The organism is Massilia sp. LC238 (assembly GCF_000735635.1).
GTDB classification, from domain to species: Bacteria; Pseudomonadota; Gammaproteobacteria; order Burkholderiales; family Burkholderiaceae_D; genus Telluria; species Telluria varians.
Genome location: NZ_JNNN01000012.1, coordinates 1 through 56811 on the forward strand (window position 1 = coordinate 1; position 56811 = coordinate 56811).

Consider the following 56811-nt stretch of genomic DNA (forward strand, 5'->3'; position numbering starts at 1 on the left):
GTCCGGAGCGGGGAGGGCGGCGGGAGGCGGAGCGCGCATCCCCGGATTATCGCCGGGCCTGCGCCCGCCTGTCCACGCGGGGCAGGCACTCAGCCGCCGCCGATACCCCGCATGACCTTGCCGCTGCCGCCGCAGTTGGAACAGGGCCGGCCGTCGGACAGCTTGCCGGTACCGGCGCAGGCTTCGCAGACGTCTTCTCCGGCGCCGGGCGTACCGGGTTCCGCTTCGTCGCCGGGATTCAGGTCGGGATCGGGTTGCATGCTCATGGCGTCCTCACAGTGGTTGGTCACGCGGCCATTGTAGGCGTCGCATGCGGGAGGCGGCGCAGCGCTGGACGCTGAGGCGAGCCGGGCTTATACACAAAAATTGCCGTAAAATAATTTTGTGCGGACTCGTTCCCATTGCGCGACAGCTGTGCGTAAACCCTTGATTTGTGGGGCTATCGTGATTGCCTTCCCAATAGGCAAATTGTTGAAAGCCGCACGGATGGCCGCATTCGGCGTGTCAAGCCCCCGCTTTTCCACATAGTTATTCACAGACTTTGTGGATATCAGGAAAACTTTTTAATTATTAACTACTTAGCATGTCTTCTGCATGTAATCCATGACCTGACGCCGGGCAAAATGTGGATTCAATCGTGCGCGGGCTTGACTCTGCATTTCTTTAAGCTTGCACAAGAGAACTGGATAAATGTACAGTATGGCATTTGCCGCCGCCATTTCCTTGTGTACCCCCATGTCCGCCGTCCACCAGCAGTCCACCCTAGATGATGCCTTCGCCGGCCTGAATGCCGAACAGCGCGCCGCGGTCGAGCACGACATCGGCGCCGCCAGCGTGCGGCCGCTGCTGGTGGTGGCCGGGGCGGGCTCGGGCAAGACCAATACGCTGGCGCACCGCGTCGCGCGCCTGATCCAGCTGGGTGCCGATCCCCAGCGCATCCTGCTGCTGACGTTTTCGCGGCGTGCGGCGGGCGAGATGAGCCAGCGCGCCAGCGGCGTGCTGCAGCGCCTGCTCGGCAAGGGCGGCAGCGCCAATGCGGCCCAGCTGAGCCTGCCCTGGGCCGGCACCTTCCACGCGATCGGCGCTCGCCTGCTGCGCGAGTATGCCGGCCGCATCGGCCTGGACGAATCCTTCACCATCCACGACCGCGGCGACTCGGAAGACCTGATGGGACTGGTGCGCCACGAGATCGGCCTGTCGCATACGGAAAAGCGCTTTCCGCTGAAGGGCACCTGCCTGTCGATCTATTCGCGGGTGGTCAACAGCCGCGAGCCATTGGAGGCGGTGCTGCAGTCCACCTTTCCCTGGTGCAGCGAGTGGGAAGGGCAGCTGAAATCCCTGTTCGGCGCCTACGTCGACGCCAAGCAGGAGCAGAACGTGCTGGATTACGACGACCTGCTGCTGTTCTGGTCCGAGATGGCGAGCGACCCGGAGCTGGGCCCGGAGCTGGGCGCCCGCTTCGACCACGTGCTGGTCGACGAGTACCAGGACACCAACCGCCTGCAGGCGGCGATCATCACCGGCATGAAGCCCGGCGGCGAGGGCGTGATGGTGGTCGGCGACGATGCCCAGTCGATCTATGCCTTCCGCGGCGCCACCGTGCGCAACATCCTCGACTTCCCGAAGCAGTTCTCGCAGCCCGCCGAAGTCATCACGCTGGAGCGCAACTACCGCTCGACCCAGCCGATCCTGGACGCTTCCAACGCCGTCATCGCCGCGGCCCGCGAACGCCACGCCAAGACGCTGTGGACCGACAAGGCCTCCAGTCTCAAGCCGCAACTGGTCCTGATCCCGGACGAAGCCGAACAGGCGCGCTGGGCCTGCCGCCGCATCCTCGAACACCGCGAAGCCGGCATCGCCCTGAAATCGCAGGCGGTGCTGTTCCGCGCGGCCAGCCACAGCGCCGCGCTGGAGCTGGAGCTGATGCGTCGCAACATCCCCTTCGTGAAGTTCGGCGGCCTGAAGTTCCTGGAAGCGGCCCACATCAAGGACGTGCTGGCGGTGCTGCGCTTCGCCCAGAACCCGAACGGGCGCATGGCGGGTTTTCGTGTGGCCCAACTGATCCCGGGGATCGGCCCGGCGACCGCCACCCGCCTGCTGGATGCGGTGGGCGAGGCCGCCGACCCGCTGGCGGCGGTGGAAGCCTTCGCCGCGCCGGGCAAGAGTCTCGAGGACTGGGCCGCCTTCAGCGCACTGTACCGGCGCCTGCGCACGCCGGGACTGCGCTGGCCGGCCGACATCGAGCTGGTCAAGCAATGGTACTTGCCGCACCTGGAACGCATGTACGACGACGCGCAGGTGCGCGCCGCCGACGTCGAGCAGCTCAGCGCGCTGGCCGGCGGGCACGCGACGCGCGAGAGCTTCCTGGCCGAGATCACGCTCGACCCGCCGGAAGCCACCAGCGACCGCGCAGGCAGCCCGCTGCTCGACGAAGACTACCTGATCCTGTCGACCATCCATTCCGCCAAGGGACAGGAGTGGAAATCGGTGACGGTATTGAACGTGGTGGACGGCTGCATTCCGTCGGACATGAGTACCGGGAACAACGACGACATCGAAGAAGAGCGGCGCCTGCTCTATGTGGCCATGACGCGCGCCCGCGAACACCTGCACCTGGTGCTGCCGAACCGCTTCTTCATCAAGCAGCAGGCCCAGATGGGCGACCGCCACGTCTACGCAGCCCGCTCGCGCTTCATCACCCCGGCGATGCTGAAGCATTTCGAAGAGACGACCTGGCTCAGCGCGGACACGCAGCAGCTGCGCAAGCCGGTGCCGGAGAGCGTGCGCATGCTGGTACGGGAGCGCGCTCGGAACGCGTGGAAATGAGCGATGATCGGCACACGTTGAGGACTTATCCCCCGTGCAGTGATTTTGTAGGAATATGCCCCAGACCCCCGCACTGCACGAAAGTGGGGCGCGTGCAAGTCATTGATTTTTAGAGTTTTTCAATTTGCCTGCGGAACGGGCAATTTGTTGAAACCCGCATCATTACTGGACTTTCAGCTTGTCAAGTAGTGCTTTTCCACATCTTTATCCACAGTTCTTGTGGATATTGAAGAACTTCCCATAAAATCAAGCGCTTACGTGCGAAGCTTGAGTTTCCTCAAGCTTCGCCGCCGAGTTGCAGCCCCAGCTTTGCATGCTGGTGTAGAAAGCCCGTGTTGCGGGATCAGGCAGGCGCGTTGGCGCTGGCCCGCTTCAGGCGATCCAGCTCGGCCAGGAAGCGTTCTGCAGCAATGCCGGGGGGCCATGGTTCCCAAGGCGTGCCGCCGAAACAGGACACCAGCGGGTCCTGGTCCAGCACGTCGGCGCGGATCTTCAGCGTGCGCTTGACTTCGTCCGGCGTCCAGCCGGTAACGTGCACCGCTTCGCTTGCCGCCGCGAGTCGGTCGGCCTGCTTGTGCAGCCTGTGCTCCTTCTCGGTCCAGGCCGGCAGGCCGTAGCGCAGGAAGACCATCTGCTCCAGGCGCCTGGTCAGGGCACGAAAGCCTTCGCCCAGGAAGGGCTTGATCACCGAGATCGCATCGAAGCCGAGCAGGCCTTCCTCAGCGTCGTGCAGCAGCTCGCGCAGCTCCTGCAGGGGCGTGGGCGGGGGAGCGATGGCGCGGCGCAGCAGCATCACGGTCAGCGAGTGCTGGGCCACCGACAGGGGCAGCGGCCAGGCCGAATGGCCGCCCCAGCGGTAGGTGCGCGCCAGGCCCAGCGCCAGGTCGGCGTCGTCCCAGTCGAAGGGAGTCGGGTTGAGCAGGTCCAGGCGCTTACCGGAAGGCATGCGGACCCAGGCACGCACGTCGGCGCCGGTTGAGTTGTGCATGCGCCGATTTTACACACCGGCGGGCCCATTCTCCGCATAATTGATACAAGCAAAGATGCTCCACTGCCGAGTGCCTACACTGGACCGGCTAGGCGGGCCCGGCCCGCAGACGGGAGGCGACATGAACGAGGACACCCAGCTGGAATGCGACGTGCTGGTCGTGGGCGGCGGCATCAATGGCGCGGGAATCGCGCGAGACCTTGCCGGGCGCGGCCTGAAGCTGCTCCTGTGCGACAAGGACGACCTCGGGTCCCACACGTCTTCCGCTTCGAGCAAGCTGATCCACGGCGGCCTGCGCTACCTCGAGCACCGCGAGTTCGGCCTGGTGCGCAAGGCGCTGCGTGAACGCGAAACCCTGCTGTGCAGCGCACCGCACATCATGCATCCGCTGCGCTTCGTGATGCCGCACGACGCCTCGCAGCGGCCGGCCTGGCTGATCCGCGCCGGCCTGTTCCTGTATGACCGCCTGGCGCCGCGCAGCTTCCTGCCCGCTTCAAATGCGGTCGAGCTGGGCGGGCACCGCGCCGGCGACCCGCTCAAGCCCAGCTTTACGCGCGGCTTCGAGTACTCGGACGGCTGGGTCGACGATGCCCGGCTGGTGGTGCTGAATGCGCTCGATGCGCACGAGCGCGGCGCCACCGTGCTGACGCACACACGCTGCACGGCCTTCGAGCGCGACCTGCAGTACTGGACGGCGACGCTGGTGCGGGGTGAACGCAGGCTGAGGGTCAAGGCGCGCTGCCTGGTCAACGCGGCCGGCCCGTGGGCCGCGCGGGTCGCCCAGATCGCCACCGGCAGCGCTCCCGCGCGCCGCCTGCGCCTGGTCAAGGGCAGCCACATCGTGGTGCCGCGCCTGTTCGAGCACCAGTACGCCTACATCTTCCAGCATCCCGACGGGCGCATCGTGTTCGCGATGCCCTATGAAGGCGCCTTCACCCTCATCGGCACCACCGACCTCGAGTTCCAGGGCGACCCGGACGGGGTGGCGATCGCCGGCACCGAGACCGCCTACCTGTGCGAGCTCGCCAACCGCTATTTCCGGCGCCAGGTCGCGTCCGCGGACGTCGTCTGGTCCTACTCGGGCGTGCGCCCGCTGCTCGAAGACGACGCCGCCAGCGCCAGCGCGGCCACGCGCGACTACCTGCTCGGGCGCGATACGGCGGGCGCGCCCCTGCTGTCCGTCTTCGGCGGCAAGATCACCACCTTTCGCAAGCTGGCCGAGGAAGCGACGGACTGGATCTCCGGCGCACTCGGGCACACCCGGCCGGGGTGGACGGCGCAGGCCGTGCTGCCCGGTGGAGACCTGTTCGGCGGCCTGCCAAACAGCCGCGCCGTGCTCGAATTCGACGCGTGGGTGGCCGCGCTCGAACGCCGCCATCCCTGGCTGCCTGCCGACCTGGCGCGGCGCTGGGCGCGTGCCTACGGTACCCGTGCCGAGATCCTGCTGGCCGGCGCCGCCGGCATCGATGACCTGGGCGAGGAGGTGGCCCCCGGCCTCCATGCCGCCGAGTTGCGCTACATGATGCGGCACGAGTGGGCCGGCTGCGCCGAGGACGTACTGTGGCGCCGCAGCAAGCTCGGGCTGCACCTGCCTCCTGGTTGTGCGGACGACGTCGACGCCTGGATGGATGCAGCGCGGGCCAGCGAAGGGACGGCCCCGCTGGTCGAGCCGGCCTGAACTCCTGCCGGTTCGCGCTATCATGGCCATCCCTGTTCAAGGATGGAAAAGCCCATGCGTCTCTACGTCAGTCCCCGCGCGCCCAACCCGCGGCGTGTCACCATGTTCATGGCGGCCAAACGAATCGAAGGCATCGAACTGGTCGACGTCGACCTGAATGCCGGCGGCCACCGCAGGCCTGAATTCACCGCCCTGAATCCGTTGGCGCGCGTTCCCGTGCTGGTGCTCGACGATGGCCGCGCGCTGAGCGAGACGCGCGCCATCTGCACTTACCTCGAAGGCCTGTATCCGGAACCGAACCTGATGGGAGTGGACAGCACCGAGCGCGCCTTCATCGAGATGGCCGACCGTCGCATGGAGCTCCACCTGATGCTGGAAGCGGCGCTGTGCGTGCGCCATACGCATCCGGGGCTGGCAAGCCTGGAGCAGCCGCAGTTTCCGGACTTCGGCGCGGCGCAGGGACAAAAGATGCGCGCAACGGCGCGCTGGCTGGACGGGGAGCTGGGCAGGCAGCCCTACGTGGCCGGGGAACGGTTCACGATTGCCGATATCACGGCATTTTGCGCGCTCGAATTCGCACGTGGTTTGCTGCGGTTCAGGCCGGGGCAGGAGGGGATGGCGCACCTGCAGGCGTGGCGCGACCGGATTGCCGCGGAATACAAGGGATAGCCGGGACAAGCGCGTGGCCGGCGGCGCCGGCCACGGCCCACAATCGATTACCGCACCCGCTTGTACCAGCCCCCGTCCCCGAACAACAGCTGGTAGTCCGCCGCACCGGCGTCGGTCGGCGCCAGTTCGCGGTCCAGCCCCAGCACCCCGAACAGCGACAGGCTGTCGCGGAACAGGCGCAGCACGCGCTGGCGCAGCAGCGGCCCGAAATCGGGCAGGGCGCGGCGGCAGATGATGCCGTGGAACTCGTTGAACGAGGCGTCCGTCACCAGGCTGTACTGCGCCCAGGTGATGCGTTCGCGCAGGCGCGGCAGCAGGCGCGCTTCGCCGTTCGTGATCTCGAAGTAGTCGCTCAGGCGCCCGACGCCCCCGCTGGCCTGGTATTGGGCCTGCGACTGGGTCAGCTGGGCCACCGGCAGCGAGGCGTTGCGCACGTCGAATAGCAGCTCGTCGCTGGCGACGGTGGCGAACACCTCGGTGCGGCCGTACAGCTTTTCCTCGGCCAGCAGGATCGCCAGCGTCCAGGCCTCGGCCACGCCGGCCGGCTCGGCCAGCCAGACCTTGGGCAGGGCGGTCGGTCGCAGGCTGTCGCCCAGCGCGGTACGCAGGCGCCGCGTGTCCTCGGGCAGGTCGAACAGCTCGGCCTGCGGCACCGCCAGCGTGCGCACGAGTTCGTGCGCGACACCGGCTTCGTGCAGCACCCGCTCCTGCAGGCTGGAGATGGTCGCCAGCTTGCGCGCGCGCAGCAGCGCGAACAGCTTGTCGCGCAGCCTGGGCCGCGCATAGCCACGGAAATCGACGCCGAAGCGCTGGTAGACGGCTTCCAGAAGCAGTTCGATCTCGAGTTCCTCCGTTGCCTGGGCGGCGGCGAACCCGGACCAGGCACTCAATTCACCCATCGCCGCGGCCTTAGTGGAGCCAGACACGCATCATCGACAGCAGCTGGGCCACATCGACCGGCTTGGTGATGTAGTCCGAGGCGCCGGCGGCGATGCACTTGTCGCGGTCACCCTTCATCGCTTTCGCGGTCAGGGTAATGATCGGCAGCGAACGGAACTTCGGGATGCGGCGGATCGCCCGCATCGTGTCGTAGCCGTCCATCTCCGGCATCATGATGTCCATCAGGACGATCTCGATGGTCGGGTCCTTCTCCAGCACCTCGATGCCGTCGCGGCCGTTCTCGGCGAACAGCACCTGCATCTGCTGGCGCTCCAGCAGGGTGGACAGCGCGAAGATGTTACGCAGGTCGTCGTCGACGATCAGCACCTTGCGTCCGGCCAGGCCGCCGTCCGCCGCGTGGATCTCTTCCAGGATGCGGCGCTGCTGCTCCGGCAGGCTGGCCTGCGAACGGTGCAGGAACAGGGCGGTTTCGTCCAGCAGGCGCTCCGGCGAGCGGGCGTCCTTCATGACGATGGTCTTGGCGTAGCGCTTGAGCTTGGTGACCTCCTTGCGCGACAGTTCCTTGGCGGTGTAGATCACCACCGGCAGGTCGCGCAGGCGCTCGTTGGCGCCGATGCGGTCCAGCAGGTCGAAGCCCGAGACGTCCGGCAGGGTCAGGTCCAGCACCATGCAGTCGAAGCGCGCGCTTTCCAGCGCCTCCATCGCGGCGGCGCCGGTATCGACAGTCACCATGTGGATGTCGGCGTTGCCGATCAGGGCCACGATCGACTCGCGCTGGGCCATGTCGTCTTCCACCACCAGCAGCGAGCGCTTGCCGCCCATCAGGAACTTCTGGATGCGCTTGAACTCTTCCTGCAGCGCCTCGCGGCCCACCGGCTTGTTGATGTACGAGATCGCGCCCTGGCGCAGCGCACGCTCGCGCTCGCGCAGCGAGGACATCACGTGCACCGGGATGTGGCGGGTGTTCGGGTCGCGCTTGAGGCGGTCGAGCACCGTGAAGCCGTCGATGTCCGGCAGGTCGATGTCGAGCAGGATCGCCGACGGCAGGTAGTCGCGCGCCAGCGACAGCGCCGAATCGCCGCGCTGGGTGACGATCCCCTTGAAGTTCTTTTCGCGGGCGAAGTCGAGCAGCACCTTGGCGAAGCGCTCGTCGTCTTCCACGATCAGCACCGACGGGTCGCCCGGGGTCACCAGGCCGCGGTCGTCCAGCACCGAGGAGTATTCGACCAGCGAGCCGGCTTCCACCGTCTCGGCGGTCGCGACCTCGCTGCTTGCTTCCACGGTCGGCTGGTAGGACACGGTGGTGGCCGGGGCCGGCGGCGGAGCCAGGCGGGCCGGCTGCGGCTGGCGCGTCTGTTCATAGTTGATGAAGCCGGCGCGGTTGTACGGCAGGTACAGGGTAAAGGTCGAACCGACGTTGACGGTCGACTCGACGCGGATCTCGCCGCCCAGCAGGCGCGCCAGTTCGCGCGAGATCGACAGGCCCAGGCCGGTGCCGCCATATTTACGCGCGGTCGAGCCGTCGGCCTGCTGGAATGCCTCGAAGATCAGCTGCAGCTTGTCGGACGGGATGCCGACGCCGGTGTCGCGCACCGAGAAGGCCAGCACCGCGTCGGCGTGCACCAGGTTCGGGTGGTCGTGGGTCCAGCCGCTGTTCACCAGCGAGATGGTCAGTTCGACCTGGCCGTGGCTGGTGAACTTGAACGCGTTCGACAGCAGGTTCTTCAGGACCTGCTGCAGGCGCGTGGTGTCGGTCATCACCGCAGTCGGCAGGTTGTCCGCCAGATCGACCTGGAAGCCGAGGTGCTTGGCTTCGGCCATGTGGCGGAAGGTGCGGTCCACGTAGTTGCGCAGGTTCGAGAAGCGGTATTCCGACACGTCCAGCGTGACGGTACCGGATTCGATCTTCGACAGGTCGAGAATGTCGTTAATCAGGGTCAGGAGGTCGGAACCGGAGCCGTGGATGGTCTTCGCGAACTCCACCTGGCGCGAGGACAGGTTGCCTTCCGGGTTATCCGAGAGCTGCTGCGCCAGGATCAGGAGCGAGTTCAAGGGAGTACGCAGTTCGTGCGACATGTTGGCCAGGAACTCGGACTTGTACTTGGAGGACAGGGCCAGCTGGGTCGCTTTTTCTTCCAGCGCCAGTTTCGCCTGTTCCACCTCGCGGTTCTTGCGTTCCACCTCGATGTTCTGCTCGGACAGCAGGCGCGCCTTTTCCGCCAGTTCCTGGTTGGTCTGCTGCAGTTCCTGGGCCAGTGACTGCGACTGGGTCAGCAGCGACTCGGTACGGCTGTTCGCCTCGATCGTGTTCAGGACCACGCCGATCGATTCCATCAGCTGGTCGAGGAAGGAAAGGTGGGTTTCGGTGAAGCGGTCGAGCGAGGCGATCTCGATGACGGCCTTGACCTGCTGTTCGAACAGGATCGGCAGCACCACGATGTTGTTCGGCGGCGCCGAGCCCAGGCCCGAGGACACCACGATGTAGTCACGCGGCACGTCAGTCAGCCAGATGCGGGTCTTCTCCAGCGCGCACTGGCCCACCAGGCCTTCGCCCGGCAGGAAGGAGGTCGGCAGTTTGCGGCTGGAACGGTAGCCGTAGGAGGCGATCATGCGCAGGCGTGCGTCGGTCTCCTGCGAGTCCATCATGTAGAACACGCCGTGGTGGGCCGAGACCAGCGGCGCCAGTTCCGACAGGATCAGCTTGGTCACGGCCTGCAGGTCGCGCTGGCCCTGCAGCAGGCGGGTGAAGCGCGCCAGGTTGGTCTTCAGCCAGTCCTGCTGCGCGTTCTTCTGGGTGGTCTCCTTCAGGTTACGGATCATCTCGTTGATGTTGTCCTTCAGGTAGGACACCTCGCCGCGTGCTTCCACCTGAATGGAACGTGAAAGGTCGCCACGGGTCACCGCGGTCGCCACCTCGCCGATCGCGCGCATCTGGTTGGTCAGGTTCGCCGCCAGCTGGTTGACGTTCTCGGTCAAGTCCTTCCAGGTACCTGCAACACCGGACACGTTCGCCTGGCCGCCCAGCTTGCCTTCGGTACCCACCTCGCGCGCGACGCGCGTCACCTCGGATGCGAACGAGGACAGCTGGTCCACCATGACGTTGATGGTGTCTTTCAGTTCGAGAATCTCGCCCTTCACGTCCACGGTAATCTTCTTGGACAGGTCGCCGCGCGCCACCGCGGTCGTCACCGCCGCGATGTTACGCACCTGGCCGGTCAGGTTCGAGGCCATGAAGTTCACGTTGTCGGTCAGGTCTTTCCAGGTGCCGCCGACGCCCGGCACGTAGGCCTGGCCGCCGAGTTTACCCTCGGTACCCACCTCACGCGCCACGCGGGTCACTTCCGATGCGAAGGAGGACAGCTGGTCCACCATGACGTTGATGGTGTTCTTCAGCTCGAGAATCTCGCCCTTCACGTCCACGGTAATCTTCTTGGACAGGTCGCCGTTCGCCACGGCGGTGGTCACCTCCGCGATGTTACGCACCTGGCCGGTCAGGTTGCCCGCCATCGAGTTCACGCCGTCGGTCAAGTCCTTCCAGGTGCCCGCAACGCCCGGCACGTTCGCCTGGCCGCCCAGGCGGCCTTCGGTACCCACTTCGCGCGCCACGCGGGTCACCTCGGATGCGAAGGAGTTCAACTGGTCGACCATCACGTTGATGGTGTTCTTCAGCTCGAGAATCTCGCCCTTCACGTCCACCGTGATCTTCTTGGACAAGTCGCCGTTCGCCACCGCGGTGGTCACGTCCGCGATGTTACGCACCTGGCCAGTCAGGTTACCCGCCATCGAGTTCACCGAGTCGGTCAAGTCCTTCCAGGTGCCGGCGACGCCCTTCACGACCGCCTGGCCGCCCAGCTTGCCCTCGGTACCCACCTCGCGCGCCACGCGGGTCACCTCGGATGCGAACGAAGACAGCTGGTCCACCATGACGTTGATGGTGTTCTTCAGCTCGAGAATCTCGCCCTTCACGTCCACGGTAATCTTCTTGGACAGGTCGCCGTTCGCCACCGCGGTGGTCACCGCCGCGATGTTACGCACCTGGCCCGTCAGGTTCGAGGCCATGAAGTTCACGTTGTCGGTCAAGTCCTTCCAGGTACCCGCCACACCCGGCACGTAGGCCTGGCCGCCGAGCTTGCCTTCGGTACCCACCTCACGCGCCACGCGGGTCACCTCGGATGCGAAGGAGCGCAGCTGGTCCACCATGACGTTGATGGTGTCCTTCAGCTGCAGGATCTCGCCGCGCACGTCCACGGTAATCTTCTTCGACAAGTCGCCGTTCGCCACTGCGGTGGTCACCTCGGCGATGTTACGCACCTGCGAAGTCAGGTTACCCGCCATCGAGTTCACCGAGTCGGTCAAGTCCTTCCAGGTGCCCGCCACGCCCTTCACCTGCGCTTGGCCGCCCAGCTTGCCTTCGGTACCCACCTCACGCGCCACGCGCGTCACCTCGGACGAGAACGAGGACAGCTGCTCCACCATGGTGTTCGCGGTCATCGCCGCGCGCAGGTACTGGCCCTTGAGCGGGTGTCCGTCCACTTCCAGCGCCATGGTCTGCGACAGGTCGCCTTTCGCCACCGCGCCGATGACGCGCGCCATCTCGGTGGTCGGGCGCACCAGGTCGTCGATCAGGGTGTTGACCGAGCTGATGATGGTGGCCCAGCCGCCCACCACGCCCGGCAGGTCCGCACGCTGGGTCAGGTGGCCTTCGCGGCCCACCACGCGCGACACGTCGGTGACCGTCTCCACCATCTTCTGCTTGGTTTCGATGATGTCGTTGAGCGTGTCGGCGATCTTGCCGGATACGCCCGTCCAGTCCGAGGGCATGCGGACCGAGAAGTCGCCTTTTTTCAGCGCCATCAGGGTGGTCAGCAATAGCTTGACGTCCAACTGTTCGCCCATGTCGGTCATGTTGTTCATCGACTAAATCCTTGTTTCGCGTGGGTGGTGAAAGAGTGCCGCGCCGGCGGGACCGGCGACTGTGAACTGTTAACTGCTGAGAAGATACTCTTGTATAAATTCGAGTCAAGCATCGCAATAGGAGTGAGGTGCTAGCGCCAGGAAATATTGCTATTTAGAAAACCTGGAGTGGGCATTCGGCGGAGGGTAACGTAATCCCCATCAATACAGCGCACGATTGCGGAAATGTTGTTGTATTTGAACGACAACTATGCGTATCTCCAAGCTAACATTGGTTGAAGCTGTGGCAATTGGTGAATATTTGGACGCTAAAGTCATTTAGGATGAATGACGTATTGACCCGCACTTGTCCTATGATCGACACCGCACTATTGCTGGGGCTGCTGGAAGCCGGAGACGACCGCACCTGGGCGCAGCGTCTGTTCGAACTCGCGCGCATCCAGGGTTTCGACCAGATGCTGGTTGGCGTTGTGCCGTCGCGACATGTACGTTTCGAACATGCCTTTACGCGCAGTAACTATTCGGCGGAGTGGCGCGAGCGTTACGAAGCCAATGGCTTCCATTATGTCGACCCGACCGTGGTCCATTGCGTCTCGAATACCCTGCCGCTGGTCTGGGCGCCGTCCACCTTCGGCAGCGGCGTGCCCGGCGCCCTGTACGAGGAAGCCAGCGCGCACGGCATCCGCAGCGGCGTGACCTTGCCGATCCACGGCCCGCAGGGCGAGCTGGGCATGATCAGCTTCGCATCCGACCTGCGGCCCGACGCGCCTTTCGAGCGTTCGCTGTTCGAGGCGCTGCCGGCCCTTTCCCTGATCCGCGACTATGCCTTCGCCTCATCGGCGCGTTTCCGCGAGGCCAAGGCGGAGCCGGAGTTGCCGCGCCTGACCCGGCGCGAGCTCGAGGTGCTGCAATGGGTCATGGTCGGCAAGTCCTCCTGGGAGGTCGCCCGGATCACCAACTGTTCCGAGGCGACCGTCAATTTTCACCTGGCCAACGTGCGCCAGAAATTCGGCGTGAACACCCGCCAGCAGGCGGTGGTCAAGGCGATTTCCCTGGGCCTGATCACGCCTGAAGGTCACCATCGCTGACCCGTCCATTGACGTAGAGGCGCAGCAGGATGGCGACGGGAGGAGGGACCGCAAGGCCGGTCTCGAAGCGGCTTCCGCTCGATTGGGTGACGCCGAAACGGCTCCAGAATTTTTCCTGGCTTTCGCGTTTGGCAATGCGCAGGCGCCGCAGTTCATGTGGCGCGGACCGCTGCGCGCCGCCCGCCTGTGCCGCTTGTTGCGCTTCCAGTTCCGCTGCCAGTGCGTCGCACATCATCTCGTTTCCCATCTTTGCTCCTTTCCATCGGTGGCTATGCAAACTGCAAGTATTCCACCGGCGGCGCGCATAGCCACCTAGCAGAGCTGATAGTTCCGGTTCTGCCCGTCATGCATGAATCTTGTATGCGAAGTGCATAACTTGATCAACCACAACTAGGGGCCAGAAATGACGATGCAAATCAAAATCGCAGCACGCCGTGAGTTCAAATCCAAAGACCTGTGGGAGATGCACACCCTGCGCGCCAAGGTGTTCAGCGGGCGTCTGGGCTGGGAAGTGCCCGTCATGTCCGGCATGGAGATCGATGGCTACGACGCCCTGGATCCGGCCTATATGGTGATGCGCGAACCCGCCGGCACGCTGCTCGGCTGCTGGCGCCTGCTGCCGACCGAAGGTCCCTACATGCTCAAGGATTCCTTCCCGCAGCTGCTCGAAGGCCGCGCGGCGCCGAGCGACGCACGGATCTGGGAGCTGTCGCGCTTCGCCCTCGAGACCGACAAGGAGAACCGCTACGGCTTCTCGGACATGACGATGCAATGCTTCGAGGCTGTGATCCGCTACGGCATCGAGAACGGCCTGACCAATTACGTGACGGTGACCACCACCGCGATGGAGCGCCTCACCCGGCGCGCCGGCGTGGTCACCAGCCGCCTCGGCGAGCCGCAGCGCATCGGGATCGAGAACGCGGTGGCCTTCTATGTGGACGTGCGCGCCACCTGGGAAGCGCTGTATGCCGGCCGCATGGCCCCTCAGGCAGCTTGATCCTTGCCGAGCTGGCGCCGCAGGAAAGTCCAGGTGAGGGCCCACATGCGCGCGGTCTGCGCATTGTCGGCCGCGCCGGCGTGGCCGCCCTCGAGGTTTTCCCAGTACAGCAGCTCGTGGCCCTGTTCCAGCATGCGCGCCGCCATCTTGCGCGCATGGCCGGGATGCACGCGGTCGTCGCGGGTCGAGGTGGTGAACAGCACGCGCGGGTAGCGCTGGCCGGCCCGCACCCGGTGGTAGGGCGAGTAGCGGGCGATCCAGTCCCACTCGGCCGGGTCGTCCGGGTCGCCGTATTCGCCCATCCAGGAAGCGCCGGCCAGCAGCAGGTGGTAGCGCCGCATGTCGAGCAGCGGCACCTGGCAGACCACGGCATTGAACAGCTCGGGACGCTGGGTGAGCACCGCGCCGACCAGCAGGCCGCCATTGCTGCCGCCCATGATGCCGAGCCGGCGCGGGCTGGTAATCTTGCGCGCGATGAGGTCTTCGGCCACGCCGATGAAGTCGTCGAAGGCGCGCTGGCGGTCCTGCTTCAGCGCCGCCTGGTGCCAGCCGGGTCCGAACTCGCCGCCGCCGCGGATGTTGGCGACCACGTAGACGCCGCCGTCTTCCAGCCAGGCCGAGCCGCTGATCGCGCCGTAGGACGGTTTGAGGGACACCTCGAAGCCGCCGTAGCCGTACAGGACCGTCGGGTTGTCACCGTCGAGCAGGGTGTCGCGGTGCATCACGGCGAAGTAGGGCACCCGGGTGCCGTCGCGCGATGGCGCCTCGAACTGGTGCACCTGCAGGCCCTGGGCCTGGAAGAAGGCGGGCATGCTTTTCAGCGGCTCGCGCGCGTCCGTGCCCGCTTCCATCAGGTACAGGGTGGACGGTTCGGTGAAGCCGGTCATGGTCAGGAAGTAGCGGTTCGAGGCGACCCGGTCGAAGGCCCAGGTGTCGAGCGCGCCCATGTTCGGCAGATCGACGTCGCGCGCCTGCCAGCGGCCGTCCTCGCGGCGCAGCTCGACGATGCGGTTCTTGACCTTGTCGAGCACCGTGAGCAGCAAGGCGTCGCGGGTGACCGTGAGGCCGTCGAGCGAGGTGAGGGGCGAGGGCAGGAACAGGAGTTCGAAGGCCGCCTGGCCGCCCAGCGCCGCATCGAAGTCCGCGGCCAGCAGTGCGCCCTGCGGATAGGTCGTGCCGCCCGCTTCCCAGTTCGATCGCAGTTCGATCACGAGCTGGTCGCGCACCGCGAAGGCATTCGCATCCTCCGGCTTGGGTAGCTTGATGAGGCGGCCGTCGCGCCGCAGGAACAGTTCGCTGCTGTAGAAGCCGATCTGGCGCTGCACGAACGCGCGCTCGAAGCCGGGCGTCGCATCGGTCCATGCCGAGGCGGACAGGTCGTCCGGCCTGGCCTCGAACACCGTCGCGGCCGCCTCGAGCGGCGTGCCGCGCCGCCATTCCTTGACGATGCGCGGATAGCCCGATTCGGTGAGCGAACCGGGGCCGAAGTCGGTGCCGACGAACAGGGTGTCGCGGTCGATCCAGGCGACGTCGCTCTTGGCCTCCGGCAGATTGAAACCATCGGGCACAAAGCGGCGCTCTCTTACGTCGAACTCGCGCACCACGTGGGCGTCGCCGCCGCCGCGCGAGAGCGAAACCAGGCACAGCGCGCCGTCGGGCTCGAGCCAGGTGACGCCGCCCCAGACCCAGTTCTCGCCCTCCTCGCGTGCAAGCAGGTCGAGGTCGATGATCGTCTCCCAGGCCGGCGCCCCCTTGCGGTATTCGTCCAGCGTGGTGCGGCGCCAGATGCCGCGCGCGTGAACGGCGTCGCGCCAGAAGTTGTACAGCAGGCCGGCGTGGCAGCCGGCGTACGGGATCTTCTCGGTGGAGTCGAGGATGGCCCGCAGGCGCGCGCGCAGGGCGGTGTAGGAAGGTTGTGCTTCCAGTTCCGCCTCGGTGATCCGGTTGCGCCCTTCGACCCAGGCGCGTGCCTGGGCGCCGTCGACCTCTTCGAGCCAGAGGTAGGGATCGTCGTGGGCGGATGGCGTCGTGGCTGAATTCATTGGGGGTGAAGTAAATATTGTTGAGCAAGCCGGGCCGGCATTTGCCTATACTAGCAACATCGAGCAGGCAGATCCCGCACTCCAGAGCCATGGATTCTTCAATGACCGCTAGTTCCGCAGCGAATACGCCCGGTGTGGCCCAGCAGGGCGCGAGTGCCGCCCCCTGGGTGGCCGGGCTCGCGCTGTCGCTCGCGGTCGGCGCCCTGTGCTACCGGGTCGCGGCCGGGGCGGGCGAGGACGACGCGCGGCGCCGTTTCGAGACCGTGGCGCGCCTGGCCCAGGAACGGGTGTCGAACGCAATCGTCTCGTATACCCAGGTGGTGCGCGGCCTGGCCGCGCTGCATACGGCCGGCGAAGGCCCGCTGACGCGTCTGCGCCTGCACCGCTACGTGAAGGCGCTCGACCTGCCGGCACAGTTCCCGGCGATCGAGGCGGTGTCCTTCATCGCCTACGTGCCCGATGCCCGGCGCGAAGCGTTCATCGCGAGCGTGCGGCAGGACCGCAGCGTGGATCCGAACGGCTACCCGGATTTCGACATCAAGCCGGCCGGACGCCGTCCCTGGTACGCCGTGATCACCTGGGTCGAGCCGGGCAAGCAGCCGAACGACCGGGTCGGCGTCGACATCGCGGCCCAGCCCCACATCGCCACGGTCGTGGCGCGGACGCGCGACGAGGGGAGCCTGGGTGCGTCCGGCAACCCGGTGCGCCTGCAGCACCCGGTTCCACACACGGCGCTCGGCATGCGCGAGCAGCTCTATCTTGGCGGCGGGCTGCCGGCCACGGTGGAGGAGCGGCGCGCGCGCTACATGGGCAGCATCGGCATCGCGTTCTCGGTCGACGAGCTGGTGCGCCGCGCGCTCGGCCCGCAAGGAAGCCAGCCGGTGGCGCTCAGCCTGTACAGCGAAACCGGGCCCGCCCGGCCCACCGCCCGCAACACGATGTCCGGGGCGGCGCCGGCGCTGGATGCGCGCGACCGTCTGCTGCTGGGGCCGGACGTGCGCGGCCAGTCGAAGGCGGCTGGGCGCTTCACGATCCTGCTGCCGATCGATTACGCCGGCACCCGCTGGAAAGCCCATTTCTCGGCCGACCGCGCCGCCATGGCGGCCGGCGCCGACCGCAGCCTGCCGCTGCTGGCCTTCGGCTCCGGCTTCGGGGTGAGCCTGCTGGGCTTCGCGCTGTTCTTCAACCTGTACCGTTCGCGCCGCGCCGCGCTCGACCAGCGGCTGCTGCTCGATTCGGTGCTCGACAACCTGGACGCTTACGTGTACCTGAAGGACAGCGCGCGCCGCCTCCTGTACGTGAATGCGAAGAGCGCGGCGCTGATCGGGCGCAAGGCGGCGGACATCGTCGGCCGGCGCGATTTCGAGCTGGTGCCGGCGCACAGCGCCGACGAGGGATGGGAGCGCGACCGCGCTGTGCTCGACAGCGGCGAACGCCACGCCTGCCAGGTCGAACTTCCGCTGCCGGATGGCAGCGTGCGCCAGATGTGGAGCGTGCGCGTGCCCCTGTACCCGGAAGGCGAGATGCCGGCGGTGCTGTGCATCTCGACCGACGTCACTACGCTGCACGAACTCAAGGCGCGCGCCGATGCGGCCAACCAGGCCAAGAGCGACTTCCTGTCGAACATGAGCCACGAGATCCGCACCCCGATGAACAGCATCATCGGCATGACCCACCTGGCGCTGCAGGCGCACCCCGACCCGCAGCTGCGCGGCTACCTGGACAAGATCTACCACTCGGGCCAGCACCTGCTGGGCATCATCAACGACATCCTCGATTTCTCCAAGATCGAGGCCGGCAAGCTGGAACTCGCCACCCGCGGCTTCATGCTCGACAGGGTGATGCGCAACGTCGAGCAGCAGCTGGGACAGGCGGCTGCCAGCAAGGGACTCGGCTTCGACGTCGAGATCGCCCCCGAGCTGATGCGTCCCCTGCGCGGCGACCCGCTGCGGCTGGAGCAGGTGCTGCTGAACTTCGCCGGCAACGCCGTCAAGTTCTCCGAGCACGGCCGCATCCTGCTGCGCGCCCGGCTCGAACACGCGTTCGGCCCCGAGCTCCTGGTGCGCTTCGACGTGCAGGACAAGGGCATTGGCATCGCGCCCGACAAGCTGGCCGGCCTGTTTACGCCCTTCCACCAGGCCGACCCCTCGGCCACGCGGCGCCATGGCGGCACCGGCCTGGGCCTGGTGATCAGCAAGCAGCTGGCGGAGCTGATGCATGGCGAGGTCGGCGTCGACAGCACGCCGGGCCAGGGCAGCACCTTCTGGTTCACGGCGCGGCTGGAACTGAACCCGGCGCTGGAAGAGGGCGCAGTCGGCGGCGCCGGGCTGGGGGCGGCCCCGGCGGCGCACGCCACCCGCCTGGACGGCTGCGCGGTGCTGCTGGTCGAGGACAACTCCTTCAACCAGCAGGTCGGCCGCGAGCTGCTGCAGCAGGCCGGCGCCGAGGTGAGCGTGGCCGGCAACGGCATCGAGGCGCTGGAGGCGATGCGGCGCCGGCGTTTCGATTGCGTCCTGATGGACGTGCAGATGCCCGTCATGGACGGGCTGGAGGCGACGCGCCGCATCCGCCAGGACCCGCAGCTTGCCAGCACCCTGGTGATCGCCATGACCGCCAATGCCGGGGTCGAAGACCGGGCGCGCTGCCTGCAGGCGGGCATGGACGAATTCCTCAGCAAGCCGGTAGTGCCGGAGCTGCTGGCGGCGACCATCGCGCGCTGCCTCGGCCGCAGCACGGCGCCGGCGCCCGACGTGCTCCCGCCACCGGTTGCCGGCGCCGGGGCGGTCGATTTCGAGGCGCTGGCGGCCAGCTTCGGCGGCGAGCGCGAACGGATGGGTAAATACGCCTTCCTGTTCGTGTCGAGCGCGCGCGATGCGCTGGCTGAAATCGACGCGGCGCTGTTGCGCGGCGACATGGCAAGGGTGGGCGCGGTGGCGCACCGCGTCAAGTCCTCGGCGCGCGCGGTCGGGGCCGGCGCGTTCGCTTCCCTGTGCGAGGAGATCGAGGCGCAGGCCGGGCGTCCGGCCCAGGCCAGGGCGCTGGCGGCACGCCTGCGCGCCCAGCTGGCGCGCGTCGAGCGCGAGATCGCCGGCCGCCTTGGCGTGCGCGCCCGGGACCGAGCCTGACGCTGTCTTTTTGGACATTGTTAGAAGACTAAGGAGCCGAGTCTAGCCTTTCGTGAAACGGTCAAACCGGGTAGACTTTGGCCCTTGAGCAACCCAAGCATTCCGATGTCCTCCCCGATCACCCCCGGCTTGTTGATTTTGCACGGCAACCAGATGGAATTGCTGCGCAGCGCCATGTTCGACTGGCTGCGCGCGCACCCGCTGGGACCGCTCGAGCAGGAGACCATCCTGGTGCAGTCGAACGGGGTGGCCGAGTGGCTCAAGATCGCGCTGGCCGAGGAAATGGGCGTGTGCGCCGCGACCCGCGTGGCGCTGCCGGCGCGCTTCCTGTGGGAAACCTACCGCGGCATGCTGGGGCGCGAGCGCGTGCCCACCCGCGCGCCCTTCGACAAGGACCCGCTCACCTGGCGCCTGATGCGCCTGTTGCCCGCGCTGGTGGAAGACGCTAGCTATGCGCCGCTGAAACAATTCCTGGGCGACGGCTGCCCCGAGCGCCGCCTGCAGCTGGCCGAGCGCCTGGCCGACCTGTACGACCAGTACCAGGTCTACCGCGCCGACTGGCTGGCCGACTGGGAAGCCGGGCGCGACCAGTTGCGCCGCGCCGTGGGCGACCCGCTGCCGCTCGGTCCCGACCTGAAGTGGCAGGCCTGCCTGTGGCGCGAAATCCACGCCAGCCTGCCCTTGGCCCAGCGCGTTACGGGTCGTGCCAGCATCCACCAGCAATTCGTGTCCGCCATCGAATCCGGGCGCGAGCCCGTGTCGCGCCTGCCGCGCCGCGTGATCCTGTTCGGCATGTCGACCCTGCCTTACCAGACCCTGCAGGCCATCGCCGCGCTGTCGCGCCACACCCAGGTGCTGTTCGCGGTGCCCAATCCCTGCCGCTTCTACTGGGGCGACATCATCGAGGGACGCGAGCTGCTCAAGGCGGCGCGCCGGCGCCAGCAGCCGCGCGGCGGCATCGAGCTCGCCAGCGTGCCGGTCGAGGAACTGCACATGCACAGCCACCCGCTGCTGGCGAGCTGGGGCCGCCAGGGGCGCGATTTCGTGCGCATGCTCGACGAGTTCGACCAGGGCGAAGGCAGCCGCTACGAGAACCTGCGGGTCGACCTGTTCGACGAATCCGCAGGCGAGACCCTGCTGCAGCAGGCGCAGGCCGCGGTGCGCGACCTGCTGCCGCCCGACGAGCATCCGCAGACCGCCCCGCCACGCGACGACCGCTCGATCGAATTCCACATCACCCACAGTGTCCAGCGCGAAGTCGAGGTGCTGCACGACCAGCTGCTGTCCTGGTTCGCCCAGGACCCCAGCCTGCGTCCGCGCGACGTGGTGGTGATGGTGCCCGACATCGACGTGTTCTCGGCCGCGATCCACGCCGTGTTCGAGCAGCACCGCCGCAGCGACCCGCGCCATATTCCCTTCGAGATCGGCGACGTGCGCGACCGCAGCGTGAATCCGCTGCTGGTGGCGCTCGAATGGCTGCTGCGCCTGCCGCAGCAGCGCTGCCGCCAGAGCGAGGTGCGCGATCTGCTCGACGTCCCGTCGGTGGCCGGGCGCTTCGGCCTGGATGCCGACGACCTGCCGATCCTGGGCCGCTGGATCGAGGGCTCGGGCGTGCGCTGGGGCCTGGACCGCGAGCACCGCGCCGGGCTGGGCCTGGCGTCCGTGGGTGAGCAGAACGCCTGGATCTTCGGCGTGCGCCGCATGCTGCTCGGTTACGCGAGCGGCGCAGGCAGGAGCTTCGGCGACATCGAACCCTATGCCGAAGTGGGCGGCCTGGACGCCGCGCTGGCCGGCTCGCTGGCCCAGTTCATCGAGAACCTCCTGCATTGGCGCGCCGAGCTGGTGCAGTCGCGCACCCCGGCCGAGTGGGGCGAGGCGGCGCGCGCACTCCTTGCTGCCTTCTTCCATGCCGGCGACGAGAAAGACCGCCTGACCCTGGCGCAGATGAACGAAGCGCTGCAGTGCTGGCTCGAGACCTGCGACAGCGCGGAATTCGGCGAGCCGGTGCCGCTGGCGGTGATGCGCGAATCCTGGCTCGGCCAGCTCGACCAGCCGACACTGAACCACCAGTTCGTCTCCGGCGGCGTGACCTTCTGCACGCTGATGCCGATGCGCGCCGTGCCATTTCGCGTGGTGTGCCTGCTCGGCATGAACGACGGTGACTTTCCGCGCCGCACCCAACAGGCCGACTTCGATTTGCTGGCGCTGCCGGGCATGGCGCGTCCGGGCGACCGCTCGCGCCGCGACGATGATCGCTACCTGATGATGGAAGCGCTGCTGTCGGCGCGCGACAAGCTGTATGTGAGCTGGGTTGGCCGCAACGTGCGCGACAACAGCGAGCAGCCGGCCTCGGTGCTGGTGGCCCAGCTGCGCGACTACCTGAAGAACGGCTGGAACCTCGACCTGTCCGAACGCACCACGGAGCATGCGCTGCAGCCCTTCAGCCGCCGCTATTTCGAGCGCGGCGGCCTGCTGACCTTTGCCGGCGAATGGCGCACCGCCCACGGACAAGACGAGGAGACCGGGGGCGTGGACGCCTTGCCGCCTTACGAGATCGAGCCCGGCTTGGTGCTCAAGCTGGGCGAGCTGGCGGCTTTCCTGCGCCAGCCGGCGCGCTACTTCTTCCGGCGCCGCCTGGGCGTGGTGTTCGCCGACGCCGCCGTGGTGGGCGAGGACGAGGAACCGTTCTCGCTCGACGCGCTGGAGCGTTATTTCATCGAAGACCACCTGCTCGACGACAGCGGCACGGTGGAAGCGCACGATGGAACGAGTACTGCGGAGGTGCGCGCGGCCCTGAACAGCCGCGCCGAACGGCTGGCGCGCGAAGGCGTGCTGCCGATCGGCCTGATGGGGCGCCAGTGGCAGCAGGAGCTGGTCGACGGCCTGGTGCCGGTGCGCACCGCCTGGCTGCAACTGGGCGAGCGCTTTCCGCACAATGCACCGAAGCGCGCCGTGAGCCTGGGCCTGGCGGATGGCCTGGTGCTGGACGACTGGATCGATCGCCTGCGCTCCGATGGCAGCGACACCGCCTGGCTGATGCAGGTGTCCTCGAAGGTGCTGGACCGGGAAGGCCGTCCGCGCGGCGACAAGCTGATCGGCGCTTGGCTGCGCCAGCTGGCGGCTAGCGCGGCCGGCGCGCCGGTGGCCGGCCACCTGGTGGCGCGCGATGCGATCCTCACCATGCCGGCCCTGAATCCGACGGAGGCTGCGGCCACGCTGCACGACCTGGTCAGCTTGTGGCGCACCAACCTCGACCGGCCGCTGGGCGTGGCCTGCAAGACTGCGCTGGCCCTGCTGCAGGAAGGCGACCCAAGGCTGGTCTATGACGGCAGCTACGAACTCTCCGGTGAAGTCGAGGAACTGTGCCTGGCGCGCCTGTGGCCGGACTTCGCCTCCCTGGTGGCGGCCGGCGACTGGCCGCACGTGGCGCGCGACCTGTACGGGCCGCTGGCCGACTGGCTGGAAACCGGCGTGCAGGTCGCTCCGCTGGGCGGCGATGCGGGCGGGGAGGCGGCATGAGCCAGCACCTCGAACCCCTGGTGTTCCCGCTGCACGGCTCGCGCCTGATCGAGGCCTCGGCCGGCACCGGCAAGACCTGGACCATCGCCGCGCTCTACCTGCGACTGGTGCTCGGCCATGGCGGCGAGGCGGCTTTCCCCCGCCCGCTGCTGCCGAGCGAGATCCTGGTGATGACCTTCACCCGCGCCGCCACGCGCGAGCTGGCCAACCGGGTACGCGAGCGCCTGGTCGAGGCGGCGGCGTACTTCCGCGGCCAGCTCGACATCGATGACCCCTACCTGGCCGAGCTGGCCGATGCCTATCCCCTTGAGGCGGAGCGCAGCGTCGCCGCCCACCGCCTGGTGCTGGCCGCCGAGACGATGGACGAGGCGGCGATCTTCACCATCGACGCCTGGTGCCAGCGCATGCTGCGCGAGCACGCGTTCGACTCCGGCAGCCTGTTCGACGAAGAGCTGGTCAGCGACGAGCGCGCCCTGTTCGAGGACGCCGCCCACGACTACTGGCGCCAGCATATCTACCCGCTGGGCGCCGATGCCCTGGCCTCGGTGCGCGAATCTTGGCGCGATGTCGAGGCCCTGAAGGGCGGCGTGCGCGAGCTGGTGACGCGCACCCACCTGCTGGGAGAGTGCGCGCCCGAGCCGCTCGGCACCCTGGTGGCGCGTGTGCAGGCGGCGCTGCGCGCCGAGCTGGCCGGCCTCAAGGAAGGCTGGGCCGCGCGCGCCGACGAGATGGAAAGCTGGATTGCCGGCCACCGCGAACGCAACCCGAAGTGCTTCAACGGCAACAAGATGCGCGCCGATTCGCTGGTGAAGTGGTTCGAGGCCCTGCGCGCCTGGGCGATCGACGCGGAGCGGGTGCTGCCGGATTTGAACGAGACGGCATGGAAGCGCCTGTGCCCGGACGGCATCGTGGACGCCTTCAGCAAGGACTTCGCGGCCGAAGTGCCGGCTTGCTTCGGCTTTACCGCGCCTTTGCGGGAAGCATTGGCGCGCCTGCAGCCGCTGTCGCACGCGCTGCTGCGCCACGCCGCCAGCCACATCGCCGCCCGCATGCGCGAGCTGAAGGCGCGCAACCGCCAGTTCGGCTTCGCCGACATGCTCGAGCGCCTCAAGGATGCGCTCGAGGGGCCGAACGGCCAAGCCCTGCGCCAGCGCATCGTGCTGCAGTTCCCGGTGGCGATGGTCGACGAGTTCCAGGACACCTCGCCCGACCAGTACCGTATCTTCGACCTGCTGTACCGGGTGGCGGACAACGACCCGGAACGGGGCCTGTTCCTGATCGGCGACCCGAAGCAGTCGATCTACGGCTTTCGCGGCGCCGACATCCACAGCTACCTGGCGGCGCGCCGCGCCACCACCGGGCGCCACTACCAGCTGGGCGTGAACTACCGCTCCACCAGCGAGCTGGTGGAAGCGGTGAACCAGCTGTTCCGCCATGCCGAAGGCGTCGACGGGCAGGGCGGCTACCCGCTCGGGGCCTTCCGTTTCCGCCGCGGCGAGGACAATCCGCTGCCTTTCGAGGCCGTGCAGGCCAAGGGCCACCGCGAACGCCTGGTGGGGGCCGACGGCGCGCAGCATGCGATGTCGGTGTGCTGCGCCGGCCCGATGAACCAGGAAGAGTACCGCGAGTATTTTGCCCACCACTGCGCCGAGCACATCGTCGGCTTGCTGGGCGACGAGCGCGTCGGCTTCTCGGACGGCGAGCGTTTCCGCCGCCTGATGCCTGCCGATATCGCGATCCTGGTGCGCGACCGGCGCGAAGCCGCCGCGGTGCGCCGCGCGCTGGTCGAGCGCAAGGTGGCCAGCGTCTACCTGTCGGACAAGGATTCGGTCGTCGAAAGCGAAGAAGCGGCCGACGTGCTGCGCTGGCTGTATGCGGTGGCGAATCCGCTCGACGGCATCCTGGCGCGCGCCGCCTTCGCCACCCGTACCGCCGGCTTGCCGCTGGGCGAACTGGCCCGGCTCTCGAGCGACGAAGTGGCCTGGGAAGCGCGCGTCGAGCAGCTCAAGAACCTGCATGGCGCCTGGCAGCGCCAGGGCGTGCTGGCCATGCTGCGCCGCTTCGTGCACGAACTGGGCCTGCCGGCGCGCCTGCTGCGCCAGCCGGGCGGCGAGCGGCGCCTGACCAACCTGCTGCACCTGGCCGAGCTGCTGCAGGAAGCGAGCGGCCAGCTGGAAGGCGAGCAGGCCCTGATCCGCTGGCTGGCCGAGCAGGTCGAAGGCCTGGGCGAGGGCGGCGACGAACGCGTGCTGCGCCTGGAAAGCGATGCCGAGCTGGTGAAGGTGGTCACGGTCCACAAATCGAAAGGCCTGGAATACCCGCTGGTCTACCTGCCGTTCGCGGTGACGGCGCGCCGTACCGACCGGCGCAACCGCGCCTTCTTCGAGTTCGTCGGCATCGACGGCACGCGCCGGCTCGACCTGGCGCTGGGCGACGAGTCCTTGGCGGCGGTGGACCGGGCGCGCCTGGAGGAAGACCTGCGCCTGCTGTACGTGGCGCTGACCCGCGCGCGCCACTACCTGTGGCTGGGCGCGGCGCCGATCAGCGGCCGCAGCAAGAACGAGAACCGCCTGCACGAGTCGGCGCTGGGCTACCTGCTGGGCGGCGGCGAGAAGATCGACGCGGAACTGCTGCGCGAGCGCCTGGAGCGCCTGCGCGGCGGCGTCGAGGGCATCGTGCTGCACGACCTGACCGAGGCGCAGGGCCGCACCCTGCTGGCGCGCGAGGACGTGCGCCCGGAGCTGTTGGGGGCGCCACGCTACGACGCCAGTTTCGAGCGCGACTGGTCGATCGGTTCCTTCACCTCGCTGGTGCGCCATGCGGTGGCGATCGTGGCGCCGCCCCCGGCGCCGATGCGCGCCCAGGAAGAGACCCTGCTGGAGGAAGCGCCGCAGGTGGTGACGCCGCCGCGCATCGAGGACGCTCCTTGGCACCGCTTCCCGCGCGGATCGGTGCCGGGCAACTTCATGCACGAGCAGCTCGAATGGATGGCGGCGGAAGGTTTTCATCGCGCCGACGAGCCGGAATTCATGCTGAGGCTGGGCCAGCGCATCGAGCGCGCCGGCTGGGGCAACCGCCTGGACGACGCCCTGGCCTGGCTGCACGCGGTGGTCACGACCCCGCTCCCGCCGCTGGGTGCGGCATTGAGTGCCCTGCGTGATCCGGTGCCGGAACTGGAATTCTGGTTCCCCAGCGAGCGCCTCGACGTGGTGCAACTGGACCGCCTGTGCCGCGCGCGCATCATGAAGGGCCTGGAGCGTCCGGTCCTGCCGGAGCGCGTGCTGCACGGGATGCTCAAGGGCTTCGCCGACCTGGTGTTCGAGCATGACGGCCGCTACTGGGTGCTCGACTACAAGACCAATGCGCTGGGGCCGGGCGACGCCGCCTATACCCAGGCCGCGATGGAGCTCGGCATGGCGGAGCACCGCTACGACATCCAGGCCACCATCTACATGCTGGCGCTGCACCGCCTCCTGAACAGCCGCTTGGGAAGCGCCTACGAGCCGCGCCGCCAGCTGGGCGGGGCCGTGTTCCTGTTCCTGCGCGGGATCGCGAACGCCGACACGCGCGGCTGCTGCGTGCTGGGCCCGGACATGGAACTCCTGGCCGGACTGGAAGCATTGCTGGACAAGGACCATCATGGTTAAGCATGAAGCCAACATCGCGCTGCTGTGGAGCGAATTGGCGCGCCTGAGCGAAACCGGCGAGCTGCGCCGCCTGTCCTATGCATTCGCCCGCTTCGTGGCTTCGCTGGGGGCAGCGCCGCCTGCGCTGGTGCTGGCCACGAGCGTGCTGTCCGAGCTGGAAGGGCAGGGCCATAGCTGCCTGCTCCTGTCCGACCTGGCCGCAGGGCCCGCAGGGCTGCTCGGCTGGGAAGACGAGCAGTGGAAGCTGCTGGCGCGCGCCGCCGGCCCCTTGCCGAAGAACGCTCAGGGCTGGGCCCAGAGTCTCTCCGGCTGCCAGCAGGTCTGGGACGTCAGCGCCTTCGACTACGACCAGCCGCTGGTGCTGGACGGCGACCGCCTCTACCTGCGCCGCTACTGGCGCGACGAGATGCTGGTGGCCCAGGCCGTGCGCGAGCGCGCGACGCGCAAGCGCGAGGTGGACCCGGAAGCGGTGCGCAGCTGGCTCGACATGCTGTTCGCCTCGCAGCGTAGCGCCGACGGCCCTGACTGGCAGAAGCTGGCCTGCGCCATCGCCCTGCGCGGCTCGGTGGCCATCATCACCGGCGGCCCCGGCACCGGCAAGACCTATACCGTGGCGCGCCTGCTGGCGCTGCTGTTCGCCACCGCCCCGGAAGCCGGCAGCCAGCGCATCGCCCTGGCCGCGCCGACCGGGAAGGCGGCGGCGCGCCTGAAGCAGTCGATCGACAAGGCCCTGAACGAGCTGGCCGACAAGGTCGGCTCGACGCTGCCGCTGCGCGAACTGACGCTGCGCATGGGCGCCGCCCGCACCCTGCACAGCCTGCTGGGCGCGCGTCCCGACACCCGCGCCTTTGCCCACCACCGCGGCAACCCGCTCGACGTCGACGTGCTGATCGTCGACGAAGCCTCGATGGTGCACCTGGAGATGATGGCCTCGCTGCTGGACGCGCTGCCACCTTCCGCCACCCTGATCCTGCTGGGCGACAAGGACCAGTTGGCCTCGGTGGAGGCGGGCGCCGTGCTCGGCGACCTGTGCCACAACGCCGGGGCCGGCGGCTACACCGACGCCACCTGCGATTACGTTCTCGCGGCCAGCGGCGAGGCATTGCCGGATGAATTCCTGGGCGACGCCGGCGCGCTGGCCCAGCAGACCGTGATGCTGCGCCACAGCCGCCGCTTCGGCGGCCCGATCGGCCAGCTGGCCCTGGCGGTGAACGCCGGCGACGCCGTGCGCGCCGAAGCCGTGCTGCGCGCGGGCGAGCCGGGCGTGCGCTGGATCGAGAACGCCCAGCAGCAGCAGGTGCTGCAACTGGCCCAATCCGGCTACGGTGCTTACCTGGACGTGTTGAATACCGGCCATAAAGCCGGATTGAACACGAATCATGAAGAATGGGTGCGCCAGGTCCTGCAGCGCTTCGAGTCCTTCCGCATCCTGTGCGCGGTGCGCGACGGCGAGTGGGGTGTCGCCGGCCTGAACGACGCGGTGGCCCGGCGCCTGGCCCAGGCCGGGCTGCTGCGCCCGAACGGCGAATGGTATGTGGGCCGCCCGGTCATGGTGACCCGCAACGATTACGCCACCAACGTCTACAACGGCGACATCGGCCTCACGCTGCCCGACCCCGCGCGCCCCGGCGCCCTGCGCGTGTACTTCCTCGAAGGCGATACGGTGCGCAGCGTGCTGGCGACCCGCCTGCGCAATGTCGAGACAGCCTTTGCCATGACGGTCCACAAATCGCAGGGCTCGGAATTCCGCCATACCGTGCTGGCGCTGCCGCGCGAACGCGGCGCCGTCCTCACCCGCGAGCTGGTCTATACCGGCATCACCCGCGCCAGCGAGATGTTCACCCTGGTCTCGCCCCCCGGCGCCGTGCTGCTCGAGGCGATCGCGCAGCGCACCCACCGCACCAGCGGCTTGCGCGGCATGATCGCGCCGACTTCTCGCTGAGCCAGAACACAAGGTCCCGGTGTCGCGACGGCGCGACTACGGGTTTGATGAAGGCCAAGCATGGTGCGCGACCCGGCCCGTTTCGTCGAACTCGACCGTTATTGCGTGGTCTTACTCACGTACAAGAACAAAGACCGGGCAGCATTTTTCGTGTAATTTTTTCTTCAACGAAGTTTTCCCTGACCACAAGGCGTCACAGCGCCTGGCGCACCCATGCAGCCACTCGACCAGCAGACGGTATTGTTCTGTTCCGCACCCGGCACGGTGGCGCGCCCCCCTAGCGCCTGCGACGACCTGCCGGCCTTCCCGCTGGCCGGGCCCTGGGCACGCTGGTTTGCCCGCAGTTTCGACGTCTGGTGGGAGACCGCGCTGGTGGCCCTGGTGCTGGGCTATGCCCTGGGCCAGGTATCCCCGGTGTTCCTGCGCTGGCTCGAAACCCCGTTCGGCTGGAAACTGTTCGGCCTGGCCTGCATCCCCGGCGGCCTGGTGCTCGACGCGGCCCTGCAGGCGCTGCTCGGGAATACGCCGGGCAAGGCGCTGCTGGGACTGCGCCTCATCACGACCGATGGGCATGTGCCGGCTTTCCGCCAACTGGTCCGGCGTAACCTGAAGATCTGGCGCGACGGCCTCGCGCTCAGCCTGCCGCTCATCAGCCTGGTGACCATGGCGCGCCAGGGCCTGCGCTTGCGCAAGGGTGTGCAGGCCAGCTACGACAAGGACGATTTCCTGGTCAGCGCGAGCAGTACCGGCTGGCTGGCGAAGGGCGTGTTTGGCACCGCCTTCGTCAGCCTGTTCTGCGCCATCCTGATCCTCGACGGCGTCGACCGCCAGGACAGCCGCGAGACCAGCGCCATGCTGGAAGCGCCGCCGGTCGCCTGGACCAACCCGGTCACCGGACGCATGGCGCGCATCGGGCCGCAATGGAAACTCGAGCTGCGCCCCGGGCCGGACGGCAGCGTGCAGCACCTGTTCACCCAGCAAAGCGGCCACGCCGCCGTCCTGTTCGCGCACGAGGAAAGCGGCGGCCGGGCCCTGCGCCAGGACGCCCAGGCGCTGGCCGACCGGCTGGCCGACCGCTTCGAACTGGCGGACAGCTACTTCGCCGAATTCCGCGGCTGCCATTCCTGGGTCGGCCGGGGGCTGCACAAGAAGGGGCCGGAGCGGGTGCAGCTGCGCATCGTCGAAGTCGACGGCAAGGCCTGGCGGGTGGTGGCGATGCAGTCGCCGCCGGCCGCCTATACCGACGACCTGGTGCAGGAGCTGAGCGGCGCCTTGTGGGACACGGTCACGCCGCCGCCCCGGCCCGAACTGGCCCAGCGCAGCCACTGAGATCCTCGCTGAAACAACAAAAGGGGCCTCGTGGGCCCCTTCGTGTCTGCATGGTGCAGCGATGCGCTTATTTCTTGCGGCGCTTCGGCACCACCTTCGCCTTGCTGCGCTTCTTGACTGCCTTGACCTTGGCCTTGCCGGCCGTCGCCTTGATGCGCGGGCCGCCGGCACTGGCCTTGATGCGGGCGCGGCTCGACGCAGCCTTGTAGCGCGGCGCACGGTTCGAGGCCTTGGCCATGCTCACCGGCTCGTCGCCGGTGATGAAACGGCGGATGTTCAGTGCGTCCAGGATGCGCGCCGACGAGGCGCCGGCATTGAGCAGCACCAGGGTGGCGTTCTTGCCGCCGGCCTTGATGTTCATGATCAGGCAGCGGCCGGCTTCCTGGATGTAGCCGGTCTTCGACAGGCCGATGTCCCAACCCTTGGCGCCGACCAGGCGGTTGGTATTGCGGTATTCGACCTCGCGGCCGTTGATGTTGATCAGGTCCTTCGACTCGGTCGACATGCGCGTGATCTCTGGATACCTGGCCGACGCCGTTGCCATCTTGACCAGGTCGCCCGCGGTCGAGCGGTTGTGCGGCGACAGGCCGGTCGGCTCCTCGATCACGGTCTGGGTCATGCCCAGCGCGGCGATCTTCTGGCGTACCGCGACCTTGAACCCGGCCAGACCGCCCGGATAGGTGCGCGCCAGCGCATGGGCCGCGCGGTTGTCCGAGGACATCAGGGCCAGCTGCAGCACGTCGCGGCGCGAGATCAGGGCGCCGACCGGCACCCGCGAGCTGCTGTGCTTGAAGGTGTCGACGTCGCTGCGGTCGATCTCGATCAGCTCGTCCAGGTCTTGCCTGGCATCGAGCACGACCATGGCGGTCATCAGCTTGGTGAGCGACGCGATCGGCGCGACGCGGTCCGCATTCTTTTCCAGCAGAATCTTGCCGGTGTCATCTTCTACCACGAGCACCGATTGCGAGCCGAAGGGCACGGCGAAAGCCGCAGCCGAAAACGACAACAATGCGGTGGCAAACAATTTTTTGAACATTGTCGGGTGCAGGAATAGGTTGTGTTGAGCGGGAAAACGCGGCAGTGGGTAAGCGCGTAGTCAACAATCTAGCTGTAGGGCAACTACAGGAGTTGGAAGATAGCATCAAGCATGATGCATGTCTATGGCACACAAGCAAAAACGGCCTTGTGAACCGGAATTTAGTTGCAGTTTAACCCTCCAGTTAACACAGCGTCCATGACACACACCAGATCAGGTCGATATTCCGGGCGGGTAGGGCGCTGGCATGGACTTGGCGCCATAACGACGAAGCCCTGCACTAGGGCAGGGCTTCGTCTCGGGCCGATCAAGCCGGCCGGGTCGCGGATGGCTTACTTCGACTGGTAGATCTTGTCGAATTCGCCGCCATCGTTGAAGTGGACTTCCTGGGCCTTGCGCCAGCCGCCGAACAGCTCATCCACCGTGAACAGCTGGATCGGCTTGTAGTTGGCGGCATATTTCTTCATCACCGCATCGGAACGCACGCGCAGGAAGTGCTTGGCGCCGATTTCCTGGCCGGCCGGCGAATACAGGAAGTTCAGGTAGGCCGTCGCTTCCTTGCGCTGGTTGCGGCGATCGACCACCTTGTCGACCACGGCCACCGGAGATTCTGCCAGGATCGAGCTGCTCGGGTAGACCACCTCGAAGTTGTCGCCGAATTCCTTGCGCACCATGCTCACTTCATTCTCGAAGGTCACCAGGACATCGCCGATCTGGCGCTGGGTGAAGGTGGTGGTCGCGGCGCGTCCGCCCGCATCGAGGATCGGCACGTTCTTGAAGATGCGGGCCACCAGGTCGCGCGCCTGCGCTTCGTTGCCGCCCTTTTTCAGCACCGAGCCCCAGGCCGCCAGGTAGGTATAGCGGCCGTTGCCGGCGGTCTTCGGGTTCGGGATGATCACCTGCACGCCCGGGCGCGCCAGGTCGTCCCAGTTGCGGATCTTCTTCGGATTGCCCTTGCGGACCAGGTACACCATGGTCGAGTAGTAGGGCGCCGCATTGTGCGGGAATTTCTTGGCCCAGTCCTTGGCCACCAGGCCGCGGTCGGCCAGCATGTCGATGTCGTTGGCCTGGTTCATGGTGACGACCGAGGCTTCCAGGCCGTCGGCGACGGCGCGCGCCTGCTTGCTCGAGCCGCCGTGCGACTGCTTGATGCTGACGGTCTGGCCGGTCTGTTGCTTGTAGGCCGCGATGAAGGCCGGGTTGATGTCCTTGTACAGCTCGCGTGCCACGTCGTAGGAAACGTTCAGCAGCTCGGTCGTGGCGGCGCTGGCCGACAGCGGCAGCGCGGCGCCAAGCGACAGGGCCAGGAGGAAACGGCGGAGCGGGGAGGTCAGGGTCATATGTTCTCGCTTTTCAGAATCTTGTGGTGACAGTGTGCATCATCCGCACATTGCTCAAAATACGGAACAATAGTTTTGTCATATGCTTAGTACTGCAGAGCAGGGCAGCGTCCGGGCTTGCGCGGCGTCGCTGCGGATATGGGTGACCACAGCAAGGTCGGGGGCTTTCGGTGTATAGTCGTGCCCAGCCATTGCGCCACAAGCGCGGTCTGATCGTTTTTTATGCATAGTGATGTTTGATGTCCACGCGTTTTGACATTCGCAAGGCGGTACCCGGTGATGCTGCCCCCGCCTGCGCCCTGCTGCGCCGCTCGATCGAGGTCGGGTGCAAGGCCGACCACCAGGACCGGCCGGCCGTGCTGGAAGCCTGGCTCGGCAACAAGACCGCAGCCAACGTCGCCACCTGGTTCGCCAACCCCAGCAACCACGCCCTGGTAGCCGAGCGCGACGGGGAGCTGCTGGGCCTGTGCCTGCTGACCCAGGCCGGCAAGCTGGCGCTGTGCTATGTGTCGCCGCAGGCGCTGCGCAGCGGCATCGGCCGCGCACTCATCGCCGCCGCCGAGGAGCAGGCGCGCGCCTGGAGCATCAAGAAGCTGCACCTGCACAGCCCGGCGAGCGCGAGCGCCTTCTTCGAGCGCCAGGGGTATGTCAACGCCGGCAAGGACAAGTCCTGCTGGGGGCTCGAATGCGACCTGCTGTGGAAACCCCTCGACGCCGTATGCGAGACAGGGCCGGGGGCTGCCGCCAGCAAGCGTTTTTGCAACTGCGCTGGCTAGGTCCCCGCAACAATCTTGACAAACTCTTCTTTTGTGCAGGAGAAGCTTGCGATATAGTAAGCGCCTCATTTGGCTGAGTTCGCTTGTTATGGCTTCACGTAGAGATTTCCTGCAACAAAGTGCCCGGCTCTGTGCGTTGGGCACCCTCGGTTCCCCACTGCTGGTCCCGGCCACGGCCGCCGCCCAGACGACCGACCTGGAACCCCCGCCCGACCTGTTCGATGCCCAGCTGCTGGACATCGATTTCTGGATCAAGCCGCGTACCCTGTCGCTGGTGCGCCCGCAAAGCGGCGAGCGCGCCAAGGTGCTGTACTGGAAGGATGGCGAGATCATCGATTCCGCCTACCAGGAGCTGTGCCACATCCTGCGCGACGTGAACGGGCGCGCGTCGGCGCCGATCGATCCCAAGCTGTTCGAGATCCTGTGGGGCACCCAGGCCTTCATCGCGCGCTACGGCATGACCCAGCCGCTCGAGATCCTGTCCGGCTACCGCACCGAGGCGTCCAACAAGCGCCTGGTCGAAGAGGGCGTCCCGGCCGCGCGCAAGTCGCTGCACATGGTGGGCAAGGCGGCGGACATCCGCATCGCCAGCCTGAGCGAGGAAGTGCTCGGCGGGCTGATCCGCAGCTTCCGCCAGGGCGGTGTCGGCTATTACTACCGTGCTGGCCCGAAGGGCGGCTGGATCCATGCCGATACCGGACTGAATCGCACCTGGAAGGGCTGACCCGGCCGCGCTTGACGCGCGCCGACCGGTGCGTCCTCGGCATCGAACTTCGGCTAGTATGAGTTGTCACGGCCAGGGCGGCCGCCCTGGCACTTCATGTCGCTTTTCCAAGGAGGCAATGATGGCAACGATGAATACTCCCACCATGGACCGCAGGACGATGGGCGAACGGCGCACTTCCCTGCATGCGCATGGGCGTTCCGCCATGTCGGCACTCGACTACCTGGCAATGGCGCTCCTGATCATCGGCGGCCTGAACTGGGCGATGGTCGGCCTGTTCGATGTCGACATGGTCGCCACCATCTTCGGCCCGGGCAGCCCGGCAACCCGCATCGTCTACGTGGTGGTGGGCCTGGCGGCGCTGTACGCGATCTACACCACGGCCAAGATGGCCGGCAGCAAGCGCTCGACCTGAGCGGCATGCGCGTCGGGCTGATTTCCGACACGCACGGGTTGCTGCGCCCGGAGGCGCTCGACTTCCTCCGGGGCAGCGACCATATCATCCATGCCGGGGACATCACCGGCCCCGAGATCCTCCCGCCGCTGGCGGCGATCGCGCCGCTGACTGTCGTGCGCGGCAATAACGACCGCGGCGCCTGGGCGCGCGAGATTCCCGAGACCGCCATCCTGCGGCTGGGGCAGGTCGCCATCTACGTGATCCATGACCTGAAGGAATTGACGCTCAATCCGGCCGGCGCGGGCATGCGCGTGGTGGTGTCGGGCCACTCGCACAAGCCGCTGTGCAGCGAGCGGGGCGGCGTGCTGTACGTGAACCCGGGCAGTGCGGGGCGGCGGCGCTTCACGCTGCCGATCTCGGTCGGCGAGCTACTGGTCGATGGCGGGGATGTCAAGGTGCGCCTGGTGACCCTCGACGTCAAATGAACATCCTTGCATGCCGTATTTTCTTCGGTAGGCGATAATGCGGCCAACCGAGGAGACCGCATGACTACCCATACCGACGCATCCATCATCGATTCATGGTCGCGCAACACCGATCCCTGGACCGCCGCCGTGCGGGGAGGCGAGATCGCGTCGCGCGTGCTGGTCACCAACGCTGCGATCGTCGACACCGTGCGCGCGTATGCGCCGGCGACCGGCGTCGACCTCGGCTGCGGCGAAGGCTGGCTGGTGCGGGCCTTGCCCGAGGTGGCATTGCTGGGCGTCGACGCGAGCGCCGGCCTGGTCGAGCAGGCGAGGAAGGCCGGCGGGGGCGAGTTCCGCCAGCTGAGCTATGAAGAGATCGCCGCCGGCGCATTGCAGCTGGCGGCCGACGTGGCGGTCTGTAACTTCTCGCTGATCGGCGACGAGGCCGTGCGCGGGCTGCTGCGCGCCGCACCGACCTACCTGCGGCCCGGCGGGCTGCTGATCGTGCAGACCGTGCACCCGCTGATGGCCTGCGGCGACGCCCCCTATGCCGACGGCTGGCGCGATGGCAGCTGGGCCGGCTTCAGCAGCGCCTTCACCGATCCGGCGCCCTGGTACTTCCGTACGGTCTCGAGCTGGCTCGCGCTGTTCGAGGAACACGGCCTGCGCGTGGTCGAGATGCGCGAACCGCTCCATCCGGAAACGGCCAAGCCGGTGTCGCTGATCCTGGTCGGCCGGCTGGCGTAAAATACGGCTCGTTCCGCTTTTGCCCGCATCACATGAACCTGCCACCCGATACCCCGCAGCCGCGCTTCCGCCCCCGTCCCTGGACCGCATTGGAGACCCCGCAGGACGTCGAATTCTGGATCGACGAGCACAACCGCGCCCTGCAGGAGCTGGTCAAGCCGACCGAGACTGGCGTCGGCATCTGCTTTACCCTGGCCGAAGGCGGCAACGTGTTCATGCAGACGACCGGCGATGCGGTGATCCTCGACGTCGAACCCGAGGCCGACTGGATCGCACCCCTGATCGTCGCGGCCACCGGCGCCGAGCCGCCGCGCGGGCAGCTCTGGGTGCTCCCGGACGACAGGCTGGTGCAGCTGATCCTCGGCCTGTCCACGCTGGTCCTGAGCACCACCCTGGTAGTCGGCCACCCCTTTAGAGCGCGCGGCCGCCACTGAGCGACCCGCGGCGCTTCCCGCCGGCACGGCTTTCGGTTATAAAGTCAGCTCGACTAGGGATGGAGACGATTTGATGGGCAAGCATTCGACCACCGTGGCACGCCGTGCCCTACTTGGCCTGGCGCTGGTGGCCTCGCTGTCGGCACTGGTGCCGGCAGGGGCGGCCGACCTGCTGACGGACGCGAAGGCGCGCGGCACCCTGCGCATCGCGATGGAAGGCACCTACCCGCCCTTCAACTTCAAGGACCCGAAGACCGGCAAGCTGGCCGGCTACGACGTCGACGTCGCGCGCCTGGTCGCGGGCAAGCTGGGCGTCAAACCGGAATTCGTCACCACCGAGTGGGCCGCGATCCTCGCCGGCCTGGCCGCCGGCAAGTACGACGTGATCGTCAGCCAGGTCGGCATCACGCCCAGGCGCGAGCAGGCCTTCGATTTCTCGCGCCCCTATACCTATTCCTTCCCGCAGCTCATCGTGCGCAAGAACGACCGCGCCAGCTACACCAGCCTGAACGACCTGAAAGGCAAGAAGGTCGGCGTGGGGCAGGGCAGCGTGTTCGAGCAGCAGGCCAAGGCGGTGCCGGGCATCGAGGTCAAGAGCTATCCGGCCGCGCCCGAGAACCTGCAGGACCTGGCCTTCGGGCGCATCGATGCGGCGCTCAACGACAGCCTGATGGTGGCTTACCTGCTGCAGCATTCGCAGCTGCCGATCAAGGCCGGCGCACGGGTCGGCGCGCCCGAGCGCATGGGCATCCCTTTCCGCAAGGGCAATCCGCAGTTCAAGGCGGCGGTCGACAAGATCCTCGCGGACGCGGCCGCCGACGGCACCCTGAAGGCGATGTCGCTCAAGTGGTTCGGCACCGACGCCAGCCGCCCGGCCCGATAATGGCGGTCGCGTGGAGTTGATCGCGCTGCTGCGCGAAGCGGCGCCGACCCTGTTGACGGGCGCCGGCTACACCCTGGTGTTCGCGGTGGCCTCGATGATCGGCGGGCTGGCGATCGGCCTGCCGGTGGCGCTGATGCGCATCGCTCCCTGGGCCGCCGTGCGCCTGCCGGCGAGCCTGTACGTGAGCCTCATGCGCGGCACGCCGCTGCTGGTGCAGATCTTCGTCATCTACTATGGCTTGCCGAGCGTCGGCATCGAATTCACGCCGGTGACGGCGGGGGTGCTGGCGCTGTCGCTGAACGCGGGCGCCTACCTGTCGGAAAGCCTGCGCGGTGCGATCCGCGCCGTCAGCGAAGGGCAGTGGCGCGCGAGCTTCAGCCTGGGACTGGGCTACTGGCAGACCCTGCACCACATCGTCATGCCGCAGGCGCTGCGCATCGCGGTGCCCTCGATGAGCAACACGCTCATCAGCCTGATCAAGGACACCTCGCTGGTGTCGGTGATCACCATGACCGAACTGATGCTCGCGACCAAGGAAGTCATTGCGGTGAGCTTCCAGCCACTGCCGCTGTATCTTGCGGCGGCCTGCATCTACTGGGCCTTGAGCCTGTTCTTCGAAGCGATCCAGCGCCGCGCGGAGCGGCGCCTGAACCGCGCGCACGCCGCGCGCTGACCCCAGGGGGGCGGCACGCGGACGCGTGGACGATCAGCGCTTGCCGCGCTGCTGGTCCTGCTGCTGGAATGCGTCGGCGGCTTGCTGGGCGCTTTCGCCCTGACGCTGGCCGCCCAGGTCGTCGAGTGCCGGGGTGCCGCCGGAAGCATGCTGGCCACCGCCTTGCTGATGGTTGCCCTGTTGCTGGCCTTGCTGCTGGCCGCCCTGTTGGCCCATCTGCTGCTGGCCGGACTGCTGGCTGCCCGATTGCTTCCCGCCGGATTGCTGGTTGCCCTCGCGCTGGCCCTGGCCGGCTGCGGACACCAGGTCCTTGCTCGGATCGTTCTGCGAATTGTCCGGTTGCGACTGTTTCTGGTTTGGCTGCTTGTTCATGATCGTCTCCTCATCGAAGATTGTCGAGACACCATCTTAATCCTCCGGCTGACATCGGCAATCGGAGTATGAGAGGAAAGGGCGTAGGACCCTTCGCACGCTCTCGCCTTGAAGAACCAGTACGGAAAAATGCAAAGCGCACCGGCAAGCCTGGCTTGTCGGTGCGCATTGTACTGCGAGGTAAAGAGCGCTCAGCGGCGCCCGGGGTTAAGGATTGCCGCGTTGCTTGTCGATGCTGTTGTCCTGGCTCCAGGCCTGCGATGCATCCTTGGCGGATTCACCCTGGCGCGAACCCAGGTCATCGAGTGCCGGCGTGCCGCCGGAGGCGTGTTGCCCTCCGCTTTGCTGGCTCCCGCCCTGGCCCGACTGGCGGCTGCCTTGTTGCTGCCCCGATTGCTTACTACCTTGTTGCTGCTGTCCCGATTGCTGGCTGCCGCCCTGCTGGCCAGACTGCTGGGAACCCTGTCGGCTTCCCCCCTGCTGCTGCCCGGATTGCATACTGCCTTGCTGCTGTCCCGATGGCATGTTGCCGGACTGTTGCTGGCCGCCCTGGGCGGGTTTGCCGCTCGCGGTATTCATGCTGAGCTCGTCCACGTCATCGTCGTGGCGCGGCCCTTTGACGCCATGTCCTTTGTTTTCACCCATACCAGTCTCCTTGTTTGAGTGTCGATGGGCCCATGATAGCCCCTCGGCGGAAGCAGACAATCGGAATGCGGCACGAACCGTCGTAGGACGGCCCGTACAAAGTCATCAGTAAATGGGAGGGCTTGGCTAGCGTTTTTCCTGCTGCTGGGTTCCATCGCCGGACTGTTGCGAACCCTTTTGCCGGTCCGATTGCAGGTTATCTGGCCGGCTGCGTTCCAGCCGTTCGCGCTGGCGGTTCACGTCGAAGTCGTCGAGCTGGATGTCGCTCAGGCTTCTGTCCCCGGTATCCTTGTTTTCAGGCATGGTGGCCTCCTTGCGTCAGATGTGGTGGAAGCCACATCTTAGGCCGAATGCCGGGGAGGGGGCGCTCAAGGCTGTGCGGGTGCGATGCCGAGTTCGCGCAGGAACTGGTGCGCCGCGCTGTAGGCGCCGACGTGCTGCTCGGCCGTGAAACCGCCGTGGCCGCCGCCCTTGATGGTATGCAGGACGTTGCGCACGCCCGCCTTGTCGAGCGCCGCCTTCAGCCGCAGGCCATGCGCATAGGGCACCAGCGGATCGGCGTCGCCATGGATGGTGAGCACGGCCGGTCCGCCCGCGCGCACATGGCTCAGCGGCGACACCGCGCGCGCCAGCGCCTGGCGCTCGGGCTCCGGCATGCTGCCGAACCAGGCCACTGCGTACGAGCGTACGTTCGGGCCTTGCAGCATGTCGGCGACGTCGGTGATGCCATACCAGTTGATCACCGCCGCCACCTTCGGCGCCACGTTCTGGTACGGTCCGCTCCAGCTGGGCTCGTTGGCCGCGCACTGGCGGGTGGGCGGCGAGTCGGCCGGGATCATGGCCGTGGCGAGGGCCAGGTGGCCGCCCGCCGAGTCGCCCGTGGTCACCACCCTGGACAGGTCGAAGTTGTACTTCTTCGCATTGCGCCCGATCCACTGCAGCGCGCACAGCGTGTCTTCGACTGCGGCCGGGGCGGGCGCCACCTTCGCCAGCCGGTAGCTGACGTTCACGAAGGCGAAACCCATCTCCATGTAGGGCATGGCGGACAGCGCCGCGCCTTCGCGCCGGCCCGCCACCCAGCCGCCGCCATGGAAGTACATCACCACGGGCAGCGGCTTGTCGCTCTTCTTCACCGGCAGGTAGACGTCGAGCTTGAGGTCCTGCCCGCTCGCCGTCAGGTAGGTTACGTTCGCATCGACCCACCAGCCATGGTCGAGCAGGGCGGCACTCTTCACGCCTTCATCGGCCGCTTGCGCGGCCAAGGGCAGGGCCAGCGCGCAGGCCAGGGCGGCGGCGCGCAGACGCGATGTCGTGGTCCGCATCCCGATCACATGTTCGGGTAGTTCGGGCCGCCGCCGCCTTCCGGCGTCACCCAGACGATGTTCTGCGTCGGGTCCTTGATGTCGCAGGTCTTGCAGTGCACGCAGTTCTGGGCGTTGATCTGCAGGCGGTCCTGGCCATCGTCGTTCTTGACGAACTCGTACACGCCGGCCGGGCAGTAGCGCTGTTCCGGGCCCGCATACTTGGCCAGGTTGACGTCCACCGGGATGGCCGCGTTCTTCAGCGTCAGGTGGATCGGCTGGTCTTCGGCGTGGTTGGTGTTCGAGATGAACACCGAGGACAGGCGATCGAAGGTCAGCTTGCCGTCCGGTTTCGGATACGCGATCGGCTTGAATTGCGAGGCGGGCTTCAGGCATTCATGGTCGGCGTGCTGGTGGTGCAGCGTCCACGGCGCCTTGCCGCGGAAGACCATCTGGTCGATGCCGGTCATGATGGTGCCGATGTACAGGCCCTTGCTCATCCACGGCTTGAAGTTGCGTGCGACGTGCAGTTCCTCGTGCAGCCAGCTCTTCTCGAACGCTGCCGGGTAGGAGGCCAGCTCGTCGTGCTGGCGGCCTTCACCCAGCGCGGCAAAGGCGCTTTCCGCGGCCAGCATGCCGGTCTTGATCGCGGCGTGGCTGCCCTTGATGCGGCTAGTGTTCAGGAAGCCGGCGTCGCAGCCGATCAGCGCGCCGCCCGGGAACACCGTCTTCGGCAGCGATTGCAGGCCGCCCGCGGTGATGGCGCGCGCGCCGTACGAGATGCGCTTGCCGCCTTCGAAGTAGTGGCGGATCGCCGGGTGCGTCTTGTAACGCTGGAATTCCTCGTAGGGCGACAGGTAGGGGTTCTGGTAGGCCAGGCCCACCACGAAGCCGACCGCCACCTGGTTGTTCTCCAGGTGGTACAGGAAGGAGCCGCCGTAGGTGTCGTTGTCGAGCGGCCAGCCGGCGGTGTGGATCACCAGGCCCGGCTTGTGCTTGCTCGGATCGATCTCCCACAGCTCCTTGATGCCGATGCCGTAGGTCTGCGGGTCCTTGCCCTTGTTCAGGTCATACTTGGCCATCAGCTGCTTGCCCAGGTGGCCGCGCGAACCTTCCGCGAACAGCGTGTACTTGGCATGCAGTTCCATGCCGAGCTGGAAGTCCGGGCCGGGCTCGCCGTCGCGCTTGACGCCCATGTTGCCGGTGGCGACACCCTTGACCGAGCCGTCCTCGTTGTACAGCACTTCGGCGGCCGGGAAGCCGGGGAAGATCTCGACGCCCAGCGCTTCCGCCTGTTGTCCCAGCCAGCGCGTCACATTGGCCAGCGAGATCACGTAGTTGCCGTGGTTGGTCAGCATCTTCGGGACCATGAAGTTCGGCGTCTTGATCGCGCGGGTCTCGGTGAGTAACAGCACCTGGTCCTCGGTCACCGCGGTGTTCAGCGGCGCGCCTTTTTCCTTCCAGTCCGGGATCAGCTCGTTCAGGGCGATCGGGTCCATGACCGCGCCGGACAGGATGTGCGCACCCAGCTCGCCGCCTTTCTCGAGCACGCAGACCGAGACCTCTTGTCCCTTTTCTGCCGCCAGCTGCTTGAGGCGGATCGCCGCCGACAGGCCCGCGGGACCGCCGCCGACGATGACCACGTCGTACTCCATGGCTTCGCGCGGTCCGTATTGTTCAAGGATGTTGGTTGGCTCAGTCATATGATTATTTTAATAAGAAGGAAAAATTTAAGCACGAGTGTGCACTTTTTTACTGTCGATTGCAACGTTGGGCGCCATTTTACGGACATTATTAGATGCGGCAATCTAATACTGATGATTTGTGTAATCATGATGGCTTCGCAATGGACAAAGAAGGGGAGCCGCGTGGGCATCGAAGTCAATTACGAAGGAAAAATCGCCATGGTCACCGGCGCCTCAAGCGGTCTTGGCGCGCGTTTCGCCAAGGCGCTGGCCGGGGCCGGCGCGCAGGTGGTGCTGGCCTCGCGCCGGGTCGAGCGGCTCAAGGAGCTGCGCGCCGAGATCGAGGCCGACGGCGGCGCCGCCCACGTGGTGCGCCTGGACGTGACCGACCTGGCCAGCATCAAGTCGGCCATCGCGCACGCCGAGACCGAGGCCGGCCCGATCGACATCCTGGTCAACAATTCGGGCGTGTCGAGCACCCAGCGCCTCCTGGACGTCACCGAAGAAGACTACAACTACATCATGGACACCAACCTGCGCGGCGCTTTTTTTGTCGCGCAGCAGACCGCCAAGCGCATGATCCAGCGCGCCAAGGGCGACCCGCGCAAGCAGCACCGCATCGTCAACATCGCTTCGGTCGCGGGCCTGCGCGTGCTGCCGCAGATCGGCGTGTACTGCATGAGCAAGGCCGGCGTGGTGCAGATGACCAAGGCGATGGCGGTGGAGTGGGGCCGCTACGGCATCAACGTCAATGCCATCTGCCCCGGCTACATCTCGACCGAAATGAACGAGGACTACTTCGACACCGAGCAGGGCCGCAAGCTGATCGACATGCTGCCCCGCAAGCGCACCGGCAGGCCGGAAGACCTCGACGGGCTCCTGCTGCTGCTGGCGGCGGACGAGGCCCATTTCATCAATGGCGCCGTCATCACGGCCGACGACGGCATGACGGCGCAGTAATCAAGAACGAGCAACAAAGGAAGCAATGAGCAACAAGCAGTTCGTGCATTCCATGAGGATCCCCATCCGTTGGGGCGACATGGATGCGATGGGTCACGTCAACAACACCGTCTATTTCCGCTATATCGAATCGGCCCGCATCGCGTGGCTGGAACAAAGCGGCGCGCTGGCCGACCCGGCCGCCTCGACCGAGGGCCCGGTCGTCGTCAACGCCTACTGCAGCTTCCTCAAGCAGCTGACCTACCCGGGCGAGATCGAAGTCACGACCTATGTCGGTCCGCCGGGCCGCTCGAGCATCGAAGTCACGCACGAGATCCGGCTGGTCAGTTCGGATGGACAAGCCGGCGCGCTGCATGCCGAAGGCGGCGCCAAGGTGGTGTGGATCGACTTCAAGGCCGAGAAGTCCCGGCCGCTGCCGGAGCGCCTGCGGGCGCTGCTGCCTAGCGCATGAGCGCCGATACCGTTCGCTTCGACGAAGGGCGGCTGGGGATCGAGGACATCGTCGCCATCGCGTATGGCGTGGCGCAACCCGTGCTGTCCGGCGATCCGGCTTTCCGCGCCAGGATCGCGCGCGGCGCCGACTTCCTCGACCGACTGCTGCGCGAGGAGGGCGTCATTTATGGCGTGACCACCGGCTACGGCGACTCATGCACCGTTGCGGTGCCGCTGCACCTGGTCCCCGAGTTGCCGCGCCAGCTCTACACGTATCACGGCTGCGGCCTGGGTGCGTATCTCGATGCCGGGCAGACCCGCGCCGTCATGGCAGCGCGGCTGGCTTCGCTGTGCAAGGGTTATTCAGGCGTGAGTATCGGGCTGCTGGAGCAGATCGTGCGCTTGTTCGGCGCCGGCCTTCTGCCCCTGATCCCGAGCGAGGGATCGGTTGGCGCCAGCGGCGACCTGACACCCCTGTCCTACCTGGCGGCGGTGCTGTGCGGCGAGCGCGAAGTGCTGCGCGACGGCGTGCAGGTGCCGGCCGGGGAGGCCCTGCGCGCGGCCGGCATCGCGCCGCTACGCCTGCGGCCGAAGGAAGGTCTGGCGCTCATGAACGGCACCGCCGTCATGACGGGTCTGGCCTGCCTGGCCTGGGACCGCGCCGCCTACCTGGCCCGGCTGGCGACGCGCATCACCGCGATGGCCTCGTTCGCCCTGGACGGAAACGCCCACCACTTCGACGAGACGCTGTTCTCGGTCAAGCCGCATGCGGGCATGCAGCAGGTAGCAAGCTGGCTGCGCGCGGACCTTGCCTACACCGGACAGGGAGAGCGCAACGGCAAGCGCCTGCAGGACCGCTACTCGATCCGTTGCGCGCCGCATGTCATCGGCGTGCTTGTCGACGCGCTGCCCTTCTTCCGCGCTACGATCGAGAATGAGCTGAACAGCGCCAACGACAATCCCATCATCGACCCTGAGGGCGAACGTGTGCTGCACGGCGGGCATTTCTACGGCGGCCACATCGCGTTCGCCATGGACGGCATGAAGAATGCGGTGGCCAACCTGGCGGACTTGATGGACCGCCAGCTGGCACTGCTGGTCGATACCCGTTACAACGCGGGCCTGCCGGCCAACTTGTCGGGCATGCAGGGAGAGCGCGCGGCGATTTCGCACGGGCTGAAGGCGCTGCAGATTAGCGTCTCGGCGTGGACGGCGGAGGCGCTCAAGCTGACCATGCCGGCCTCGGTGTTCTCGCGCTCGACCGAATGCCACAACCAGGACAAGGTCAGCATGGGGACGATCGCGGCGCGCGATTGCCTGCGGGTGCTGGAACTGACCGAGCAGGTGGGGGCGGCGCTGCTGATCGCGGTGAGTCAAGGAATATGGCTGCGCACTCGCGGCGGGGAAGCCCATGTCGTACCTCGGGCCCTGGCCGCGATGGCGGAGGGTGTCGGGTGCGTGAGTGCACCGATGATCGAGGATCGGCGGCTGGATCAGGAGCTGCGGCTGCTGCTGGACCGGATACGCGCAAAGGACTGGCCCCTCGGTAACTGATCCGATACGACGAGGGCTGCGCCCCCTTCTGCGCGCTGCTGCTTAAATAGGGCCGTGAGCATGCCCTTCCATGGCATGCCGACCTGCAGGAGGAAGCGATGTTCGAAAAGCTTGGCCAGCCCAATTGGGACGCCATGTTCGCAGTCAATACGCCACTCATCGAACTGGCCGTACGCGCCACGGTGCTGTACGCGGTCATCCTGGTCCTGATGCGCCTGATGCCGCGCCGTACCGGCGGCGAGCTGGCGGCCATCGACCTGATTTTCCTGCTCTTGATCGCGGGAGCGGCGTCGAACGCATTCGGCGCCTACGAATCGGTGACGGAAGGGCTGATCCTGATCGCCGTGCTGGTGCTGTGGGATTACGCCCTGAACGCGGCGAGCTACCGCTTCCGCTTCATCGAACGCCTGGTGTCGGCGCCGCCGATTCCGGTGGTCCGCGATGGAAAACTCTTGAGGCGCAACATGCGGCGCGAATTCCTGACCGAGGACGAACTGATGAGTTCCTTGCGGCAGCAGGAAATCACCAGCCTGGACGAGGTCAAGTTGGCCTATATTGAAGGCGACGGCGCCATCACGGTTGTGCGCCGCAGGCACCATGGATGACTGGGCCGAGTCACGATCCCTTGGAGCACTTAACTGTTACGCTGACATGATAGTTTGCAAATTACCGTTGCGTATTTGCCAATCGTTACAATAGGGGAGAATTTCCATTCTTTAATTTCTGTATATTCCGCGGCGTTACTGATGGGCGATGGTCATCCACAGACAAAAAGGAATATATGGACTCATTCAAAACAATAACAGCCGGCGCCTGTATGACTGCGCTTGCGCTGCTCGCCGGTTGCGCTACGCAGACACCACCAGCGCAGGTAAAGGAGGCGCCGCAGTCCACTGCGGAGCAGAAGCGTGCGCAGGCCGAAGTTGCCAATGCCGCGCCTGCACGGCCCGTCTTGAAGCGCAAGATTGCGATCGGGCGCGTGTCGAACGAAACGAACTACGGAAAGTCGTTACTGCGCGACGACGCTGGTGACCCGGTTGGCAAGCAGGTTTCCGATATGCTCGGCAAGGCGCTTACTGAATCAGGCGCCTTCGTAGTACTTGAGCGCAGCGATTTCGCCAAACTTCAGGAGGAAGCGGCGCGTACCGGCATCAAGCAGAACTTGGTCGGCGTTGACGCGCTGATCATGGGTTCGCTGACTGAATTCGGCCGTAAGACCGTTGGCGAATCCGGCTTTGTGTCCGCCACCAAGAAGCAGGTTGCATTTGCCAAGGTCGATGTGCGTCTTGTCGACGCGGTCACCGGACAAAGTTTTTTTGCTGCCTCCGGCGCCGGCGAGTCTTCGACCGAAACTGGTTCTACCTTCGGCTTCGGTTCGCGCGCTTCCTATGACGGCACCCTGAACGACTCTTCGATTCGTCAGGCGATTTCGGAAGTGGTCAACCGGCTTACGACTGAACTCGGCAATCGCCCATGGCAAACCTCGATCATCGCCACCGAGCAGGGTCGCTATTTCATTTCTGGTGGCAAGTCGCAGGGCCTGCGGCCCGGTATGGTGTTCTCCGTGCAGACCCTGGGCCAGAAAGTGAAGTCGCCTCAGACAGGCTTCGAGATTGCGTTACCAGGTCAAGAAGTTGCCCAGCTGCGTATCGATTCACTCTTTGGCGATACTGAAATGAGCGAAGGCGCTGTAGGGAGCCTCGTCAGCGGCTCGTTGCAAGGCTATAAGATCGAACAATTGACAGTGCGTGCGAAGGAGGGCATGTGATGCGGCGCCAATTCCATTCCCTCGCGCTGGCACTCGTGCTTGGCGTGTCTTCGCTTTCTGGCTGCGTGCAAATGCCTACCGAGAAGCAGACGGTGGTTGACCAACGTCCGCAAATTTCGTTCAGGCTTGCCCATGAAGGCCAGGCAGGAGCCCGCGTGTTCCTTGATCGTCTCGACGTCGGCATGGCTGGCGACTACGTCGAAGGAAAGGCCACTCTGCGCGTGCTGCCAGGCACTCATCTGGTTGAAGTTCGCATGGGCAGCCAGGTGCTGCTGAACGAACGCGTGTACCTTGCCGACGGCGTTTCCCGCTCCTTCGGCCTGAATTAGGAGACAAGATGAAATCGATAATCGTACTCCTTGCACTGCTCGTCCTGAGCGGATGCGCGACCCAACGCTCCCTTTACGACTGGGGCGGCTATAACGGCATGCTGTACGAGTCGTACAAGGAGCCCGAGACCACGGCGGCCAACCTGCAGAAACTGCAGGAGCATGTCACCAAGCTCGAGAAGGGCACGCTCAAGGTGGCGCCCGGACTGTACGCTGACCTCGGTACGCTCTATCTCCAGGCAGGAGACCGTGACCGTGCAGTGGAAAACTACCGCAAGGAACGCGCCGTCTGGCCCGAAAGCGCCGGCCTGATGGATGCGCTGATCAAGAACCTGAGCAGCCCGAAAACTGCCCCGGAGGCGAAGACATGAAATCGATCAAGGCATTGATTGCGTTGGTAGCAGCGCTCCTCGTCACCGGTTGCGCTGCACCGGTGGCCAAAACCGATTTGAGCGCTTTTCAGTCAGCCAAACCTCGTTCGATCCTGGTGGTCCCGGCGGTTAATAAATCGCTGGACGTGGATGCGCCCAACTACCTCCTGACCACGCTTAGCCTGCCGCTGGCCGAGAAGGGCTTCTACGTCTTCCCTGTGCATACAGCGAAGACCGTGTTGGAACAGGAGGGCTTCTACGAAGGCGAGGTCGTACACCAACAGCAACCAGAGGCGCTGGCAAAACTGTTCGGGGCCGACGCGGTGCTGTACGTGACGATCAACCGCTGGGACGCCCAGTATGCTGTGTTCGCGACGACCGTTACGGTCAATTTCGACTACCGTATGGTGTCGAAGGACGGTATCGAGTTGTGGTCCGCAAACAAGCAGATGCAGTACACGCCTCAGAACCAGAACACGGGGCATCCTCTCGGGAACCTTATCGCAGCAGCCGTCAGTGCGGCGCTCACGCGTGCGGCTCCGAACTATATGCCGCTTGCCTACATGGCGAACGACCAGGTGTTCATCAACGGCCCGACCGCAATCCCCGACGGCCCCTACCGCGCACCCAATTAATGACGTCGGCAGCGCGGTTTTCCGCGCTGCCAAGCTCAGCGCGCCCCGACCAGCTTGTGCACCAGCTCCGACGAGGTCGATGCGGCGAACTTGCGCATCAGGCTGGCGCGGTGCATCTCCACCGTGCGCGGGCTCAGGTCGGTATCGCGCGCGATCATCTTGCTGGTCTTGCCTTCCACCAGCAGCGCCGCGATCTCGCGTTCGCGCGGGGTCAGCTCGGCCGACACCGGCCGTTTTTCGCTCACGTCCTCGAAGGTCCAGACGCCGGCGCCGAGCGGCAGGCCCGGATCGAGCGCGCTCCCGGTGACGTGGCACCAGAACAGCTCGCCGCTGGCGCGGCGCATGATGCGCTCGTCGGAATAGCGCCCCTTGGCGTTCATGATCGGCACGATGCGGTCGCCCGTGCGCAGGAATTCGTCCATCGTGGGGTAGAGCACGCTGAAGGACTTGCCGTTCAGGTCTCCCTCGGCGTAGCCGAACATGCTTGCCAGGGCCCGGTTGCAGGACTGGATCACGCGATCGGCCGAGACGCACATGCCCACCGGCGCGTGCTGGAAGATCATCTCGTAATCGATGGCGCTGGATGGGGTCACTTGAGGTGGATCGACTGCTCGGTTCATGGACGGGGCCGCCCGTATTTCTACGGTATTGTTATTCAGTACAGCGTATTTTATGCTGAGACTCAAGGGCACCCCGAAAAACCTGCTGCGCGTTGCATTTGCGATCTGCGATGCTCGTCATACCGCCGTACGACTGCGCTTCTCGATCGCAACTGCTGCCGCTCGCGACGGTTTTTCGAGGTGCCCTCTACTCTGTAGTACAGAAGAGCTTTTCGCTTAACCTATAAAAGGGACGGGTATGAACAAAGTGTATCCTGATGCGAAGTCGGCGCTCGCCGGCATCGTTGCAGACGGCCAGACCATCGCCGTGGGCGGCTTCGGCCTGTGCGGCATTCCGGAAGCGCTGATCGCGGCGCTCCGCGATTCCGGCGTCAAGAATCTGACGGCCATTTCGAACAATGCGGGCGTGGACGGCTTCGGCCTGGGCCAGCTGCTGGAAACCCGCCAGATCAAGAAGATGATCTCCTCCTACGTCGGCGAAAACAAGGAATTCGCACGCCAGTTCCTGGCCGGCGAACTCGAGCTCGAATTCACCCCGCAGGGCACGCTGGCCGAGAAGCTGCGCGCCGGCGGCGCCGGCATTCCGGCCTTCTACACCAAGACCGGCTACGGCACCATCGTCGCCGAAGGCAAGGAAACCCGCGAATTCGACGGCGAGCACTACGTGATGGAACGTTCGCTGCTGCCGGACGTCTCGCTGGTGAAAGCATGGAAGGCCGACAAGGCCGGCAACCTCCTGTACCGCAAGACCGCGCGCAACTTCAACCCGAACGTGGCCACCGCGGGCAAGATCTGCATCGTGGAAGTCGAAGAGCTGGTCGAGATCGGCGAGATCGATCCGGACCAGGTGCACACCCCGAGCATCTTCGTGCACCGCATCGTGCATAACCCGACGCCGGAAAAGCGCATCGAACAGCGCACCGTGCGCGCCAACTGAGACTAGAGCGGAGACAGAAACATGGCATGGACTCGTGATGAAATGGCCGCGCGCGCGGCGAAGGAACTGCAGGACGGTTTCTATGTGAACCTGGGCATCGGCCTGCCGACCCTGGTGGCGAATTACGTCCCCAACGATATCGAGGTTTTCCTGCAGTCGGAAAACGGCCTGCTGGGCATCGGCCCCTTCCCGACGGAAGACGAAGTGGACGCCGACCTGATCAACGCCGGCAAGCAGACCGTCACGGCGCTGCCGGGCGCTGCCTATTTCAGCTCGGCCGATTCCTTCGGCATGATCCGCGGCGGCAAGATTAACCTGGCGATCCTGGGCGCGATGCAGGTGTCCGAGCGCGGCGATCTCGCCAACTGGATGATCCCGGGCAAAATGGTGAAGGGCATGGGCGGCGCGATGGACCTGGTGGCCGGCGTCAAGCGCGTGGTCGTGGTGATGGAGCACGTCGCCACCGCCAAGGACGGCTCGACCAGCCACAAGATCCTGCCGAAATGCGACCTGCCGCTCACCGGCGTCGGCGTGGTGGACCGCATCATCACCGACCTGGGCGTCCTCGACGTCACCTATACCGGCCTCAAGCTGGTGGAACTGGCGCCGGGCGTGACGACCGAGCAGGTGCTGGCGGCGACCGGCTGCGAGCTGGACGTCTCGGCGCTCTGAAAGAAAAAGCGCGGGGGCGGCATTGTCGGCCCCGCGCTTGTGCAAGCGGGCCCGCAGGTCGACTGCGGGCTTTTTATTTCAGGGCGTCCAGGCGCTGGCGCAGCCGCTGCGCATGCCCTTCATTTGCGGGTGACTTCAACAGTTCGGTCAGCGCCAGGCGCTCGGCCGTGCGCAGCGCGTCCTCCGCAGCGACCTTCACGTCCGGCACCACGCCAGTGCCTTCCCAGTTGGTCTTGCTGATCGGGTTGATCGCCCGGCCGGCGGGGATGAAGGCCGCCATGTGCTGGTGGACGCGGTGCACGCCGCCCGGATGCGCGCCGCCGCCGGTGGTTTCGCCGACGATCACGCCACGGCGCAGCTGCTGCAGGTTGTAGCTGAATTCCTCGGCGCCCGAAAAGGTCGTCTTGCTGGTCAGGACGTAGATCTTCTTGGCGCCACCAAACTTCCTCCCGGGCGCATCCTCCTCGGTCCAGAACGCCTCCGTGCGGCCGCCTTCACGCCAGTACATGTCGTTCAGGTGGGTGCGCTTGTCGAACAGGTAGCTGGACATGAAGGCGACCGCGTGGGGATCGCCACCGCCGTTGTGTCGCAGGTCGACGATGAGCGCGTCGGTGTCCGCCACCAGGTTCATCATTGCGCTCAGCGCGGGCTTGGCGGCCGAGGCCTGCGGGAAGCTGCGCAGGTCGATATAACCGATGTTGCCGGGCAGGGTTTCCACCTTGCGGATGTCGTAGTTGCGCGACTTCAGGAACTCGGCGAACTGGCGCTCCTGCTCGGGCGTCGGGCCGCGTTTGCCGGTGCTGGTGTCCGGAGGCATGGGCCTCGCCTGGTAGCGCACGCCAAGGTGCTTGTCCCCGGTCGGCTGGCGCAGGTCTTCGGTGAGCATTTCTGCGAAGGCGGTAAGATCCTTGGCGGTGCGGTAGGCGCCGCTTTGCTCGCGCGCGTTCAGGCGTTCGACGATCTGCCTCGCCTTGTCCGGGAAGACGTAGATGTCGCTGACCTTTGCGCCGAGTTCGGCGATCACGGCCTTGCGGGTTGCCTCGTCGACCTCGGCCCTGGCATCGCAGGCGAGGGAAGCGAGTATGCAGGGTACGAGCAGCAGGGTACGAATCGGGTGCATGTGGATCCTATGGGTAAAGGAAACGTCGGTAAGCGTGAACTTATTCTTGCTAGCTCAAAGTGTTATTTTTACCTCATGGTAGCAATGGCGCTTCGTCTCGGCAATTCGATGCGCATAAACTGGCAAGCTGAGCGGCGTGGACGCGGTATACGGAAACGGGCGGCTTGCGCCGCCCGCCAAACATGCAAGTCCGGATGCGCAAGCGCCGGGGCTGCTTTCTATTCCGGCGTCCAGACGTACTGGACGCCCACCCATGCACGCACCGGCTTGCCCTCAAGCGTCGCCGGCTTGAATCTGCATTTGGCCAGTCCCGAGCGCGCCGCCTCGTCGAGGCTGGCATAGCCGCTTGATTTCTGGATTTTCGACTCCACGACCCACCCGTCGGCGCCGATGAGGAATTGCATCGTGACCGTGCCGGCGTTCTTCAGTCGTGCATCTTCCTCGGGATAGATCGGCCTGCTGCAGGTGCTGGTGTCCACCAGGGGGCGCGGAACCGGCGCCGCGCCGTCCGGGGCGGCCTGCGCCAGGCCGGTCGATGCGGCCACTGCCACAAGCAAGACGGATGAGAGGCTGCGACGCTGCGTGTGCCGCAGCAGGGTGACAAAACGGGTGATGCCGGTCATGCGTTCTCCTCTATCGGTCGGCGTGTCACGCCAGGGATGGGCGGGCGTCCCCGCGAATCCTCCAAGCGTAACACGCGCATTGCCGCTTACTCCAGCGTCCAGACGTACTGCACCGCGGTCCAGGCCTCGACCGGCTTGCCCTTGGCCGTGGCCGGCTTGAACGTGCACTTGGTCAGTGCGGTATGTGCGGCCTCGTCGAGCGCCACGTGGCCGGACGATTTGGTGACCTTCGATTCCTTTACCTTGCCGTTCTTGCCGACCAGGAAGCCGAGGGTGACGGTGCCGGTATGCTGCAGCTTGATCGATTCGGCCGGGTAGTGCGGCCGCTTGCAGGTGTCGAAGTTGGCCACGGCCTCGCTATCCTTCTTGACCGGCGTCGTGGGCGCCGCATGGGCAAAGCTTGCGGCGCCGATGACCAGTCCCAGTACGGGAATGGCCGCCTTCCAGTTCAACGCTTGCGTATCGGGACGAACCAATCGTTTGATGCGTGACATAAGATCTCCTCCGTTGGCCGCCTGGGCCAGGTGGTGGGTTGAGAACTGGAGTTTTTCCAGTTCGGATAGGGCCAGGGCCAGGCGCCGCGGTTCGCCCAGTATCCTTGCCGCGTGATCGTCGGCGATCTGTTCCCGCTCCACTCGGATGCGGCTTGACATCCACCAGACCGCTGGGTGGTAGAAGAGCAGGGTCTCGACCAGGTTCTGGCCGAGGTTGACGAGGTAGTCGTGCCGCTTGATGTGGGCCAGTTCATGGGCCAGCAGCGCTTCCAGCAGGTGGGCCGGCATGCCGGACACGAGCGAGGCGGGCACCAGCACGACCGGCCGCCACCAGCCGGCGGTAATCGGGCTGCCGAGGCGTTCGACCACGCGCAGGCGTACGGCCCGGTCGATGCCGAACCCTGTCGCCATGCGTTCGATGCGCGCCTGCCACGCCGGGCCGACGCGCTCGTGCGTGGCGGCGCGCTCGATCCACAGCAGCCCGGCTACCATGCGCAGGGCCATCGCCAGGGCGCACACGGCCCAGGTGCCCACGATCCAGGTCAGCTGGTCCGCCAGCAGGGCGCCCCAGCCCTCGTCGACGGGCGAGCCGGCGATCAAGCCGGCGGCGAACAGCACCATCGCATCGCCACCGCCGCCGCCGCCGCCCTGCAGGCGCAGCGCCAGCTCAAGAGCGGGCCAGGCCAGGCACAGGAACAGGCCAGTGCAGGCGACCAGGTAGCGCGATTCGGGGCGCCTGTTGCGCAGCACGGTCAGCAGGGTGGCGGTGGCGCAGCCGATCAGCGCGCCCTGCCACAGGAAGTGGACCAGGGTCCAGCCGACGCTGGCGACGAGGTCGGCGGCGTTCATTTCTTCACCCCGGCCTTGTCCTCCGGCTTGTCGTCACGCAGCAGTTCCTCGATCTCTTCCCGTTCCTTCTTCGAGATGCCGGTCTTCAGCGCGGCCAGCACCAGGGCCTTGGCCGAACCGGCGAAGGCGCGCTGCATCAGGTCCTTCAACAGGTTGCTCTCGACCGAGTCCTGGGCGTGGGCCGGGGCATAGACGTGCGAGCGTTCGCTCTCGTCGCGCACCAGGAGGCCCTTGCCGTGCATGATCTGCATCAGGCGCAGCACGGTGGCGTAGGTGACCTCGGGCTTGGTCTTCTGCATTTCCTGGTGCACCTGCTTGGCGGTGCCCGAGGCCATCGGCCACAGGACTTGCAGCAGTTCGAGTTCGGCCGGGGTCGGCTTGGGGGTATCGGGTTTGCGTGGCATGAGCGTCCTCATTGGTTTGGTCGGATCTAGAATAGTGTGTCTAGACACCGGTGTCTACTCTTTTCGCGTACCGTGCATGCTTTATGCGCGATGAGTAAGAGCCCCGAACGAAGACGAAAAAAAACCGCATCCGGAGATGCGGTTCTTTGGGACGGGCGCGGCGGAGTCAGGCGGCGGCGCGCACCGGCTCCAGGTCCTTGTCGCCGTCCACCGGTACGCGACCGTGCAGGACGTCGTCCATGCGCTGGGTGTCGAGTTCCTTCTCCCACTTCGACACCACCACGGTGGCTACGCCGTTGCCGACGAAGTTGGTCAGGGCGCGGGCTTCGCTCATGAAGCGGTCGATGCCGAGGATCAGGGCCATGCCGGCCACCGGGATGGTCGGGACCACAGCCAGCGTCGCCGCCAGGGTAATGAAGCCGGCGCCGGTGATGCCCGATGCGCCCTTCGAGGTCAGCATCGCCACCGCCAGGATGGTCAGTTCCTGCATCAGGGTCAGGTCGGTGTTGGTCGCCTGGGCAACGAACAGGGCCGCCATCGTCATGTAGATGTTGGTGCCGTCCAGGTTGAACGAGTAGCCGGTCGGGACCACCAGGCCGACCACCGGCTTGGAGCAGCCGAGGCGTTCGAGTTTACGCATCAGGGCCGGCAGGGCGCTTTCCGACGAGCTGGTGCCGAGCACGATCAGCAGTTCTTCCTTGATGTACTTGATGAAGCGGATGATCGAGAAGCCGGTGAACTTGGCGATGAGGCCCAGCACGCCGATTACGAACACGAAGCAGGTCAGGTAGAAGGAACCCATCAGCTTGGCCAGCGGCAGCAGCGAATCGAGGCCGTACTTGCCGATGGTGAAGGCCATCGCGCCGAAGGCGCCGATCGGGGCGGCTTTCATGACGATGTTCACGACGCCGAAGATGGCGTGCGAGAAGTCGTCGATCATCTTGGTCACCGGACGGCCACGCTCGCCCAGCATCGACAGCGAGAAGCCGAACAGCAGCGCGATCAGGAGGACCTGCAGGATGTCGCCCTTGGCGAAGGCATCGACGAAGGTGTTCGGGATGATGTTCATCACGAAGTCGACGGTGCTCTGGTCCTTGGCCTTCGCGGTGTACTGGGCGATCGACGAAGCGTCGAGGTGGGCGGCGTCGACGTTGAAGCCGGCGCCCGGCTTGACCCAGTTGGCGACCACCAGGCCGATGGCCAGCGCGAAGGTCGAGACGACCTCGAAGTAGAGCAGGGCCTTGCCGCCGACGCGGCCGATTTTTTTCATGTCCTGCATGCCGGCGATACCGGCGACGACGGTACAGAAGATCACCGGGGCGATGATCATCTTGATGAGCTTGATGAAACCGTCTCCCAAGGGCTTCATCTTCGCGCCCAGTTCAGGGTAGAACACCCCCAGCAGCACGCCAAGCACGATGGCGAACAGCACCTGGACATACAGGACTTTATAGAATGGCTTTTTCATGGCAACGCTTCGTAGTGAAGTTTGTGGTGTTGCCATCATCGTGGAAGTGTCACGCCCAATCTATTGTGGATATCCGCAGGCCTTATATCTTGTTGCGGATATGCTGATTGTGTATCGCGTGATATTTCTGGAACGTGTGCTGTTGACCTCCACTCCAAGGATCGTCGCACCGGCGAAGGCCGGTGCCCAAGTTCACGGCCGCCTGAACACCTCCCCACCTTTCATCACAAATCCCACCTTCGCTGCTGCCCCGATATCCCTGGTCGGATCCCCATCCACCGCCACCACGTCCGCCAGCATCCCCGCCTTCAACTGCCCCAGCTCCTTCGACTTCCCCAGGATCTCCGCCGCCACCACGGTTGCCGCCCGCATCGCCTCCAGCGGCGACATCCCGAGCTTGACCATCCATTCCAGCTCGCGCGCATTGGTCCCGTGCGCGAACACGCCGACGTCGCTGCCGTTGCCGATCGTGACGCCGATCTTGCGCGCCAGCGCGAAGGCGCGCTGCGCCTGCTGCATGGCTGGTGTCGGCGCGCCGCCACGCACATGCTTCTGGAAGTATTCCCCGGTCGCCTCCGGCGCAGTGAGCGTCGGGATGTAGGCGGCGCCGCGCTCCTTCATCAGCCTGAATGTCGCTTCCGAGGCCCCGTAGCCATGCTCGATGGTGTCCGCCCCTGCCAGCACCGCCATGCGGATCGCGTCGTCGCTGCTCGCGTGCACCGCGACCTTGCGCCCGGTGACGTGGGTGGCGGCGACCATCGCCTTCATCTCCTCCATGGTGAAGGTCGGGCGCGCCGTGCCGTCGATGCCGGTGCGGTAGTCGCCGTAGATCTTGATCCAGTCCGCGCCGCGCGCCGACTGCTCGCGCACCGCCTTGGTCACTTCATCGATGCCGGTGGCCGGCTGGGCGCCGTAGGGGATCTCCATGTCCGGACGGTAGCTCTTCTCGGCCGGGCCATAGCTGTAGCTGGCGACGATGGCCCTGGTGGCGACCAGCAGGCGCGGACCGGGCGCGACGCCCTCGTCGATGGCGCGCTTGATGCCGACGTCGGCATAGTCGGCGCCTTCGGTGCCGAGGTCGCGCAGGGTGGTGAAGCCGGCCTGCAGGGTCGCAGCCGCATGGCGGCCGGCCAGCATGATGCGGTAGGCGACCGGCTCCTTGATCACCTGGTCGTCCCAGGTGGTTTCGTTATAGGGATGCAGGAGGACGTGCGAGTGCAGGTCGATCATGCCTGGAATAAGCGTTTTGCCGGGGAGGGTGATGCGTTCGGCGTCGGCCGGCACGGTCATCTTCTCGAGCGGGCCGACCGCCTGGATGCGGCCCTGCGCGACCAGCACGCCCCAGCCCGCGTGCGGCGCGCCTTCGCCGGTCCAGACCTGGGCGGCCGTGACCAGGACCGGACGAGGCGGCGCTTTCGGCGCCGCCTGGGCGTGGCCAAGGACGGAGGCAAGCATGCCCAGGATCGTGAACACCGAAAGGGCAAGTTGCCTGGCAGGGAGTCGCATGGGTGTTTTCCTCTTATCTTGTTGTGTTGGAAAAATGCCATCATATCGGAGCCTTGCCGAGGTGTCTGCATTGCGCGACCGATGGCGGCTGTGACAATTCGCGGATTATGCGTGCCGCCTCGAACGCTATGATGTCGGGAATACACAACAGGGGGCGCATGCGAATGAAGTTCGACCGGACGATTGCCCTGAACATCATCTGGCTTGCCGGCCTGTTCGTCGCCTGGGGTTTCGTGGCGGGACAAGCTGGCAGCCCAGTGCCCTACAACTGGACGCGGCTGGCGCGCATCGCCCATGCGCTCGAGCTGTCTTTCCTGGTGTCGCTCGTCCTGCTGATGCTGGCGCCGGCGGCCAGCATTGCGGCGAGAAGGGGCAAGCCCTGGGCAGTGGCGTATCCGGTCGTGCTGCTCCTGGGCTGCGTCGCCACCCTTGGTTTCTCCCTGTACCAGCTGGCGCACATGCCCCCCAAGCCGGTCTTCGCCAGGTCCGACCCTCCCCATCGCTGCTCCCGCCGGGGCGAGTCTGTTCCGGCGCTGGACGCGGTGGGCAGCCCGGTCCGGCGCGGCGACCTGGTGATCCTCTGGTCTTCACCGGGCGCGGACGGCCCGGAGCGGGATACGGACAAGCAGGCGTTTCAACGCGGGGTGTGGAACGGCCGGATCGTCATGGTCACCGGCTTCGTGCGCGGAGGTGCCCTGCGGGTGCTGCCGACCGACACGGACATGGGAAGCGCCGAGCCGCATTTCTGCGTCTGGCCCGACAAGGTGGCGCGCATGCCCATGCCTTGAGGGCCTTGGGAAGACGGCTCAGTACGGCATGCCGCTCACGACCAGCGGCAGCTGCCACAGCGCGCCTGCGCCGGTGATGTACAGGGTCTTGCCGTCCTTGCCGCCGAAGGCCGCGTTGGTGACGTTGGCGTCCACCC

General features: G+C 66.3%; 50 protein-coding genes (1 of these 50 only partly in view). 29 read left to right on the forward strand and 21 right to left on the reverse strand.

The window, feature by feature from the left end; all coding sequences use genetic code 11:
* Positions 1-89: 89 nt before the first annotated feature.
* Positions 90-266: a hypothetical protein gene (locus FG94_RS27800; protein WP_200879943.1), complete on the reverse strand. Its 177-nt coding sequence runs from the start codon at positions 264-266 to the stop codon at positions 90-92.
* Between the two features lie 469 nt (positions 267-735).
* Between FG94_RS27800 and FG94_RS02705 the strand changes: the two genes are divergently transcribed.
* Entirely contained in the window at positions 736-2826 is a 2091-nt protein-coding gene (locus FG94_RS02705) for an ATP-dependent helicase (RefSeq protein WP_036206759.1), read from the forward strand.
* 343 nt (positions 2827-3169) lie between these two features.
* Here FG94_RS02705 and FG94_RS02710 read toward each other — a convergent pair whose 3' ends face one another.
* Entirely contained in the window at positions 3170-3814 is a 645-nt protein-coding gene (locus FG94_RS02710; RefSeq protein ID WP_036206762.1) for a phosphohydrolase, read from the reverse strand.
* Between the two features lie 121 nt (positions 3815-3935).
* On the opposite strand from FG94_RS02710, the gene glpD reads away from it, so the two are divergent.
* Complete coding sequence (gene glpD / locus FG94_RS02715; RefSeq protein WP_036206765.1) at positions 3936-5492, forward strand: glycerol-3-phosphate dehydrogenase; 1557 nt, start codon at positions 3936-3938, stop codon at positions 5490-5492.
* 54 nt (positions 5493-5546) lie between these two features.
* Positions 5547-6161 carry a glutathione S-transferase family protein gene (locus FG94_RS02720; protein WP_036206768.1) on the forward strand — a complete coding sequence of 205 codons (615 nt, stop codon included), beginning with the start codon at positions 5547-5549 and terminating at the stop codon, positions 6159-6161.
* A gap of 47 nt (positions 6162-6208) precedes the next feature.
* Here FG94_RS02720 and FG94_RS02725 read toward each other — a convergent pair whose 3' ends face one another.
* Positions 6209-7087, reverse strand: coding sequence for a CheR family methyltransferase (locus FG94_RS02725; RefSeq protein ID WP_229445831.1), 879 nt, complete (start codon positions 7085-7087; stop codon positions 6209-6211).
* Entirely contained in the window at positions 7071-11975 is a 4905-nt protein-coding gene (locus FG94_RS02730) for a HAMP domain-containing protein (RefSeq protein WP_036206774.1), read from the reverse strand. The genes FG94_RS02725 and FG94_RS02730 overlap by 17 nt, the downstream gene beginning before the upstream one ends.
* A gap of 353 nt (positions 11976-12328) precedes the next feature.
* Here FG94_RS02730 and FG94_RS02735 point away from each other — a divergent pair, with 353 nt between their 5' ends.
* Positions 12329-13063 carry a LuxR family transcriptional regulator gene (locus FG94_RS02735; RefSeq protein ID WP_036206777.1) on the forward strand — a complete coding sequence of 245 codons (735 nt, stop codon included), beginning with the start codon at positions 12329-12331 and terminating at the stop codon, positions 13061-13063.
* Here the strand turns inward: FG94_RS02735 and FG94_RS02740 are convergent.
* Positions 13038-13310: a DNA-binding transcriptional regulator gene (locus FG94_RS02740; RefSeq protein ID WP_036206780.1), complete on the reverse strand. Its 273-nt coding sequence runs from the start codon at positions 13308-13310 to the stop codon at positions 13038-13040. The genes FG94_RS02735 and FG94_RS02740 overlap by 26 nt on opposite strands.
* A gap of 156 nt (positions 13311-13466) precedes the next feature.
* Here FG94_RS02740 and FG94_RS02745 point away from each other — a divergent pair, with 156 nt between their 5' ends.
* Positions 13467-14060, forward strand: coding sequence for an acyl-homoserine-lactone synthase (locus tag FG94_RS02745; protein WP_036206783.1), 594 nt, complete (start codon positions 13467-13469; stop codon positions 14058-14060).
* Here the strand turns inward: FG94_RS02745 and FG94_RS02750 are convergent.
* Positions 14048-16102 (reverse strand): prolyl oligopeptidase family protein, encoded by a 2055-nt coding sequence (locus tag FG94_RS02750; RefSeq protein ID WP_036206786.1) that lies wholly within the window; start codon positions 16100-16102, stop codon positions 14048-14050. The two genes, FG94_RS02745 and FG94_RS02750, sit on opposite strands and share 13 nt — an antisense overlap.
* Before the next feature lie 101 nt (positions 16103-16203).
* On the opposite strand from FG94_RS02750, the gene FG94_RS02755 reads away from it, so the two are divergent.
* From FG94_RS02755 to FG94_RS02775, 5 genes are all read left to right on the forward strand, one after another.
* On the forward strand, positions 16204-19227 hold the full coding sequence (locus tag FG94_RS02755) for a CHASE domain-containing protein (RefSeq protein ID WP_051996068.1): 3024 nt from the start codon (positions 16204-16206) through the stop codon (positions 19225-19227).
* A gap of 105 nt (positions 19228-19332) precedes the next feature.
* Positions 19333-22746 carry an exodeoxyribonuclease V subunit gamma gene (recC, locus tag FG94_RS02760; RefSeq protein WP_036206794.1) on the forward strand — a complete coding sequence of 1138 codons (3414 nt, stop codon included), beginning with the start codon at positions 19333-19335 and terminating at the stop codon, positions 22744-22746.
* Complete coding sequence (recB, locus tag FG94_RS02765; protein ID WP_036206795.1) at positions 22743-26393, forward strand: exodeoxyribonuclease V subunit beta; 3651 nt, start codon at positions 22743-22745, stop codon at positions 26391-26393. Before recC ends, recB begins: the two co-directional genes overlap by 4 nt.
* Positions 26386-28335, forward strand: coding sequence for an exodeoxyribonuclease V subunit alpha (recD, locus tag FG94_RS02770; RefSeq protein ID WP_036206798.1), 1950 nt, complete (start codon positions 26386-26388; stop codon positions 28333-28335). The genes recB and recD overlap by 8 nt, the downstream gene beginning before the upstream one ends.
* Positions 28336-28548: 213 nt before the next feature.
* The gene (locus FG94_RS02775) at positions 28549-29664 is read left to right on the forward strand and encodes an RDD family protein (protein WP_036206801.1); all 1116 of its coding nucleotides are present in this window, start codon (positions 28549-28551) and stop codon (positions 29662-29664) included.
* A 67-nt stretch (positions 29665-29731) separates the two neighbouring features.
* On the opposite strand, the gene FG94_RS02780 is transcribed toward FG94_RS02775, so the two are convergent.
* Positions 29732-30700 carry a serine hydrolase gene (locus tag FG94_RS02780; protein ID WP_036206805.1) on the reverse strand — a complete coding sequence of 323 codons (969 nt, stop codon included), beginning with the start codon at positions 30698-30700 and terminating at the stop codon, positions 29732-29734.
* A gap of 332 nt (positions 30701-31032) precedes the next feature.
* Positions 31033-32040: a sulfate ABC transporter substrate-binding protein gene (locus FG94_RS02785; protein WP_051996071.1), complete on the reverse strand. Its 1008-nt coding sequence runs from the start codon at positions 32038-32040 to the stop codon at positions 31033-31035.
* Between the two features lie 239 nt (positions 32041-32279).
* Here FG94_RS02785 and FG94_RS02790 point away from each other — a divergent pair, with 239 nt between their 5' ends.
* The 8 genes from FG94_RS02790 (at position 32280) to FG94_RS02825 (ending at position 37141) form a co-directional block, all read left to right on the forward strand.
* On the forward strand, positions 32280-32816 hold the full coding sequence (locus FG94_RS02790; RefSeq protein ID WP_036206808.1) for a GNAT family N-acetyltransferase: 537 nt from the start codon (positions 32280-32282) through the stop codon (positions 32814-32816).
* Between the two features lie 88 nt (positions 32817-32904).
* Entirely contained in the window at positions 32905-33540 is a 636-nt protein-coding gene (locus FG94_RS02795) for a DUF882 domain-containing protein (protein ID WP_036206810.1), read from the forward strand.
* A 130-nt stretch (positions 33541-33670) separates the two neighbouring features.
* Positions 33671-33955, forward strand: a complete 285-nt coding sequence (locus tag FG94_RS02800; protein ID WP_229445833.1) for a DUF378 domain-containing protein — start codon at positions 33671-33673, stop codon at positions 33953-33955.
* Positions 33956-33960: 5 nt separating this feature from the next.
* Positions 33961-34422 (forward strand): metallophosphoesterase family protein, encoded by a 462-nt coding sequence (locus FG94_RS02805; RefSeq protein WP_036206813.1) that lies wholly within the window; start codon positions 33961-33963, stop codon positions 34420-34422.
* A 60-nt stretch (positions 34423-34482) separates the two neighbouring features.
* The gene (locus FG94_RS02810; RefSeq protein ID WP_036206816.1) at positions 34483-35151 is read left to right on the forward strand and encodes a bifunctional 2-polyprenyl-6-hydroxyphenol methylase/3-demethylubiquinol 3-O-methyltransferase UbiG; all 669 of its coding nucleotides are present in this window, start codon (positions 34483-34485) and stop codon (positions 35149-35151) included.
* A gap of 32 nt (positions 35152-35183) precedes the next feature.
* Complete coding sequence (locus tag FG94_RS02815; RefSeq protein ID WP_036206819.1) at positions 35184-35585, forward strand: hypothetical protein; 402 nt, start codon at positions 35184-35186, stop codon at positions 35583-35585.
* A gap of 73 nt (positions 35586-35658) precedes the next feature.
* Positions 35659-36468, forward strand: coding sequence for a transporter substrate-binding domain-containing protein (locus tag FG94_RS02820; RefSeq protein ID WP_036206821.1), 810 nt, complete (start codon positions 35659-35661; stop codon positions 36466-36468).
* A gap of 10 nt (positions 36469-36478) precedes the next feature.
* On the forward strand, positions 36479-37141 hold the full coding sequence (locus FG94_RS02825) for an amino acid ABC transporter permease (protein WP_036206824.1): 663 nt from the start codon (positions 36479-36481) through the stop codon (positions 37139-37141).
* Positions 37142-37174: 33 nt separating this feature from the next.
* Here the strand turns inward: FG94_RS02825 and FG94_RS27805 are convergent, their stop codons facing one another.
* The 5 genes from FG94_RS27805 to FG94_RS02845 all read right to left on the reverse strand — a co-directional run bounded on the left by FG94_RS27805 (position 37175) and on the right by FG94_RS02845 (position 41162).
* Entirely contained in the window at positions 37175-37513 is a 339-nt protein-coding gene (locus FG94_RS27805; RefSeq protein WP_051996073.1) for a hypothetical protein, read from the reverse strand.
* Between the two features lie 207 nt (positions 37514-37720).
* Positions 37721-38158 (reverse strand): hypothetical protein, encoded by a 438-nt coding sequence (locus FG94_RS27060; RefSeq protein WP_152570820.1) that lies wholly within the window; start codon positions 38156-38158, stop codon positions 37721-37723.
* 126 nt (positions 38159-38284) lie between these two features.
* Complete coding sequence (locus tag FG94_RS27590) at positions 38285-38461, reverse strand: hypothetical protein (RefSeq protein WP_161783931.1); 177 nt, start codon at positions 38459-38461, stop codon at positions 38285-38287.
* A gap of 65 nt (positions 38462-38526) precedes the next feature.
* A complete protein-coding gene (locus FG94_RS02840; protein ID WP_036206830.1) occupies positions 38527-39480 on the reverse strand; it encodes an alpha/beta hydrolase in 954 nt (317 codons plus the stop codon).
* Between the two features lie 5 nt (positions 39481-39485).
* On the reverse strand, positions 39486-41162 hold the full coding sequence (locus FG94_RS02845; protein WP_200879938.1) for an electron transfer flavoprotein-ubiquinone oxidoreductase: 1677 nt from the start codon (positions 41160-41162) through the stop codon (positions 39486-39488).
* A gap of 132 nt (positions 41163-41294) precedes the next feature.
* Here FG94_RS02845 and FG94_RS02850 point away from each other — a divergent pair, with 132 nt between their 5' ends.
* The 8 genes from FG94_RS02850 to FG94_RS02885 all read left to right on the forward strand — a co-directional run bounded on the left by FG94_RS02850 (position 41295) and on the right by FG94_RS02885 (position 47193).
* Complete coding sequence (locus FG94_RS02850; RefSeq protein WP_307189282.1) at positions 41295-42104, forward strand: SDR family oxidoreductase; 810 nt, start codon at positions 41295-41297, stop codon at positions 42102-42104.
* A gap of 25 nt (positions 42105-42129) precedes the next feature.
* Positions 42130-42555 (forward strand): thioesterase family protein, encoded by a 426-nt coding sequence (locus FG94_RS02855; RefSeq protein ID WP_036206836.1) that lies wholly within the window; start codon positions 42130-42132, stop codon positions 42553-42555.
* Positions 42552-44090, forward strand: a complete 1539-nt coding sequence (hutH, locus tag FG94_RS02860) for a histidine ammonia-lyase (RefSeq protein WP_036206837.1) — start codon at positions 42552-42554, stop codon at positions 44088-44090. The genes FG94_RS02855 and hutH overlap by 4 nt, the downstream gene beginning before the upstream one ends.
* Before the next feature lie 98 nt (positions 44091-44188).
* Complete coding sequence (locus FG94_RS02865) at positions 44189-44695, forward strand: DUF421 domain-containing protein (RefSeq protein WP_036206838.1); 507 nt, start codon at positions 44189-44191, stop codon at positions 44693-44695.
* A 176-nt stretch (positions 44696-44871) separates the two neighbouring features.
* Positions 44872-45858 carry a CsgG/HfaB family protein gene (locus FG94_RS02870; RefSeq protein ID WP_051996074.1) on the forward strand — a complete coding sequence of 329 codons (987 nt, stop codon included), beginning with the start codon at positions 44872-44874 and terminating at the stop codon, positions 45856-45858.
* Positions 45858-46187: a hypothetical protein gene (locus FG94_RS02875; RefSeq protein WP_051996076.1), complete on the forward strand. Its 330-nt coding sequence runs from the start codon at positions 45858-45860 to the stop codon at positions 46185-46187. Before FG94_RS02870 ends, FG94_RS02875 begins: the two co-directional genes overlap by 1 nt.
* An 8-nt stretch (positions 46188-46195) precedes the next feature.
* The gene (locus FG94_RS02880) at positions 46196-46558 is read left to right on the forward strand and encodes a DUF4810 domain-containing protein (protein ID WP_036206840.1); all 363 of its coding nucleotides are present in this window, start codon (positions 46196-46198) and stop codon (positions 46556-46558) included.
* The gene (locus FG94_RS02885; RefSeq protein WP_036206842.1) at positions 46555-47193 is read left to right on the forward strand and encodes a GNA1162 family protein; all 639 of its coding nucleotides are present in this window, start codon (positions 46555-46557) and stop codon (positions 47191-47193) included. Before FG94_RS02880 ends, FG94_RS02885 begins: the two co-directional genes overlap by 4 nt.
* A 35-nt stretch (positions 47194-47228) precedes the next feature.
* Here FG94_RS02885 and FG94_RS02890 read toward each other — a convergent pair whose 3' ends face one another.
* Entirely contained in the window at positions 47229-47813 is a 585-nt protein-coding gene (locus FG94_RS02890; protein WP_200879939.1) for a PAS and helix-turn-helix domain-containing protein, read from the reverse strand.
* Positions 47814-48051: 238 nt separating this feature from the next.
* On the opposite strand from FG94_RS02890, the gene FG94_RS02895 reads away from it, so the two are divergent.
* The gene (locus FG94_RS02895; RefSeq protein ID WP_036206847.1) at positions 48052-48750 is read left to right on the forward strand and encodes a CoA transferase subunit A; all 699 of its coding nucleotides are present in this window, start codon (positions 48052-48054) and stop codon (positions 48748-48750) included.
* Between the two features lie 21 nt (positions 48751-48771).
* On the forward strand, positions 48772-49422 hold the full coding sequence (locus FG94_RS02900) for a 3-oxoacid CoA-transferase subunit B (RefSeq protein WP_081925750.1): 651 nt from the start codon (positions 48772-48774) through the stop codon (positions 49420-49422).
* Between the two features lie 73 nt (positions 49423-49495).
* On the opposite strand, the gene FG94_RS02905 is transcribed toward FG94_RS02900, so the two are convergent.
* From FG94_RS02905 to FG94_RS02930, 6 genes are all read right to left on the reverse strand, one after another.
* The gene (locus FG94_RS02905) at positions 49496-50542 is read right to left on the reverse strand and encodes a S41 family peptidase (protein WP_051996078.1); all 1047 of its coding nucleotides are present in this window, start codon (positions 50540-50542) and stop codon (positions 49496-49498) included.
* A 218-nt stretch (positions 50543-50760) separates the two neighbouring features.
* Entirely contained in the window at positions 50761-51165 is a 405-nt protein-coding gene (locus tag FG94_RS02910; RefSeq protein WP_229445834.1) for an energy transducer TonB, read from the reverse strand.
* Positions 51166-51251: 86 nt separating this feature from the next.
* Positions 51252-52508, reverse strand: a complete 1257-nt coding sequence (locus tag FG94_RS02915; RefSeq protein ID WP_036206850.1) for a M56 family metallopeptidase — start codon at positions 52506-52508, stop codon at positions 51252-51254.
* The gene (locus FG94_RS02920) at positions 52505-52912 is read right to left on the reverse strand and encodes a BlaI/MecI/CopY family transcriptional regulator (protein ID WP_036206852.1); all 408 of its coding nucleotides are present in this window, start codon (positions 52910-52912) and stop codon (positions 52505-52507) included. The genes FG94_RS02915 and FG94_RS02920 overlap by 4 nt, the downstream gene beginning before the upstream one ends.
* Before the next feature lie 166 nt (positions 52913-53078).
* The gene (locus FG94_RS02925; protein WP_036206853.1) at positions 53079-54380 is read right to left on the reverse strand and encodes a dicarboxylate/amino acid:cation symporter; all 1302 of its coding nucleotides are present in this window, start codon (positions 54378-54380) and stop codon (positions 53079-53081) included.
* Between the two features lie 192 nt (positions 54381-54572).
* Positions 54573-55886: an amidohydrolase family protein gene (locus FG94_RS02930; protein ID WP_036206854.1), complete on the reverse strand. Its 1314-nt coding sequence runs from the start codon at positions 55884-55886 to the stop codon at positions 54573-54575.
* 131 nt (positions 55887-56017) lie between these two features.
* Between FG94_RS02930 and FG94_RS02935 the strand changes: the two genes are divergently transcribed.
* Positions 56018-56674 (forward strand): hypothetical protein, encoded by a 657-nt coding sequence (locus FG94_RS02935; protein WP_152570821.1) that lies wholly within the window; start codon positions 56018-56020, stop codon positions 56672-56674.
* A gap of 18 nt (positions 56675-56692) precedes the next feature.
* On the opposite strand, the gene FG94_RS02940 is transcribed toward FG94_RS02935, so the two are convergent.
* Positions 56693-56811 carry the 3' portion of an SMP-30/gluconolactonase/LRE family protein gene (locus tag FG94_RS02940; RefSeq protein WP_036206859.1) on the reverse strand. 802 nt of this gene lie beyond the right edge of the window, so only the last 119 of its 921 coding nucleotides appear in the window; its start codon lies beyond the right edge, outside the window; the stop codon is at positions 56693-56695.

Excerpts from the sequence above, each read along its gene's own strand:
- FG94_RS02750 (WP_036206786.1), bottom strand. The coding sequence starts at position 16,102 with ATGAATTCAGCCACGACGCCATCCGCCCACGACGATCCCTACCTCTGG.
- FG94_RS02740 (WP_036206780.1), bottom strand. The coding sequence starts at position 13,310 with ATGGGAAACGAGATGATGTGCGACGCACTGGCAGCGGAACTGGAAGCG.
- FG94_RS02875 (WP_051996076.1), top strand. The coding sequence starts at position 45,858 with ATGCGGCGCCAATTCCATTCCCTCGCGCTGGCACTCGTGCTTGGCGTG.
- recD (WP_036206798.1), top strand. The coding sequence starts at position 26,386 with ATGGTTAAGCATGAAGCCAACATCGCGCTGCTGTGGAGCGAATTGGCG.
- FG94_RS02920 (WP_036206852.1), bottom strand. The coding sequence starts at position 52,912 with ATGCCACGCAAACCCGATACCCCCAAGCCGACCCCGGCCGAACTCGAA.
- FG94_RS02885 (WP_036206842.1), top strand. The coding sequence starts at position 46,555 with ATGAAATCGATCAAGGCATTGATTGCGTTGGTAGCAGCGCTCCTCGTC.
- FG94_RS02905 (WP_051996078.1), bottom strand. The coding sequence starts at position 50,542 with ATGCACCCGATTCGTACCCTGCTGCTCGTACCCTGCATACTCGCTTCC.
- FG94_RS02800 (WP_229445833.1), top strand. The coding sequence starts at position 33,671 with ATGAATACTCCCACCATGGACCGCAGGACGATGGGCGAACGGCGCACT.
- hutH (WP_036206837.1), top strand. The coding sequence starts at position 42,552 with ATGAGCGCCGATACCGTTCGCTTCGACGAAGGGCGGCTGGGGATCGAG.
- FG94_RS27060 (WP_152570820.1), bottom strand. The coding sequence starts at position 38,158 with ATGGGTGAAAACAAAGGACATGGCGTCAAAGGGCCGCGCCACGACGAT.
- FG94_RS02865 (WP_036206838.1), top strand. The coding sequence starts at position 44,189 with ATGTTCGAAAAGCTTGGCCAGCCCAATTGGGACGCCATGTTCGCAGTC.
- recC (WP_036206794.1), top strand. The coding sequence starts at position 19,333 with ATGTCCTCCCCGATCACCCCCGGCTTGTTGATTTTGCACGGCAACCAG.
- FG94_RS02815 (WP_036206819.1), top strand. The coding sequence starts at position 35,184 with ATGAACCTGCCACCCGATACCCCGCAGCCGCGCTTCCGCCCCCGTCCC.
- FG94_RS27800 (WP_200879943.1), bottom strand. The coding sequence starts at position 266 with ATGAGCATGCAACCCGATCCCGACCTGAATCCCGGCGACGAAGCGGAA.
- FG94_RS27805 (WP_051996073.1), bottom strand. The coding sequence starts at position 37,513 with ATGAACAAGCAGCCAAACCAGAAACAGTCGCAACCGGACAATTCGCAG.
- FG94_RS02855 (WP_036206836.1), top strand. The coding sequence starts at position 42,130 with ATGAGCAACAAGCAGTTCGTGCATTCCATGAGGATCCCCATCCGTTGG.
- FG94_RS02845 (WP_200879938.1), bottom strand. The coding sequence starts at position 41,162 with ATGACTGAGCCAACCAACATCCTTGAACAATACGGACCGCGCGAAGCC.
- FG94_RS02755 (WP_051996068.1), top strand. The coding sequence starts at position 16,204 with ATGACCGCTAGTTCCGCAGCGAATACGCCCGGTGTGGCCCAGCAGGGC.
- FG94_RS02890 (WP_200879939.1), bottom strand. The coding sequence starts at position 47,813 with ATGAACCGAGCAGTCGATCCACCTCAAGTGACCCCATCCAGCGCCATC.
- FG94_RS02910 (WP_229445834.1), bottom strand. The coding sequence starts at position 51,165 with ATGACCGGCATCACCCGTTTTGTCACCCTGCTGCGGCACACGCAGCGT.
- FG94_RS02705 (WP_036206759.1), top strand. The coding sequence starts at position 736 with ATGTCCGCCGTCCACCAGCAGTCCACCCTAGATGATGCCTTCGCCGGC.
- FG94_RS02775 (WP_036206801.1), top strand. The coding sequence starts at position 28,549 with ATGCAGCCACTCGACCAGCAGACGGTATTGTTCTGTTCCGCACCCGGC.
- FG94_RS02720 (WP_036206768.1), top strand. The coding sequence starts at position 5,547 with ATGCGTCTCTACGTCAGTCCCCGCGCGCCCAACCCGCGGCGTGTCACC.
- FG94_RS27590 (WP_161783931.1), bottom strand. The coding sequence starts at position 38,461 with ATGCCTGAAAACAAGGATACCGGGGACAGAAGCCTGAGCGACATCCAG.
- glpD (WP_036206765.1), top strand. The coding sequence starts at position 3,936 with ATGAACGAGGACACCCAGCTGGAATGCGACGTGCTGGTCGTGGGCGGC.
- FG94_RS02805 (WP_036206813.1), top strand. The coding sequence starts at position 33,961 with ATGCGCGTCGGGCTGATTTCCGACACGCACGGGTTGCTGCGCCCGGAG.
- FG94_RS02790 (WP_036206808.1), top strand. The coding sequence starts at position 32,280 with ATGTCCACGCGTTTTGACATTCGCAAGGCGGTACCCGGTGATGCTGCC.
- FG94_RS02840 (WP_036206830.1), bottom strand. The coding sequence starts at position 39,480 with ATGCGGACCACGACATCGCGTCTGCGCGCCGCCGCCCTGGCCTGCGCG.
- FG94_RS02795 (WP_036206810.1), top strand. The coding sequence starts at position 32,905 with ATGGCTTCACGTAGAGATTTCCTGCAACAAAGTGCCCGGCTCTGTGCG.
- FG94_RS02810 (WP_036206816.1), top strand. The coding sequence starts at position 34,483 with ATGACTACCCATACCGACGCATCCATCATCGATTCATGGTCGCGCAAC.
- FG94_RS02935 (WP_152570821.1), top strand. The coding sequence starts at position 56,018 with ATGTCGGGAATACACAACAGGGGGCGCATGCGAATGAAGTTCGACCGG.
- FG94_RS02925 (WP_036206853.1), bottom strand. The coding sequence starts at position 54,380 with ATGAAAAAGCCATTCTATAAAGTCCTGTATGTCCAGGTGCTGTTCGCC.
- FG94_RS02745 (WP_036206783.1), top strand. The coding sequence starts at position 13,467 with ATGACGATGCAAATCAAAATCGCAGCACGCCGTGAGTTCAAATCCAAA.
- recB (WP_036206795.1), top strand. The coding sequence starts at position 22,743 with ATGAGCCAGCACCTCGAACCCCTGGTGTTCCCGCTGCACGGCTCGCGC.
- FG94_RS02710 (WP_036206762.1), bottom strand. The coding sequence starts at position 3,814 with ATGCACAACTCAACCGGCGCCGACGTGCGTGCCTGGGTCCGCATGCCT.
- FG94_RS02730 (WP_036206774.1), bottom strand. The coding sequence starts at position 11,975 with ATGAACAACATGACCGACATGGGCGAACAGTTGGACGTCAAGCTATTG.
- FG94_RS02900 (WP_081925750.1), top strand. The coding sequence starts at position 48,772 with ATGGCATGGACTCGTGATGAAATGGCCGCGCGCGCGGCGAAGGAACTG.
- FG94_RS02735 (WP_036206777.1), top strand. The coding sequence starts at position 12,329 with ATGATCGACACCGCACTATTGCTGGGGCTGCTGGAAGCCGGAGACGAC.
- FG94_RS02820 (WP_036206821.1), top strand. The coding sequence starts at position 35,659 with ATGGGCAAGCATTCGACCACCGTGGCACGCCGTGCCCTACTTGGCCTG.
- FG94_RS02930 (WP_036206854.1), bottom strand. The coding sequence starts at position 55,886 with ATGCGACTCCCTGCCAGGCAACTTGCCCTTTCGGTGTTCACGATCCTG.
- FG94_RS02850 (WP_307189282.1), top strand. The coding sequence starts at position 41,295 with ATGGCTTCGCAATGGACAAAGAAGGGGAGCCGCGTGGGCATCGAAGTC.
- FG94_RS02785 (WP_051996071.1), bottom strand. The coding sequence starts at position 32,040 with ATGACCCTGACCTCCCCGCTCCGCCGTTTCCTCCTGGCCCTGTCGCTT.
- FG94_RS02915 (WP_036206850.1), bottom strand. The coding sequence starts at position 52,508 with ATGAACGCCGCCGACCTCGTCGCCAGCGTCGGCTGGACCCTGGTCCAC.
- FG94_RS02880 (WP_036206840.1), top strand. The coding sequence starts at position 46,196 with ATGAAATCGATAATCGTACTCCTTGCACTGCTCGTCCTGAGCGGATGC.
- FG94_RS02870 (WP_051996074.1), top strand. The coding sequence starts at position 44,872 with ATGGACTCATTCAAAACAATAACAGCCGGCGCCTGTATGACTGCGCTT.
- FG94_RS02895 (WP_036206847.1), top strand. The coding sequence starts at position 48,052 with ATGAACAAAGTGTATCCTGATGCGAAGTCGGCGCTCGCCGGCATCGTT.
- FG94_RS02780 (WP_036206805.1), bottom strand. The coding sequence starts at position 30,700 with ATGTTCAAAAAATTGTTTGCCACCGCATTGTTGTCGTTTTCGGCTGCG.